This is a genomic window from Microbacterium sp. A84, from assembly GCF_051842815.1.
Lineage (GTDB): Bacteria > Actinomycetota > Actinomycetes > Actinomycetales > Microbacteriaceae > Microbacterium.
This window is the reverse complement of record NZ_JBPXMS010000001.1, coordinates 842,412-899,298: the sequence shown is the minus strand read 5'-3', so window position 1 is coordinate 899,298 and position 56,887 is coordinate 842,412. Positions and strand designations below refer to the sequence as shown.

51 protein-coding genes (2 of these 51 only partly in view) are annotated in these 56,887 nt (G+C 65.1%); 27 read left to right on the top strand and 24 right to left on the bottom strand.

Annotated elements, in window-relative coordinates; translation table 11 throughout:
• Nucleotides 1-681, top strand: partial view of an ABC transporter permease gene (locus ACSU04_RS04545; RefSeq protein ID WP_439278639.1) — the 3' portion only. It extends 534 nt beyond the left edge of the window; 681 of the gene's 1,215 nt are visible here — the last part of the coding sequence; the start codon falls outside the window, past its left edge; its stop codon occupies nucleotides 679-681.
• A gap of 14 nt (nucleotides 682-695) precedes the next feature.
• Here ACSU04_RS04545 and ACSU04_RS04540 read toward each other — a convergent pair whose 3' ends face one another.
• On the bottom strand, nucleotides 696-1,505 hold the full coding sequence (locus tag ACSU04_RS04540) for an RDD family protein (protein WP_439288556.1): 810 nt from the start codon (nucleotides 1,503-1,505) through the stop codon (nucleotides 696-698).
• A 16-nt stretch (nucleotides 1,506-1,521) separates the two neighbouring features.
• Here ACSU04_RS04540 and ACSU04_RS04535 point away from each other — a divergent pair, with 16 nt between their 5' ends.
• The gene (locus tag ACSU04_RS04535; RefSeq protein ID WP_439278694.1) at nucleotides 1,522-2,514 is read left to right on the top strand and encodes a stage II sporulation protein M; all 993 of its coding nucleotides are present in this window, start codon (nucleotides 1,522-1,524) and stop codon (nucleotides 2,512-2,514) included.
• Between the two features lie 161 nt (nucleotides 2,515-2,675).
• Here the strand turns inward: ACSU04_RS04535 and aqpZ are convergent, their stop codons facing one another.
• The 8 genes from aqpZ to ACSU04_RS04495 all read right to left on the bottom strand — a co-directional run bounded on the left by aqpZ (nucleotide 2,676) and on the right by ACSU04_RS04495 (nucleotide 11,120).
• Nucleotides 2,676-3,440: an aquaporin Z gene (aqpZ, locus tag ACSU04_RS04530; protein WP_439288555.1), complete on the bottom strand. Its 765-nt coding sequence runs from the start codon at nucleotides 3,438-3,440 to the stop codon at nucleotides 2,676-2,678.
• A gap of 185 nt (nucleotides 3,441-3,625) precedes the next feature.
• On the bottom strand, nucleotides 3,626-5,122 hold the full coding sequence (locus tag ACSU04_RS04525) for a catalase (protein WP_439288554.1): 1,497 nt from the start codon (nucleotides 5,120-5,122) through the stop codon (nucleotides 3,626-3,628).
• On the bottom strand, nucleotides 5,119-5,559 hold the full coding sequence (locus ACSU04_RS04520) for a Fur family transcriptional regulator (RefSeq protein ID WP_439288553.1): 441 nt from the start codon (nucleotides 5,557-5,559) through the stop codon (nucleotides 5,119-5,121). The genes ACSU04_RS04525 and ACSU04_RS04520 overlap by 4 nt, the downstream gene beginning before the upstream one ends.
• 58 nt (nucleotides 5,560-5,617) lie before the next feature.
• Nucleotides 5,618-6,925, bottom strand: coding sequence for a DUF58 domain-containing protein (locus ACSU04_RS04515; RefSeq protein WP_439288552.1), 1,308 nt, complete (start codon nucleotides 6,923-6,925; stop codon nucleotides 5,618-5,620).
• Nucleotide 6,926: 1 nt separating this feature from the next.
• Nucleotides 6,927-7,850, bottom strand: coding sequence for an AAA family ATPase (locus ACSU04_RS04510; RefSeq protein ID WP_439289421.1), 924 nt, complete (start codon nucleotides 7,848-7,850; stop codon nucleotides 6,927-6,929).
• 44 nt (nucleotides 7,851-7,894) lie between these two features.
• A complete protein-coding gene (locus ACSU04_RS04505; RefSeq protein WP_439288551.1) occupies nucleotides 7,895-9,103 on the bottom strand; it encodes a DUF4350 domain-containing protein in 1,209 nt (402 codons plus the stop codon).
• A complete protein-coding gene (locus ACSU04_RS04500; RefSeq protein ID WP_439288550.1) occupies nucleotides 9,100-9,768 on the bottom strand; it encodes a DUF4129 domain-containing protein in 669 nt (222 codons plus the stop codon). Before ACSU04_RS04500 ends, ACSU04_RS04505 begins: the two co-directional genes overlap by 4 nt.
• On the bottom strand, nucleotides 9,765-11,120 hold the full coding sequence (locus ACSU04_RS04495) for a glycerophosphoryl diester phosphodiesterase membrane domain-containing protein (RefSeq protein ID WP_439288549.1): 1,356 nt from the start codon (nucleotides 11,118-11,120) through the stop codon (nucleotides 9,765-9,767). Before ACSU04_RS04495 ends, ACSU04_RS04500 begins: the two co-directional genes overlap by 4 nt.
• Before the next feature lie 171 nt (nucleotides 11,121-11,291).
• Here ACSU04_RS04495 and mtrA point away from each other — a divergent pair, with 171 nt between their 5' ends.
• From mtrA to hpf, 5 genes are all read left to right on the top strand, one after another.
• On the top strand, nucleotides 11,292-11,972 hold the full coding sequence (mtrA, locus tag ACSU04_RS04490) for an MtrAB system response regulator MtrA (protein ID WP_439278630.1): 681 nt from the start codon (nucleotides 11,292-11,294) through the stop codon (nucleotides 11,970-11,972).
• 9 nt (nucleotides 11,973-11,981) lie between these two features.
• The gene (mtrB, locus tag ACSU04_RS04485) at nucleotides 11,982-13,679 is read left to right on the top strand and encodes an MtrAB system histidine kinase MtrB (RefSeq protein WP_439278629.1); all 1,698 of its coding nucleotides are present in this window, start codon (nucleotides 11,982-11,984) and stop codon (nucleotides 13,677-13,679) included.
• Entirely contained in the window at nucleotides 13,676-15,388 is a 1,713-nt protein-coding gene (locus tag ACSU04_RS04480; RefSeq protein WP_439288548.1) for a GerMN domain-containing protein, read from the top strand. Before mtrB ends, ACSU04_RS04480 begins: the two co-directional genes overlap by 4 nt.
• A gap of 104 nt (nucleotides 15,389-15,492) precedes the next feature.
• Nucleotides 15,493-16,173 (top strand): ComF family protein, encoded by a 681-nt coding sequence (locus ACSU04_RS04475; protein WP_439288547.1) that lies wholly within the window; start codon nucleotides 15,493-15,495, stop codon nucleotides 16,171-16,173.
• A gap of 97 nt (nucleotides 16,174-16,270) precedes the next feature.
• Nucleotides 16,271-16,927 (top strand): ribosome hibernation-promoting factor, HPF/YfiA family, encoded by a 657-nt coding sequence (gene hpf, locus ACSU04_RS04470; RefSeq protein ID WP_439278626.1) that lies wholly within the window; start codon nucleotides 16,271-16,273, stop codon nucleotides 16,925-16,927.
• An 86-nt stretch (nucleotides 16,928-17,013) separates the two neighbouring features.
• Here the strand turns inward: hpf and ACSU04_RS04465 are convergent, their stop codons facing one another.
• Both ACSU04_RS04465 and ACSU04_RS04460 read right to left on the bottom strand, forming a co-directional pair.
• Nucleotides 17,014-18,333 (bottom strand): hypothetical protein, encoded by a 1,320-nt coding sequence (locus tag ACSU04_RS04465; protein WP_439288546.1) that lies wholly within the window; start codon nucleotides 18,331-18,333, stop codon nucleotides 17,014-17,016.
• 52 nt (nucleotides 18,334-18,385) lie between these two features.
• Complete coding sequence (locus ACSU04_RS04460; protein WP_439288545.1) at nucleotides 18,386-18,697, bottom strand: DUF2249 domain-containing protein; 312 nt, start codon at nucleotides 18,695-18,697, stop codon at nucleotides 18,386-18,388.
• Between the two features lie 66 nt (nucleotides 18,698-18,763).
• On the opposite strand from ACSU04_RS04460, the gene ACSU04_RS04455 reads away from it, so the two are divergent.
• Genes ACSU04_RS04455 through ACSU04_RS04445 form a run of 3 tightly spaced genes read left to right on the top strand, consistent with a single transcriptional unit; the run spans nucleotide 18,764 to nucleotide 23,279 of the window.
• Complete coding sequence (locus ACSU04_RS04455) at nucleotides 18,764-19,447, top strand: helix-turn-helix transcriptional regulator (RefSeq protein WP_439288544.1); 684 nt, start codon at nucleotides 18,764-18,766, stop codon at nucleotides 19,445-19,447.
• Nucleotides 19,444-20,610 (top strand): hypothetical protein, encoded by a 1,167-nt coding sequence (locus ACSU04_RS04450; protein ID WP_439288543.1) that lies wholly within the window; start codon nucleotides 19,444-19,446, stop codon nucleotides 20,608-20,610. The genes ACSU04_RS04455 and ACSU04_RS04450 overlap by 4 nt, the downstream gene beginning before the upstream one ends.
• A complete protein-coding gene (locus ACSU04_RS04445) occupies nucleotides 20,607-23,279 on the top strand; it encodes a multicopper oxidase domain-containing protein (protein WP_439288542.1) in 2,673 nt (890 codons plus the stop codon). Before ACSU04_RS04450 ends, ACSU04_RS04445 begins: the two co-directional genes overlap by 4 nt.
• 12 nt (nucleotides 23,280-23,291) lie before the next feature.
• Here the strand turns inward: ACSU04_RS04445 and ACSU04_RS04440 are convergent, their stop codons facing one another.
• From ACSU04_RS04440 to ACSU04_RS04430, 3 genes are read right to left on the bottom strand one after another with little or no spacing between them, the layout of a single operon-like run.
• Nucleotides 23,292-26,135: an FtsX-like permease family protein gene (locus tag ACSU04_RS04440; protein ID WP_439278620.1), complete on the bottom strand. Its 2,844-nt coding sequence runs from the start codon at nucleotides 26,133-26,135 to the stop codon at nucleotides 23,292-23,294.
• Nucleotides 26,132-26,872 carry an ABC transporter ATP-binding protein gene (locus ACSU04_RS04435; RefSeq protein ID WP_439278619.1) on the bottom strand — a complete coding sequence of 247 codons (741 nt, stop codon included), beginning with the start codon at nucleotides 26,870-26,872 and terminating at the stop codon, nucleotides 26,132-26,134. Before ACSU04_RS04435 ends, ACSU04_RS04440 begins: the two co-directional genes overlap by 4 nt.
• Nucleotides 26,869-27,483: a PadR family transcriptional regulator gene (locus ACSU04_RS04430; protein ID WP_439278618.1), complete on the bottom strand. Its 615-nt coding sequence runs from the start codon at nucleotides 27,481-27,483 to the stop codon at nucleotides 26,869-26,871. The genes ACSU04_RS04435 and ACSU04_RS04430 overlap by 4 nt, the downstream gene beginning before the upstream one ends.
• Nucleotides 27,484-27,663: 180 nt before the next feature.
• Between ACSU04_RS04430 and secA the strand changes: the two genes are divergently transcribed.
• Nucleotides 27,664-30,483, top strand: coding sequence for a preprotein translocase subunit SecA (gene secA / locus ACSU04_RS04425; RefSeq protein WP_439278617.1), 2,820 nt, complete (start codon nucleotides 27,664-27,666; stop codon nucleotides 30,481-30,483).
• A gap of 56 nt (nucleotides 30,484-30,539) precedes the next feature.
• Nucleotides 30,540-31,766: a pyridoxal phosphate-dependent aminotransferase gene (locus tag ACSU04_RS04420; RefSeq protein ID WP_439278616.1), complete on the top strand. Its 1,227-nt coding sequence runs from the start codon at nucleotides 30,540-30,542 to the stop codon at nucleotides 31,764-31,766.
• Here the strand turns inward: ACSU04_RS04420 and ACSU04_RS04415 are convergent.
• Nucleotides 31,657-32,943 carry an AAA family ATPase gene (locus ACSU04_RS04415; RefSeq protein ID WP_439278615.1) on the bottom strand — a complete coding sequence of 429 codons (1,287 nt, stop codon included), beginning with the start codon at nucleotides 32,941-32,943 and terminating at the stop codon, nucleotides 31,657-31,659. The two genes, ACSU04_RS04420 and ACSU04_RS04415, sit on opposite strands and share 110 nt — an antisense overlap.
• Nucleotides 32,940-33,560, bottom strand: a complete 621-nt coding sequence (locus tag ACSU04_RS04410; protein WP_439278614.1) for an SAF domain-containing protein — start codon at nucleotides 33,558-33,560, stop codon at nucleotides 32,940-32,942. Before ACSU04_RS04410 ends, ACSU04_RS04415 begins: the two co-directional genes overlap by 4 nt.
• Before the next feature lie 98 nt (nucleotides 33,561-33,658).
• Between ACSU04_RS04410 and ACSU04_RS04405 the strand changes: the two genes are divergently transcribed.
• A complete protein-coding gene (locus ACSU04_RS04405; protein WP_439278613.1) occupies nucleotides 33,659-33,928 on the top strand; it encodes a helix-turn-helix domain-containing protein in 270 nt (89 codons plus the stop codon).
• Nucleotides 33,929-33,969: 41 nt separating this feature from the next.
• Here ACSU04_RS04405 and ACSU04_RS04400 read toward each other — a convergent pair whose 3' ends face one another.
• Entirely contained in the window at nucleotides 33,970-34,560 is a 591-nt protein-coding gene (locus ACSU04_RS04400) for a hypothetical protein (RefSeq protein ID WP_439288541.1), read from the bottom strand.
• Between the two features lie 124 nt (nucleotides 34,561-34,684).
• On the opposite strand from ACSU04_RS04400, the gene ACSU04_RS04395 reads away from it, so the two are divergent.
• Together ACSU04_RS04395 and ACSU04_RS04390 are read left to right on the top strand one after the other, a co-directional pair.
• Entirely contained in the window at nucleotides 34,685-35,071 is a 387-nt protein-coding gene (locus ACSU04_RS04395; protein ID WP_439278611.1) for an Rv3235 family protein, read from the top strand.
• A 78-nt stretch (nucleotides 35,072-35,149) separates the two neighbouring features.
• A complete protein-coding gene (locus ACSU04_RS04390; protein ID WP_439278610.1) occupies nucleotides 35,150-36,634 on the top strand; it encodes a sensor histidine kinase in 1,485 nt (494 codons plus the stop codon).
• Between the two features lie 65 nt (nucleotides 36,635-36,699).
• On the opposite strand, the gene ACSU04_RS04385 is transcribed toward ACSU04_RS04390, so the two are convergent.
• On the bottom strand, nucleotides 36,700-36,948 hold the full coding sequence (locus ACSU04_RS04385) for a WhiB family transcriptional regulator (protein ID WP_438253564.1): 249 nt from the start codon (nucleotides 36,946-36,948) through the stop codon (nucleotides 36,700-36,702).
• A 205-nt stretch (nucleotides 36,949-37,153) separates the two neighbouring features.
• Here ACSU04_RS04385 and ACSU04_RS04380 point away from each other — a divergent pair, with 205 nt between their 5' ends.
• Entirely contained in the window at nucleotides 37,154-37,576 is a 423-nt protein-coding gene (locus ACSU04_RS04380) for a hypothetical protein (protein ID WP_439288540.1), read from the top strand.
• A 12-nt stretch (nucleotides 37,577-37,588) separates the two neighbouring features.
• On the opposite strand, the gene bcp is transcribed toward ACSU04_RS04380, so the two are convergent.
• From bcp to aroA, 3 genes are read right to left on the bottom strand one after another with little or no spacing between them, the layout of a single operon-like run.
• A complete protein-coding gene (gene bcp, locus ACSU04_RS04375) occupies nucleotides 37,589-38,065 on the bottom strand; it encodes a thioredoxin-dependent thiol peroxidase (protein ID WP_439288539.1) in 477 nt (158 codons plus the stop codon).
• Between the two features lie 10 nt (nucleotides 38,066-38,075).
• A complete protein-coding gene (rsgA, locus tag ACSU04_RS04370; protein ID WP_439288538.1) occupies nucleotides 38,076-39,158 on the bottom strand; it encodes a ribosome small subunit-dependent GTPase A in 1,083 nt (360 codons plus the stop codon).
• Nucleotides 39,155-40,480: a 3-phosphoshikimate 1-carboxyvinyltransferase gene (aroA, locus tag ACSU04_RS04365; protein ID WP_439288537.1), complete on the bottom strand. Its 1,326-nt coding sequence runs from the start codon at nucleotides 40,478-40,480 to the stop codon at nucleotides 39,155-39,157. Before aroA ends, rsgA begins: the two co-directional genes overlap by 4 nt.
• 48 nt (nucleotides 40,481-40,528) lie before the next feature.
• Here aroA and ACSU04_RS04360 point away from each other — a divergent pair, with 48 nt between their 5' ends.
• The 3 genes from ACSU04_RS04360 (at nucleotide 40,529) to ACSU04_RS04350 (ending at nucleotide 42,795) form a co-directional block, all read left to right on the top strand.
• On the top strand, nucleotides 40,529-41,191 hold the full coding sequence (locus ACSU04_RS04360) for a sigma-70 family RNA polymerase sigma factor (protein WP_439278605.1): 663 nt from the start codon (nucleotides 40,529-40,531) through the stop codon (nucleotides 41,189-41,191).
• The gene (locus ACSU04_RS04355; protein WP_439278604.1) at nucleotides 41,188-41,433 is read left to right on the top strand and encodes a zf-HC2 domain-containing protein; all 246 of its coding nucleotides are present in this window, start codon (nucleotides 41,188-41,190) and stop codon (nucleotides 41,431-41,433) included. Before ACSU04_RS04360 ends, ACSU04_RS04355 begins: the two co-directional genes overlap by 4 nt.
• A gap of 69 nt (nucleotides 41,434-41,502) precedes the next feature.
• Complete coding sequence (locus ACSU04_RS04350; protein ID WP_439278603.1) at nucleotides 41,503-42,795, top strand: GNAT family N-acetyltransferase; 1,293 nt, start codon at nucleotides 41,503-41,505, stop codon at nucleotides 42,793-42,795.
• Here ACSU04_RS04350 and ACSU04_RS04345 read toward each other — a convergent pair.
• Nucleotides 42,792-43,682: a YegS/Rv2252/BmrU family lipid kinase gene (locus tag ACSU04_RS04345; RefSeq protein ID WP_439278602.1), complete on the bottom strand. Its 891-nt coding sequence runs from the start codon at nucleotides 43,680-43,682 to the stop codon at nucleotides 42,792-42,794. The two genes, ACSU04_RS04350 and ACSU04_RS04345, sit on opposite strands and share 4 nt — an antisense overlap.
• Before the next feature lie 20 nt (nucleotides 43,683-43,702).
• On the bottom strand, nucleotides 43,703-47,386 hold the full coding sequence (locus ACSU04_RS04340; RefSeq protein ID WP_439278601.1) for a multifunctional oxoglutarate decarboxylase/oxoglutarate dehydrogenase thiamine pyrophosphate-binding subunit/dihydrolipoyllysine-residue succinyltransferase subunit: 3,684 nt from the start codon (nucleotides 47,384-47,386) through the stop codon (nucleotides 43,703-43,705).
• A gap of 154 nt (nucleotides 47,387-47,540) precedes the next feature.
• On the opposite strand from ACSU04_RS04340, the gene ACSU04_RS04335 reads away from it, so the two are divergent.
• The 3 genes from ACSU04_RS04335 to ACSU04_RS04325 all read left to right on the top strand — a co-directional run bounded on the left by ACSU04_RS04335 (nucleotide 47,541) and on the right by ACSU04_RS04325 (nucleotide 51,526).
• The gene (locus tag ACSU04_RS04335; RefSeq protein WP_439288536.1) at nucleotides 47,541-49,010 is read left to right on the top strand and encodes a GuaB1 family IMP dehydrogenase-related protein; all 1,470 of its coding nucleotides are present in this window, start codon (nucleotides 47,541-47,543) and stop codon (nucleotides 49,008-49,010) included.
• A gap of 138 nt (nucleotides 49,011-49,148) precedes the next feature.
• Nucleotides 49,149-50,468 (top strand): hemolysin family protein, encoded by a 1,320-nt coding sequence (locus ACSU04_RS04330; protein ID WP_439288535.1) that lies wholly within the window; start codon nucleotides 49,149-49,151, stop codon nucleotides 50,466-50,468.
• Nucleotides 50,465-51,526 (top strand): hemolysin family protein, encoded by a 1,062-nt coding sequence (locus ACSU04_RS04325; RefSeq protein ID WP_439288534.1) that lies wholly within the window; start codon nucleotides 50,465-50,467, stop codon nucleotides 51,524-51,526. Before ACSU04_RS04330 ends, ACSU04_RS04325 begins: the two co-directional genes overlap by 4 nt.
• 41 nt (nucleotides 51,527-51,567) lie before the next feature.
• Here the strand turns inward: ACSU04_RS04325 and ACSU04_RS04320 are convergent, their stop codons facing one another.
• A complete protein-coding gene (locus ACSU04_RS04320; RefSeq protein WP_439288533.1) occupies nucleotides 51,568-52,635 on the bottom strand; it encodes an NADH:flavin oxidoreductase/NADH oxidase in 1,068 nt (355 codons plus the stop codon).
• A gap of 49 nt (nucleotides 52,636-52,684) precedes the next feature.
• Between ACSU04_RS04320 and ACSU04_RS04315 the strand changes: the two genes are divergently transcribed.
• The 5 genes in view from ACSU04_RS04315 to ACSU04_RS04295 are tightly spaced (at most 30 nt apart) and all read left to right on the top strand, a layout consistent with a single transcriptional unit that may run on beyond the window.
• Nucleotides 52,685-53,524, top strand: coding sequence for an ADP-dependent NAD(P)H-hydrate dehydratase (locus ACSU04_RS04315; RefSeq protein ID WP_439288532.1), 840 nt, complete (start codon nucleotides 52,685-52,687; stop codon nucleotides 53,522-53,524).
• Complete coding sequence (locus tag ACSU04_RS04310) at nucleotides 53,521-54,744, top strand: hypothetical protein (protein ID WP_439288531.1); 1,224 nt, start codon at nucleotides 53,521-53,523, stop codon at nucleotides 54,742-54,744. The genes ACSU04_RS04315 and ACSU04_RS04310 overlap by 4 nt, the downstream gene beginning before the upstream one ends.
• A 30-nt stretch (nucleotides 54,745-54,774) precedes the next feature.
• Nucleotides 54,775-55,092: a thiamine-binding protein gene (locus ACSU04_RS04305; RefSeq protein ID WP_439288530.1), complete on the top strand. Its 318-nt coding sequence runs from the start codon at nucleotides 54,775-54,777 to the stop codon at nucleotides 55,090-55,092.
• 9 nt (nucleotides 55,093-55,101) lie between these two features.
• Nucleotides 55,102-56,316, top strand: coding sequence for an MFS transporter (locus ACSU04_RS04300; protein ID WP_439278593.1), 1,215 nt, complete (start codon nucleotides 55,102-55,104; stop codon nucleotides 56,314-56,316).
• Between the two features lie 27 nt (nucleotides 56,317-56,343).
• On the top strand, nucleotides 56,344-56,887 hold the 5' portion of the coding sequence (locus tag ACSU04_RS04295; RefSeq protein WP_439288529.1) for an NUDIX hydrolase. The gene runs 83 nt beyond the window's last position; 544 of the gene's 627 nt are visible here — the first part of the coding sequence; the start codon lies at nucleotides 56,344-56,346; its stop codon lies off the right edge, out of view.

Sequence of the window (56,887 nt, the reverse complement as noted above, 5' to 3'; positions counted from 1 at the left end):
GCCGGCGGCACCTATCAGGTGGTCGGCGTCGTTCCCAAGCAGGGGCAGTGGGACGAGGAGTTGCGTATTGACGTGCTGTACGACGCGTACGCCGCCCGTGTCGACCAACTGCCGGAGGGTACCTACCCGCGTTACGAGGTGTGGGTCACCGAAGCGCAGGCCGCTGAAATCGGCCCTGTGCTCGCGATGGATCTGCGGGCGGGACTTCCGGCCGGACAGGTGATCTCGGTCAATCGCACGGACTGGGCATCGCAGCCCGGCATGGAAGACTCCATGCGCACCTTCGAGCTGATCACCGGCGGTATCGCGGCTCTCATCCTCGCGCTCGGCGCGTTGAGCCTGATCAACATCCAGCTCGTCGCCATGCGGCAGCGCGTACGGGAGATTGGTGTCCGGCGGGCGTTCGGCGCCACGTCAGGACGCGTGTTCGTGTCCGTGCTGCTGGAGAGTCTGGTGGCGACCACAGTCGCCGGCATCATCGGCATCGCGATCGTCGTCGCTGTGCTGCGCTCAGACTGGGTGGTACCGGCGATGTTCCAGGGGATGCAGGATGTTCCACCGTTCCCGATGCGCGCCGCTGTCACAGGCCTGGTGGCATCCGTCATCGTCGGTGCGGTCGCAGGATTCATCCCGGCGATGGTTGCGCTGCGGGTGAAGGTGATCGACGCGATCCGCTTCTAAATCCGGTAGTGGCGTCAGACGCCGACGTGGCGACCGGAGAGCTTCTCCGCTCGCGCGTCGGCGATGGCCAGCGCACGACGCTCGCGCTCGCGGCGCAGCACGGTGATGGCGATGAGGAGCTGCTCCGGGTGGGCTGCCGGCTGCGGTGAGACGTATTCGGCCGTCTCCGCGACAAGCTCGTGCGCGATCCGTGCGCGGGCGGACGGCGACATCCGCTCGGCGTGCTGCAGAAACTGCGTGATGCGTCGGGCGAGGCGGTCCGGCATCCGCGCGACGTCTGCGATCTGTGCCCAGCCTGCGAGGGCAGGAGGCATCACAGCGACGAGCGGGATCAGTTTCGGGGTACGTACGCGTTGGCTGTACGTGCCGGCCACCAGGTCTCCCAGGCGCTGCGAACGTGCGGTGAACGCGCCGGAGAGCAGCGCGATGGCGCCGAACGTCATATAGGTTTCGAGCACACCGATCAGCGCGCGGATGAACGCATGGCGAAATCCGGTCGCTCCGCCGTCCAATCGCACGATGCGTCCGCCGACGGCGAGTTTTCCGACGCTACGGCCACGCAGCGCCAACTCCATCACGATCGGCACGACGACGAAGCACACCACTATCGCCAGCACGTTCATGATGCCGTCGATCGCGCCGGTGACGATGCCAGTGACCAGCAGCCACGTGCGCAGCCAGAGGAACAGCAGAAACAGCGCCCAGCTGAGCGCCATGTCGATCAGTGCGCCGAGGGTGCGCATGAAGAACCCGAGCGGTTGGATATCGATTGCGACGGCTTCGCCGGAGAGAACCTCGTCCGCGGTGTCGATCGGCGTAGACATGAGTACAGTAAATCAGGTGGATGCTGATGCTTTGAGCGATGCTCGCCGTACTGAGTGGGAACGGCTCGACGAACTCAGCCGCCAGCGGCTGGATGGCGCGGGAGTTGACGAACTCATCGTGCGCTACCGTGCCGCGTCGGCGGACCTTGCCGAGCTGAAGACCTCAGTGGGCGATTCTCCTCAGGGGGCATACCTCTCGTTGATCCTCGCGAAGGCACGGCTGCGGCTGACAGGCACCTCGGACAGCATCCTCACCCAGATCGGCCGCTTCTTCACTGATCAGCTTCCTGCTGCGCTGTACCGGCTGCGTTGGACGACGCTGGTCATCGCGCTGGCTTTCATCGCGATCACGGCCGGCGTCGCGGCATGGATCTCCAGTGATCCTGCCCTGGTCGCGACGCTCGGGCCGGCTGACTTCCTCGAGCAATACGCCGAAGAGAGCTTCACCGAGTACTACACCGAGAACCCGGCGGCCGTGTTCGCGGGCATGGTCTGGACGAACAACGCCTGGATTGCCATGCAGTGCGTGCTGTTTGGCGTCAGCGGAATCTGGCCGATCTACATGATCGCGCAGAACGCGTTCGGCCTCGGCGTCTCCGGTGCGGTGATGGCCGCGCACGACCGCCTCGACGTGATGGTGCTGTACATCCTGCCGCACGGGATGCTGGAGATGACGAGCATCTTCGTCGCTGCCGCGGCGGGGCTGCACATCTTCTGGGCATGGGTGGCTCCTGGTCACCGCAGCCGCGCGACCGCTCTGGCACAGGAAGGGCGCGCTCTGGCGACGGTAGCCATCGGGCTGGTCTTCGCGCTGTTCCTCTCCGGGCTGGTGGAGGGGTTCGTCACCGGCTGGTCGCTGCCATGGCCGATCAAGATCGGTATTGGCGCCGCGGCGCTCGGCGTCTTCCTCGCCTACATGCTGCTGGTCGGACGCCGCGCGTATCAGCGGGGCGAACGAGGCGATCTCCTCGAGTATGAGGCCGGTACGCCGCAGCTCGTGGCCGGCTGAGCGTTCAGGCAGCCCCATGGCATGCCTGGCTGAATGCCCCGCAGCTGGTGGCAGAAGAAAAACCCGGCTCCAAGATGAACCGGAGCCGGGTTTTCCTTCCCGCTATGCCGGGTCGGCGGATGCCGTGTCGGCGGACGCCGCGGCGAGCGGATGCACGAGGGTCAGACGTTCTTCGTGCCGTCGAGCAGCGCCTTGTAAGCGAAGCCGGCGATCATCGCACCCACGACAGGGAACACCAAGAACACCCAGAGCTGTGACAGCGGCCCGGCGCCGCCGTAGACCGCAGCGGCAATAGAGCGCGCAGGGTTTACCGATGTGTTGTCCACCGGGATGCTGATGAGGTGGATCAATGTCAGGGTCAGACCGATCGCGAGTCCAGCGAACGGTGTGGGACGCAGCTTGTGCGTCGTTCCCAGGATCACGAAGAGGAAGATCGCAGTCAGGATGACCTCGATGATGATGGCCGACCACATGCCGAATCCACTGGGGGAGTGCTCACCCCAGCCGTTGCTCGCGAAGCCCGCATCCTGGGCCCCGGTGAGCCATCCTTCCGGACCGAACAGGCCGATCAGCACGAGCGCGGTGCTGGCGATGAGTCCACCGACGATCTGGGCGATGATGTAGCCGGGAACGTCACGCCAGGGGAGGCGACCAGCAGCAGCAAGACCCAAGCTGACTGCAGGGTTGAAGTGTCCGCCGGAGATCGGACCGAAGGCGTAGACGCCGACGACGACCGTGAGGCCGAAGGCGAGAGCAACAGCGACGTAGACGGCCGAACCCGAACCGGGGTCGGTGAAGTGGTTGGAAGCGAACAGGGCAGTACCGACACCGCCGAACACCAGCAGAAATGTGCCGAGCGCTTCAGCAGTGAGCTTGGATCCGACAGACGGCGCTGCAGGCGCAGCCTCGGCGAGTGATTCACTCATGAGATTCCCTTTCGTCAGTTCGAGTCGAAAGACGACCGAATTCAGCCCATATCATCCACCGCTGGGGTGCGGCGATGCGGGAGGCGCGCCGAAGCGCGTTCAGCGTTCTCCCAGCGGATGCATAAGGTGCGGATACGACGAAGGGGTCGGATGCCGAAGCATCCGACCCCCACGCAATCAGGTGACTACTCGCCGACACCCACCGGCTCGGCCTCGCCGATGGGGAGCCCTGCCAGCTTGCGCAGCGTGTCGCCGAGCGCCTGGTCGACCTGACCCCAGTACCAGAAGAAGCGCTCCTGGACGGCGGGGACGCTGAGTCCGTTGTACTGGCCGACGAGGGTTTCGATGAAGCGCGCGCGCTCTTCATCGGAGAACACATCGTTGAACAGCGTGCGGGCCTGTCCGAAGTCGTCATCCTCGGAGTGCAGAGTCGCCGCGCTGCGCAGGAGCGTGCCGTCGTCCTCCCAGCTGGCCTCGACACCACGTGCCGGGTCGGCTACGGGGCCGCCTGCCACGCCGTAAGAGTGCGGTGCGTAGACGCGGTGTTCCGCCGTGTTGAAGTGGTACTGCATGTTGCCCTCGTGCATGTAGTTGCTCACCTGGGCGGCATGCGGCTGGTTCACCGGCAGCTGGTTGTAGTTAGTGCCGATGCGGTAGCGCTGCGCGTCGGGGTACGAGAACACCCGGGCCATCAGCATCTTGTCGGGCGAGATGCCGGTGCCAGGAACCTGGTTGCCCGGAGAGAAGGCGGCCTGCTCGATCTCGGCGAAGAAGTTCTTCGGGTTGCGGTTCAGCGTGAACGTGCCGACCTTGATGCGGGGGTAGTCCTTCTTCGACCAGGTCTTGGTCAGATCGAACGGGTTGAAGCGGTAATCCTTGGCCTCGTCGTACGGCATGACCTGCACGTAGACATCCCAGGACGGGAACTCTTCGCGCTCGATGGCCTCGTACAGGTCGCGACGGTAGTGGTCGGCATCCTGACCGGCGAGGCGTTCGGCCTCGTCAGCGAACATCGGCTCGACGCCCTGCTTCGACATGAAGTGATACTGCACCCAGAAACGCTCACCCTCAGCGTTGACCCACTGATAGGTGTGCGAGCCGTAGCCGTTCATGTGGCGCCATGAGCGTGGTAGGCCACGGTCTCCCATGAGGTAGGTGACCTGGTGAGCGGACTCGGGCGAGAGGGTCCAGAAGTCCCACTGCATGTCGGCATCGCGCAGACCGGAGCCGGTGAGGCGCTTCTGCGAGTGGATGAAGTCGGGGAACTTGATGCCATCACGCAGGAAGAACGTCGGGGTGTTGTTGCCGACGATGTCGAGGTTGCCCTCGGTCGTGTAGAAACGCAGTGAGAAGCCGCGGACGTCGCGCCAGGTGTCGGGGGAGCCCTGCTCACCTGCGACGGAGGAGAAGCGAATCAGTGTCTCGCTCGTGGCGCCCTTCTGGAAGACAGCCGCGCGGGTGTACTGCGAGACGTCTTCGGTGATGACGAGCTCGCCGAAGGCGCCGCCACCCTTGGCGTGCGGGTTGCGCTCCGGCACACGCTCACGGTTGAACGATGCGAGCTTCTCGACCAGGTAGCGGTCGTGTAGCGCGGTGGTGCCGTCAGCACCGGCAGTCAGCGAATGGGCGTCGCTGGCAACCGGGGTGCCGGTCTGGGTGGTGGTGAAGGATTGGGAAGTCATTCACTTTTCCTTTCGCAATCAGAACAGATGGCTCGATACGTCACAGAGGCTTCGATGATCCGCATCCCGTGATCGTGGGATGGGTGCAGGCAAGGGGCGGCGCCGAGAGCGCACGCGACATCTTCTACGCGCCCGCATCGGACGCACTGCAGGTGGTGATGGTTATCGTCTGCGTGCTGTACCTCGTAGAGGGCGCTCGCGGCATCGGGAAGGCTCACCCTGCGAACGATGCCCGCATTTGTGAGATCGCCAAGGATGCCGTGGACAGTGGGTAGAGCAACACCGTTGAACGTGTCGCGCAGCGCACCGTGCACCGAATCGGCAGAGGTGTGCGGGCGAGAGATCAGGGCATTGAGCACGGCAACGCGCTGCACCGTCACACGAAGCCCCGCGGCGCGCAGGCGCTCGGGTGCTTCCAGCGTGACGTTCAGGTCCATACCCTCATTGTGCCACTGTTCTGAATGATTCGCAAAAAGGAATCATTCAGGAAAGCGCCTAGAGGCGGCCCGCCGCCTTGAGCTCGAGATACCGGTCGGCGATCTTCGGAGGCAGGCTCTCCGGATCAGCGGTGATCGCCTCGCCACCCGCACGGCGGATGGCATCCGCGACGTTCTCCGCGTCTCTCATGGTGCGCTCCGCGGCGGCGGCGAGGTAGATCTCCTCGCGAGAACCTCGCTGCTTTGCAAGCTCGCCGATCGCGTCATCGGTGACCGAACCGACCAGCACGGTTGTCGAGCGGGAGGGATTCGGGAACGCGCCGAGGAACCCACGCGCAGACTCGGCGGCATCCTGCGCGGTGAGTACGACAACAAGCGAAGGGCGGGTCGTGAGCGTGCGGATAGCGGCAAAGGCGCCGGCCCAGTCGGTGTCAACCAAACGCGCGTGCACCGGGGCCATCGCATCCGTCATCGCGGGCAGGAGTCCCGTTCCGTCGATGCCAGTCACACGCGCACGCACTGTGCGGTCATACAGCAGCAGATGCACGTGGTCTCCGGCACGGGTCGCGAGCGCTGCGAGCAGCAGAGAGGCCTCCAACGAGGCATCCAGTCGCGTGCCGTCACCAACGCGGGCAGCGGCCGTGCGTCCCGTGTCGATCAGGATCACGACATGGCGGTCGCGTTCGGGGCGCCACGTGCGCAGCATCGTCGTGCCGGCACGCGCGGTCGCACGCCAGTCGATGGAGCGCACATCATCGCCACGCACATATTCACGCAGCGAATCGAACTCGGTTCCCTGACCGCGCACCTGGATGCTGGTGTTGCCGTCCAGTTCACGCAGTCGGGCCAGGCGCGAGGGAAGGTGCTTGCGAGAGGAGAATGCGGGCAGCACGCGGATGGCCCCGCGCACCTGGTGGCGTGTTTGACGGCCGCCCAATCCGAGCGGTCCTCGTGAGCGGATGAAGACGAACTCGCTGGCGAGCTCGCCACGGCGCCGGGGGACGAGCGGCACGATGACTCGCCGGCGTTCACCTGCCGGAATCGTCGCCTGCAATCGCTGGGAGCTTGCCCCTGCTGTCGGCTGCCAGCCGTCGCGGATGAGCGCGTTCAGCGTTCGCGTGCCGTGATTGTGTACGGAGACCTGCGCATCGACCGCCTCGCCCATCCTGGCGCGGCCTGGTACCCGTCTCGCCACCGTGACCGTGCGCGCGCTCGCCGCGGCGGCGACGTCGACGATGAGGAGCGCGGCGCACAGCAGAATCCATCCACCCAGCACCGCCCACACCGGCATACCCGCCGCGGTGAGAGCGACGAGAGGGATGAGCCCGAGCCCGAGGGCCAGGGCGAGGCGAGACGAGATGAACACCTTAGATCGGCACCCGCGTCTGCTGGATCACGGATGCCAGGACGGCATCCGCAGAGACACCTTCCATCTCGGCGTCAGGGCGCAGCTGCAGGCGATGACGCCACACCGGCACGAGCATGGTCTGCACGTGGTCGGGGGTGACGGCGGTGGACGCGTTCAACCATGCCCAGGCCTTCGCCGCGGCGAGCAGCCCGGTCGAGGCACGTGGACTCGCCCCCAGCAGCACAGACGGCGACTGGCGGGTGGCGCGGGCAAGATCGACGACGTAGCCGAGTACTTCGTCGGTCACCTCGACGCGTGCTGCGGCATCCTGCGCGGCGCGGATTTCCTCCGCGGTCACGGTGGCCTCGACGCCGGTCAGTGCACGGGGCGAGAATCCGCTGGCGTGCAGGCGCAACACGCCGACCTCGGCATCGCGCTCCGGCATGCCCACCACAAGCTTCATCAAGAACCGGTCAAGCTGCGCTTCGGGGAGGGAGTAGGTGCCCTCGTGCTCGATCGGGTTCTGCGTTGCTGCCACCAGGAATGGATCTGGCAGATCTCTGCTGACTCCATCGGCCGAGATCTGACGCTCTTCCATCGCTTCGAGGAGGGCCGCCTGCGTCTTCGGAGGTGTGCGGTTGATCTCGTCCGCCAGCATGATGTTCGTGAACACCGGTCCCTGGCGGAACTCGAACTCGCCGGTGCGCGCGTCGTACACGAGCGATCCGGTCACATCTCCGGGCATCAGGTCCGGGGTGAACTGCACGCGCTTAGTGTCGAGTCCGAGCGCACGGGCGAATGAACGCACGACGAGCGTCTTAGCGACGCCGGGCACACCCTCCAGGAGGACGTGTCCGCGCGAGAGCAGGCAGACCAGGAGCCCGGTGACAGTGCCGGCCTGGCCGATGACGGCCTTGTCGACCTCAGCGCGCACGCGGTGCATGGCCTGGCGCAGCTCGCCCTCGGTGAACGTGGTTGATGGGGTGGTCACGGTGTGTTGTTCCTTTCCACGTGCACGGCGGTTTCAACCGCCGTTTCAAGCTCGGCAAGTCGACGGGCTGTGTCGATCAGTTCTGCGTCGTTCGCGGGCAGGGGGCCTGCGAGCAGTTGGTGAAGGGAGCCACGCGGGATACGCAGCCGATCGGATGCCGCGTCGGCCACTTCGGCGGGCGTGGAACGCGCGGTGAGCCCGAGCCGCCCGGCGAGCCGTCGCAGTGACCCGTCACGCAGCGACTCGGCAGCGTGTGCTGAGTCAGCGGCCTTCGCAGTGAGGTGGGCGCGACCATGCATCGTCTCAGAGGCTCTGACGGTAACTGGCAGCGTCTCTGCGACCAGGGGGCCGAATCGCTGTCCCCGCGAGATCACAACGACGATCCCGGCCAGCAGCAGGAGCAGAATCGCGGGTGTCACCCAATCAGGTGTGAGTGCGGCGAGCGTGTCGGCGCCCTGCGCTTCGATATCGGTGTCAGCGAACGAGGGCACGTACCAGACGATGTTGTCGGTCTGTCCGAGCAGAGCGAGGCCGAGGGCAGCGTTGCCGTTCTCGGCAAGATGCTCATTGCTGAAGAGGCTGCTGCCCTCGATCAGTGCGGTGCGGATGCCGCCGCGATCATCCACGAGTAGGCCCGCATTACCGGCGTCATCCACGTAGCATCCGGTCACGCCCGCTGCCGGAGTGAAGAATCGTTCAGGTTGGATTGTGCCGGTCTTGGCGAGCTCGGGCACTTCGCACCGTGCGGTGAAATCGCCCGCTGCCACTGGCGCGTTCTCGCCCAGATCGAGCAGACGCAGCAGCCGGCTCGCGCTGGACAGGAAAACGGTGTGACCTGCGGGCTCGATCAGCTCGGTCACGGCATCGTCGGAGAGATTGAAGGGATCAGCCATCACCAAAGTGGTGTCATCGCTGATCGCGGCTCGCGCTTGCGCGCGGGTACGGACAACGGTGATCTCAGCTCCCTGATCGCGCATGATCTCGGCAAGGGCGAGCGCGCCGGAGTCCTTGGCGCTTTCCGGATCGAGGGTTCCGCGCGAGTCCGGACTGGTGAAGCTGATGCCGCCGATGAAGAGCGCGAAAAGGATCACGGCGACGATGATCGCGATCCAGCCGAGTGCAGAGCGTAGCCTGCCCGTGCGCCGCACGGCGGTGCTGGGGAGGTCAGCGAATGCCGCGGCATCCTGCTCTGCAGTGAGAGTCATGCCGGCACCACCTCAGACGGAGTCGCTGTCTGCAGGGCGGTCGGATGCTGCGAGGCGAGCAGATCATCGGTGGCTGCCAGTGCCCGATAGCTCTCTTCGGATGCGGGATGGCGGAGGTAGCGAACATCATCGAAGGCTCCGGCTGCAGCTGTCACCGCAACGTGGTGTGCGTTGAAGACGCGCGCGGCTTCGCGAGCGATCGCTTGGGCGGTGGCTCCAGGGGCGGGGTCGATGATGTCGCGTTCCAAAAGGCCGCGTGCGAGCGCGCGGAAGCGCAGCACTGTCGCAGCGTCCCAGTCTCCACCTTTGGCGCTGCGCTCAGCGTCCGCTCGTAGCTGCGCAGCCGTGCGATCGTCACGCTCGCCGAGCAGTTCGGTGCTGTTTCGTCTCACACGGCGCGACATGCGTGGCTTGCCCCACAGGATCAGCACGGTGATGAGCGCTGCGACGATCACAACGGTGACGATGATCAGCGCGGTGTTGCCGGCCTGCGCGCCGGTGTCGTTCGAGAAGAGACTGGCAATGAAATCCGCGACGTCCTCGGCCAGATAGTCGAACCATGTCGGTTTCGCATCGGCGTAGCGCGGATTCTGGAGTTCCTGCTCCGCCCAGCGGCGTGCTTCCTCACCGTCTGGAACGAAAGGATCAACGTCGAATCGAATCATGCACTGCCTGACCCGGGGGGAGCCCAGGGGCTCTCACTGGACGGCGGAATCGGCTGCGCTGCTGGCGGAACAGGTGTCTGCGGAGCGGGCGGGGGCGGCGTCGCACCGACATATGGCGCATTCTGCTGCTGCGGCGAGTATGGCTGCGCGGCGGGGTACGGCGGGGCAGCGGGGTAAGCCTGCTGTGGGTAAGGCTGCGCAGCGGGGTACCCCTGCGGCGGGTACTGCGCCCAACCGACCGGTGCCGCAGCAAACGCCGGCGTCTGCTGCTGCGGCGGCGCGCTACTCACAGCGCGGGCAGGGTCCACAGCAAACGGGTCTCCCAGCTGCTCTGCGGTTGCTCCGCGGTCGCGGCGCTCCAGATAGCTGATGAGGCTGTGGTCAAGGCCCTCATATCGCATCCGGCAGTCCAGATAGATGAAGGCGGCCGCGGCACACTGCACCACGATCGCGACAGCCTGCAGTACGTAGATCAGCAGCTGAGGAGCGATCGCTGTCAGCAGATATGCCCCGATCTCCGACGCGTCATTGGGGCCGGTCGGGGCGATGATCGAGCCGAACAGTGAACCGATGAGAGACAGTGGAACGCTGACCAGCCCCACGGCCGTGTTCATGATCAGGCTGACGAGCAAGATGACAGCGAAGGTGTTCCAGAATCGTCCTCGCGTCAGGCGCCACGAGCGCACAAGACCTTCTCGGAGGCTGACACCTTCCAGAACCAGCACAGATGGCACCAGCAGCAGCTTGGTATTCAGCCAGACTCCCAGCGGAATCATGCCCAGCACGAGCAGTATGCCGACCACGACGGTCAGGCCGACTCCCTCTGCCGAGCCACCGGCACCGGCCAGCACACCGAGGGCGATGATGCCGCCGACGATGGCGATGAGCACGAGCGCGGCGAGCGCCTGCAACAGGCTCCAACCGATGAGACGCCACAGCGCGGGGCGCATCCGGCGCCAGAGCGTGCCCAACGACGGCTTCTCACCGAGTGCGGCGTACCCGATGTTCGCTGCGACGATGCCCTGCATGATTGCGGTGAATGCGACGCTCACCAGGCTCATGGCGATCGCCACGATGGCGTTGATCGCGATCGATCCCCACAGCACCGGGTAGAAATCCGGGCTGCTGGGGGAGAGCGACTCCATGCGCAGGAACGTGCCGTACACGACCGCACCGACCACGGCGACGGTGATCGCGGCGACAATGAGCTGCACGACGATCGCGAACCCGAACAGCACCTTGGGATTGTGCCTCAGCGCCGCGAAGGGTTTCCCCAACAGGGCACCGAAGGTAAGCGGGTGCAACGGAATGAGCCCCGGTTTCGGGGCAGGCGTCCAAATCTGTGCGCTCATGACGCTCCCTCCGACGTGCAGAACCATCGTGTCATACTCGTCGCCTCTCACGGAGAATCGTCGGGAGCGCTACCGTGATCCAAACGTTGTCATGAAGTACGCTGGGAAAAGTTGCGTCCGTCCTCAACCGCAGGGCGGCGTACAAGCGAAGAAAGATGAGGCTGGGACCAGATGACCTCACGGATCCTCGTGGTCGACGATGACACCGCGCTCGCCGAGATGATCGGGATCGTGTTGCGCACCGAGGGCTTTGAGCCGGTGTTCTGCGCGGACGGCGCGAAAGCAGTCGAACAGTGGCGCACACAGCGCCCCGACCTTGTGCTGCTCGATTTGATGCTGCCCGGCATGGACGGCATAGAGATCTGCACGCGGATCAGGGCCGAGTCCGGCATCCCCATCATCATGCTCACCGCGCGCAGCGACACCGCCGATGTGGTGCGCGGGCTGGAAGTGGGGGCCGATGACTACATGGTCAAGCCCTTCAACCCGAAGGAGCTCGTCGCTCGGATTCGCACGCGACTGCGTCCGATGGCGACGGCGACCAACGAGATTCTGCGTATCGGTGATCTCGTTGTCGATGTCGATGCACACGAGGTGCGCCGCGGCACTATGGCGATTCCGCTGACTCCGCTCGAGTTTCAGTTGCTCGTTGCCTTGGCGTCGAAGCCCCAGCAGGTGTTCTCGCGCGAGATGCTTCTCGAGCAGGTCTGGGGTTATCACTACAAGGCCGATACTCGGCTGGTGAATGTGCACGTTCAGCGGCTGCGCGCGAAGGTTGAGCTCGACCCCGACGCGCCGAAGATCGTGATGACGGTTCGTGGCGTTGGCTACCGGGCCGGGAGTGTCGGCTAGGAGATCGAGTTGACCGCGACGAACCCGGCGACAACGACGGTCGCGGTGTTGCGTGACTGGCGTGGATGGCTGGAGACCGTTGCGAATCTTTGGCGACGCTCGCTGCGCTTTCGCACCATCTCTGTCACGCTGCTGCTCACGTCGTTCGCGATCTTCGTCACGAGCCTGACGATGGCGCTGGTCATCCAGAACAACCTGTTCGAGTCACGCCGAGACGAAGTGCTCGCCGACGCGCGCAGCGCCGTCGCGGCGGCGCAGAGGACGCTTGATTCTGCCGACGTGTCTGATGACCCTTCGGCTCTGCGCGGAGCGTGGGGCGAGGTGCAGGACACCATCCCACGGGCTGCGGCATCCACGCATATCGCGGTGTTCCCGATCGATGAGCTTCCGGTTGGCAGCGGGGTGCGTGGCTTCACGTATGACCTCAGCGGCGACCTGCTCAGTTCGGCACTACGCCTGCAGGTGGTTTCGTTCTCCGACCGGCAGTCGTGGCAGTCTGTCGCGCTGCCGATGACTGATGGAACGATCGCGCCCGGAATCGTCGTTGGCCAGCAGCTTCTTCTGCCGGAGGTCGGTGCGTTCGAGGTGTACATCGCTTACGACCTTGCCGACTCGGAGCAGACGCTTCAATTCGTGCAGAGCACACTATGGGCGGCTGGTCTCATCCTCATCGCGATCATTGCCGGAATCTCGTGGACCGTGCTGCGGACGGTGTCCAGGCCCATCATTGAGGCATCCGAGACAAGTGCAAGGCTCGCCGCTGGCGATTTGGCAGTGCGGCTGCCGGTGTACGGGGAGGACGAGCTGGCCACCCTGGCAGGTTCGTTCAATGCGATGGCGGACAGTATCGAATCGCAGATCAAGGAGCTGGGCGAGCTCTCGCTTGTGCAGCAGCGTTTCGTTTCTGACGTCTCGCACGAGCTGCGTACGCCGCTGACCACGATCCGCCTCGCCGCCGACATGCTGAACGACCAGCGCGATCAGTTTGACCCGACCATGAACCGGACCGCTGAGCTGCTGCACACTCAGGTGCAGCGTTTCGAGACCTTGCTGTCTGATCTGCTGGAGATCAGCAGATACGACGCCGGTTCCGTGCAGTTGGAACTCGAAGCGACGAGTCTCGCCGATTTGGCGGAGGACATCATCGACCAGATGAGCACCCTTGCCGAGGAGCGCGGATCGGAGCTGCGCTTGGTCGCGCCTGGGGGATACTCTCTCGTCGACATGGACCCGCGTCGCGTACGGCGCGTTCTGCGGAACCTGATCGGAAACGCGATTGAACACGGCGAAGGACGACCGATCGTCATCACGGTCGACAGCAATCAGCATGCGGTTGCCGTCGGCGTGCGCGATTTCGGTCTCGGCATGGAACCTGCCGACGTCGAGCGCGTCTTCGACCGGTTCTGGCGGGCTGATCCTTCGCGTCAGCGCACGCTCGGCGGGACCGGTCTCGGACTCTCGATCGCTCTCGGGGATGCGCGATTGCACGGCGGCACGCTCGTGGTCTGGTCAGAGCTCGCGGTCGGCACCCACTTCGTGCTGACCCTGCCTCGGAGTTCAGGCGAACTGGAGGGGCCGTCGCCTCTCTCCGCAGAACCGCAGGAGACACTCTCCGATGTCAGTCGCGAGACTCAGCCGATTCAGCTCACCGAGCTGCGTGAGCTGTACTTCACTGACTCCATTCCGACCGCTGAGGAGAACTCATGATTCGCGGGCGACGAGGCCTCGTGGTCGCTATGGTCGCGGTTTTCGCCGTCGTCCTCACGGCCTGTTCCGGGCTGCCGACATCAGGTGACGTCACACCGGGAATGCCACTGGGAGACACCGATCTGCCACCAGATATCAGCCAGATCGCAGCGGGGCCGTTGGTGGGGGCGAGCCCGGAGGAGATCGTGGAGGGCTTCATGGATGCCGCCCTCACGCCGACGGACAGCTGGGCAACGGCGCGTCAGTTCCTGAGCGCCGAACTGTCCGAAACGTGGAAACCCAGCGTCGAGGTGACCATTGATTCGGGTGCGGCTCGCCGGGAGTTTGCGGCTGATCTTGACAGTGAACAGGAGACAGCGAGTTCCGCTGACGTGGAAGTTCTGATGGATCAGGTTGCGATCGTCGATGAGTTCGGCGCCTACACCGAGCTCTCGGGTGAATCCTCGGTGAAGTCTTTCGAGTTGGCGCGAGACGATGCGGGTGAATGGCGGATCACGACGGCAGCGAATGGCATCGTACTGGACGCTGAGGCCTTCCCTCAGGTGTTCCGGCGGTACGCGCTGCAGTACTACGACCAGAGCTGGACGCGTTTGATTCCGGACATCCGATGGTATCCGCGGCGTCCGCAGATCGCTACGACGCTCACCCAGGCGCTGCTTTCCGGCTCTCCCAGCGGCTGGTTGACATCCGCGGTGCGCAGCGCTTTCCCGAGCGACGTCGCGCTGGCTGGTGCTGCTGTGCCGGTCGACCCAGAGAAGGTGGCCACCGTCGAGTTGACCGCCTCCGCGCTCTCGCTGGATGCCACCGAGCTCTCGCGCATGCGGACGCAGCTGGAGGAGACGCTGCGATTGGCCGGCGTCAGCGAAGTGCGCCTGATGGTGAACGGTCGCGATCTGAATGCAGGCAAGGCAACGGTCGATGTGCTGAAACCTGAGCCAGGCACAGTGGTGCTCACCGCAACCGAGTTCGGGTCATACGTGGGTGACGAGATCACTGCGTACGAGGGCATCACTCCCAAGCTCGTCGACATCGCACCATCTGTGAGAGCGGTCGATGTCGCCGTAGACGGCACTCGTACGGCCGTGCAGTTGGATACCGGCGCGGTCTGGACAATGGCGAGCGGCAGCGCCGACGTGTTGGATTCGAGGGAGGGACTCATCGAGCCGTCGATGGACCCGTATGGCTACACCTGGTCTGTGCCGACAGGTTCTCCGCAGGCGCTGACGGCCTGGCGGTCAGATGTCACGTCCTTCGAGATCGCGGATGCGTTCCCTGAGGCGGCCTCGATTTCACACATCCGTGTGGGACCGGACGGTGTTCGTCTTGCCGCGATCGTGATGGTGGGCGGGCAGCGCTGGATCGGGCTTGCCGCGATCATCCGTGATGAGGACGAGGTTCCTGTGGAGCTCGGCGCGATGCACATGGTCGCCCAGCTCGACACCACAGCGCTGGGCTTGTCCTGGGTTGGTGAAGACACACTCAGCGTGCTGCTTGATGTGGAAGGGAACCGAACGGTGCTCACTCAGGATGTTGGCGGGCCGGGCACGTTTGCCGCGGCACCGGCGGGTGCGCAATCGCTCTCCGGCGGTCGTACGTTGACGGCAGTGCGAATTCTCAACGGTGATGGGGTGCTTTTCGCCCAGCGTGGCACGACGTGGCAGATCGGGCTATCGGATGTCCTGGTGCTTGGCACTCACGCAGGCCAATAGTTCTGCAGGCCAGTAGTTCTGCACTGGTATCGCTGGCGGCGAGTTCTCCGCAGAAGCGGCGTTCTCGCACATGACGACGTCCAGGGTGAGAGCACAATCGGGTCATGTGGAACCCGAGCTGGTGGGTAGGGCTTGCCGACGAGCTGGCGGCGTTCCTGCTGTCCGGGTGCTGTGCCGGCTGTGACGCGCCCGGCACGCTGCTCTGTGCCGCTTGCACGCAGGAGCTGATCGCCATACCCGTGCACAGCCAGACGCCGGAGGGGATTCCGGTGGTGTCTGCCTTCACGTACGAGTCGGTGGCCGCGCGTTGCATCCGCCGTGTCAAGGAAGACGGTGAGACGCTGCTCACGCGCCCGTTAGGAACGGCGCTCGCGGTCGCGGTGGGCGAGGTTGCGCTGGGTGAAGGTGCGGTGGGCGGCCCAGCGCCGCTGATGGTCCCTATGCCCACAGGAAGGGCAGCGTTCAGGCGACGCGGCTATCGCGTACCGGAGTTGTTGATGCGACGCGCCGGGCTGCCGGTCAGCCGAATCCTCACACAGACGCGGCGCACCGCAGATCAGCGAGGTCTCGATATCGCGGAGCGTGGACGCAACGTGTCGATGAGCATGCGCGCACGACACGCCCGGGAATCTCAGGACGTGCTGCTATTTGACGACGTGGTGACAACCGGAGCAACTCTCGACGAGGCCGCGCGCGCCCTGAGAGAGGCGGGATACCGCGTGTGTGGTGCGGTCACGCTCGCTGCGACTCCAAAACATCAGCACTTCAATACGAACACCTCGTGAATGAGTGGTGACATCTGGGGAAACGGGGACTACGTTGGGGGTCACAAGGCGACCACGGTCCGCCCTTGGCCGGGAGGACCGGGACAAGGAGGCAGCAATGGAAACAAGCATCGTTGGCGTCGGGGTGGGTATCACCGATCGCTTCCGAACCGTTGTCGAGGAGAAGATCGCCCGCGTTCAGCAGTTCGCGGCAAAGGCGCAGCGTCTGGATGTGAAGGTCACGCATCGTGCGTATCGAGGCGGGCGCGTTCCAGATGAGACCGTTGAGCTCACGCTCGTCGGCAAGGGTCCTGTCGTGCGGGCAGAGGCTGTCGACGGAGACAAGTTCGTCGCCCTCGATCTCGCGGTCGACAAAATGTCGGAGCAGTTGCGTCGAGCGAAGGAGAAGCGCGTCGACGGACGTCAGCATCCGCGCGGGGCGCACTACGAGAAGGGCAGTGGTTCCCTGGAGGGAATTGATGTGCAGCCCGCATCCGCTGACCTCCTGCACGCGGTCGCGACCGGCGCCGTGCCCGTTCAAGTTGACGAGGAAGAGGCGTACTCGCCCGTCGTCATCCGCACCAAGAACTTCGATGCGGAATGGATGTCGGTGGAGGAGGCCGTTGACCGGATGGAACTAGTCGGACACGACTTCTTCCTGTTCGTCGATGTCCGCACCGACCACCCCAGTGTCGTTTACCGCCGCAAGGGCTGGGACTACGGTGTGATCTCGCTCACCGCGCAGGCTCCACCGGAGCAGGCGCTCGCGTCCTGACCTCGAGTCAACAAAACCACGCCGAGAATGCAGCGTTTCACCGCATTATCGGCGTGGTTTTGTCGTTTCGTGAGATCGTCGGAACGTCAGTCGAAGAGACCGTCCAGGATGCTGCCGATGACGAGGCCGCCCATGATGCCGGAGGCGAGGTTACTGCCGCCGCCACGGCGTCCGCCGCCCCATCCGTCATCGCCCCAGCCCTGCTGCTGCGGACGGGCAGAGTCGATGTCGTGCTGTGCGAGCTGTAGGGCCTCAGCGGCCAGCTGAGCCACGCGGCGCGAGGCAGTGAGAGCCTGCTCGCGGGTTTCCTCGGCGTCGATGAGTTCGGGGACGTCCACGCGAAGCCGCTCCGCCTCAGCAAGGCGAGTGCGAGCATCGGCGCCGATCCACCCGCGGTGCCCGGAGATGAGTCCGCGTGCAACCCCGAGCTGACGGTCTGCGTCATCGAGAGAGTGCTGCACCTGAGCGACGCTCGGCAGCGGGTTCTGTGCGCGGTAATGCGCCTTGGCGATCACTTCATCGAGAGCGGTGTTCGCGGTGCGCAACTGAGACAGCTCCGCGAAGGGATCATTACGAGTCGCGGCAGGGCTCAACGCACCAAGAGCATTCTCGAGGTCGGCGATCGCGGCGGATACGGCAGGCACCTTCGGAGCGCTGCGTGCCGCGACGATGTCGCCGCGGGAATCAGCGACAACTTCCGCGAGCGTGGACTCTGCGCGGAGCGCTTCGATCTCGAAGTCCTCGACGGCATCCAATAGGGCGCTCGCACGCCGGGTCGCTTCGGTCGCCGTCTCGAGAGCGAGGTTCGCCTCTTCGTTTTGGCGGGCGTCGCGGCGGCGCTCAGACACTTGTGCACCGTGCGTGGCGAAGGCGATGAGCTGCTCGGCCTCGTCTGCGGATGCTGAGATCTGGCGCATCGCTGAGTCTGAGTAGCGGGCGGACAAACGCTCGATGGAGGTTCGAATCTGGGGGAGACGATCGCTCAGCGTCTCGGCATCCTTGCGCACTCGCGCGATGATCTGCGGCGCCTGACGAACCCGCGAGATGGACTCAGCGAGCGTGGCCGTCTTCTCATCCAGCAGGTCTTCGGCCCACTCGCACAACTGCACGATGCGCGCGTTGCGAGTGCGAAGTTCCTCGTCGGTGTCTGGGATCTCGTCGTGATTGAGCTGATGCAGCTGGAAGGCCTCGCGCAGGTGGGTGCGGACGGCGTCAAGCGCTGTCTTCAGATCCTTGGTGAGCGATACGCCCAGCTCTGCCTCAGCGAATGCGAGTTCGTCACCGGCGGTGCGAATCCGCTCGTCGGTCGCGACCAGACCCTGTTCTGCCCTGCGTGCGAGATCGGCATCCTGCGCCGCTCGAGCTGCTTGTTCTTCGCGCTTGCGTTTACCCCAGAATCCGGCCATAACTCGATCCTACTTTCCCGGCGTGTGACGCGGCTGAGTTGCGCGAGGACATTCAGCCGATGCGGCGGATCAGGATGCGCCAGCGCTCGGGCCCGCGGTCGAGGTGCTCGGTGGTGTATGTGTCGCCGTGCCGGTCGGCGAGCTGGGTCAGTAGCGGAACGGGGTCATGGGTGGCCGAGATGATCAGCCCAGAGCCTGGCTGCAGGCTCTCCAGGGCGCCGAAGATCGACGCGTGTCGGATCGCGTGCGGGATCGTCTGCACGTCGAGTTCTGGTAGCTCGTCGTCGTGGCCTCCGCATGCGCAGCCCTGTGTGGGCTGGGCGACGGCGTCTGCATGTGAACGATGAATTTCGATTTCGGCCATGTCCGCTTCCTCTGGTTCGCTCAGGCGTGTTCGCCAGGTGGCTCTGAGTTTATTACAATGAAACCTGTGGAAAATACATCCCCGCAGAATCCGATGACGCCGGTGGCTACGCCGCGCCGCACGGCATCCACCGGTCGACGGCACTCCTCGACTCGCGAATTGGTGCTGCGCATGGTCGAGGCCCAGTCCGCGCCCGTTTCCACCCGCGCGATCGCGGCGGAATCTGGGCTGCACGAGAACACAGTGCGCGGTCACCTCGAGCACCTGCTCGCCGACGGATACGTGTCGTGCGATTCTGCGCCTGCGGGCGGTCGCGGTCGTCCCCGCCGACTATGGTCCGCGCGCATCGATAGCGCTGCCGCACCCTACGCAGCACTCGCCGTAGCGCTGGCCGCCAGCCTCGCGCAGACCAGCACAGAGCCCGAAGTCGTCGCCCGTGCGGCCGGCCGGGCGTGGGGTGCGCGGCTGGCCGCCGATGCGCCGCCGGCTGAGGATGGCGATGCCGCCCACCGTGCAGTCGTAGAGGTCATGCGCGAACAGGGCTTCGCGCCGCACGATGACGGCGACGTTGTGCGGCTGCGTCGCTGCCCTCTGATCGAGGCGGCCGTGCGGCATCCATCAATCGTCTGCACAGTGCATCTCGGCATGGTCGATGGCGTGCTCGATAGGATCGGACACAGTGGTGAGGTGTCGCTGTCTGCGTTCACCGCTCCGAATGAATGCACGCTCCGCCTGAACGTGGCATCGTGAGCGGTTCCCCGCCACGGGCCGCCTCGAACACCGGCAGGCGACGTACGCCCTCGTGGCGGCTTGTGTGGATGCTGCCTGCCGGGTTCGCGTTGCTCGCCGGACTCGATGCGGCCCTGCTGCTGCTCGGGCTCCCCGCACCGGTGACCGCAGAGCGCCTTCCGGCCGTGCACGGAATCGTGCTCGTGCTCGGTTTCGTCGGTACCCTGATCGCGCTGGAGCGGGCCACGGCGCTGGGTCGCTGGTACGGATTCGTCGCGCCGGGCATGCTCGGACTCGGCAGCCTCCTGATCCTCATCGACAGCGTGCCCCTGACCGTCGGCAAGGGGGTGCTGGTGGTGGGCACAGCTGCTTTTACGCTGCTGTATGTGCCGCTGTGGCAGCGGCAGCACGACCATCCGCTGCTGACTCAATTGCTGGCAGCCGGTCTTGCCTGTGCAGGATCGATCCTGTGGCTCGGTGGCGTCGGGTTCGACGATGTGCTGCCGTGGTTGATCGGATTCGTCGTCCTCACGATCGCCGCCGAGCGGGTCGAACTTGCCCGCATCACCATGGGACCGCGTGCGGGAGTGCGCCTCCTCGCGCTCGCCTGGGCCGTGACGGGTGCGCTTCTCATCGGCCTTGCGCTGCCGGATGCGGGCGCCATCATCCTTGGCGTGGTTCTGGCCATACTCACCGGCTGGCTCGTCGTGCACGACGTCGCACGCCGCACGGTCCGTGCCAGTGGTGTGACTCGCTACATGGCGGCCTGCATCCTCGCCGGCTACGTGTGGCTCGCCGTGGCCGCGGTGATCCTGTTGTTCGGGCATCCGGTCGACGCACGCTACGACGCAGTCGTGCACGCGGTGTTCCTCGGTTACACAATGTCGATGATCATGGCGCATGCGACGACGATCTTGCCCGCCGTGCTGCGCATCGCACTCCCATACCGCCCGGCCTTCTGGCTGCCGGTGGCGCTGCTCCAGGTGAGTCTCCTGGTCAGGCTCTGGCTGGGAGACGGCCTCGGCTGGCCTGCCGCCTGGCAGCTCGGCGGTGCCGGCAGCGTGGCAGCGCTCGTCTTGTTCTTCGCCACGGCGATCATCAGTGCGATCCTCGGTCCACCGCGTAAGCACGCAGGCACTGTCGATACCGACCGCGCCCGAGTAACCCAGGAGGCGGGTGCATGAGTTTCAATTTGTCTGTAGGTGGCGCGAAGAAGGTGCCGACACGCGGATTCCAGCCGCTGCGAGATCTGCCCACCGTGCTTTGGCTGCTGCTCGTGGTGGTGGCTGCCCTCGCCCATCGTGAGCTCCCCGCGCCCCGGTGGCTGATGATCCATCTGCTGTTGCTCGGCGCGGTGACCCACGCGATCCTGGTATGGAGTCAGCATTTCTCCTTCGCGCTGCTGCGCTCTGCTCCCGCAACGCAGGATCATCGGCAACAGATGTGGCGCCTCACGCTCGCGAACAGTGGCGCGGCACTCGTAATCACCGGCGTACTGACGTCGGTCTGGCTGGTGACGGCGGCCGGCGCGGCCGCGCTGCTCGTCGCCGTGATCTGGCATGGGACGAGTCTTGTGCTGCGCTCGCGGCGCGCGCTGGCGGGACGATTCGGGCGCACGATCCGCTACTACATCGCCGCAGCGGCGTTCCTGCCGATCGGGATCGTGATCGGCGCCTGGCTCGCTCGTGAGGCATCTGACGCGCTCACGCTCGCGCACGCGCTGATCAATGTGCTCGGCTGGATCGGACTCACCGTCGCCGGCACGCTCGTCACGCTGTGGCCGACGATCCTGCGCACCAGGGCGGACGACGACGCCGCGCCCGGTGCGGCTCGGGCGCTGCCTGTGTTCGTCGCCGGGGTCGCTCTTTCTGCGGTCGGCGCCGCTGGGTCGTGGATCGTCGTGCTCGCAGTGGGCCTCATCGGTTATCTGGCTGGGCTGGGGATCATCGGGATCTCGCTGTGGCGAGCGGCGCGACGCTCACCCCCACGCACGTTCGCGGCGCTGTCGGTGGCCGCGGCGATGCTCTGGTGGATCGGTGCGATGGTGGTGCTCGTCATCGCGGTGGTCTCTGCGTGGGTAAGTGGCAACGGCCTTCCTGCCGTGCAGGCGGGCGTCGACGCCATCGTGCCGTATCTCGCGGCGGGCTTTGTCGCGCAGGTGCTCATCGGTGCGCTGAGCTACCTCGTGCCGGTCGTGCTCGGTGGTGGTCCGTCCCCAGTGCGGGTCGGCACAGCGGCGTTCGACCGCGCCGGTGCGCTGCGCATCGCAGTGGCGAACACAGCCCTTTTCGTCTGCGCACTGCCGGTGTCGAGTCTGATTCGGGTGGTGGTATCCGCTCTCTACCTCGTGGCGGTCGCATCGTTCCTGCCGATTCTGTTCGTGGCGATGCGTGCGCAACGGCGTGCCAAGGCGGACGGCGTGCGCCTGAGCGAACCACGACAGGGGCCGATCGTTCCCGAGGGTGATCGCCCACCGGGGCGGCGTGCGGGACAGGCGGTGGCGGGCATGCTCTCTGTCGTGCTCGCCGTGGCCGTCTGCGCTGCCATAGCCCCTCAGTCGATGGGGTTGACCAGTGCTCCGGTGGGCGCCGATGACGCGGACGCTCCGGTCATAACGGTCGCCGTGGAGGCAGCCAATATGCGCTTCACGCCCGACGTGATCGATGTCCCTGTGGGGACGCGCCTGGTGATCGAGTTGACCAACACCGATGCGGGACAGCTGCATGACCTGGTGTTCGCGAACGGTGCGGGCGGATCCCGGCTTGCCCCTGGAGACACCGAGACGATCGATGTCGGTGTCATCACCGCGGACGTCGACGGCTGGTGTTCGATCGCTGGTCATCGGCAGATGGGGATGACGCTGACTGTGCGGGCGACCGGAGCGGCAACCCCAGATGCCGAGGATCACGATCATGGATCGTCCGATGCCACCGGTCATGATCGTGGATCATCTGGTGCAGGGGAGTCGCTGCCGGAGATCGACCTGGCGGCGGATCCGGGCGAGGGGTTCGAGCCCTACGACGCTGTGCTGCCGTCGCTGCCGGTCTCGGACTCGCCGGTAACGCACGAGATCACACTTCCCGTGACCGAACAGGTGCAGGAGGTGGCACCCGGTATTCGGCAACGGCTGTGGACCTTCGGTGGCACGGCTCCAGGTCCTGTGCTGCACGGCAGGGTCGGCGACACGTTCGTCATCACACTCGTCAACGATGGCACGATCGGACACTCGATCGACTTCCACGCCGGCGCTCTCGCCCCTGACGAGCCGATGCGCACGATCGCCCCCGGCGAGAGTCTCACCTACACGTTCACGGCGACGCGCTCGGGCATCTGGATGTATCACTGCTCCACTGCGCCGATGTCTGCGCACATCGCCAACGGCATGTACGGAGCGGTGATCATCGAACCCGCCGAACTGCCTCCCGTCGACCGCAGTTATGTGCTGGTGCAGGGGGAGTACTACCTCGGCGCGCAGGACAGTGAGATCGACATGGATAAATTGGCTGCCGGTGACGCTGACCTGGTCACCTTCAACGGTTACGCGATGCAGTACGCGCACGCGCCTCTTCCCGCGCGAGTCGGAGAACGGGTTCGGATCTGGGTTTTGGATGCCGGACCCGACCGAGCCTCGAGCTTCCACGTCGTCGGCGGACAGTTTGACACGGTCTGGTCGGAGGGGCGGTACCTCATCGATCGCGCTGCCGACACCGGCTCTCAGGCGCTCGGATTACTGCCGGCGCAGGGCGGTTTCGTAGAGCTCGTCTTCCCAGAGGCGGGGCACTATCCGTTCGTCTCGCACATCATGACGGATGCCGAGCGCGGTGCGCATGGCATGTTCGAAGTCATCGAGTGAGCAGGCCCGGCATCATGCGATCGCCGTGCGTCGAGTGAGATCTGGCCGTCGGGTCGGAAGCAGCCAGCTCACGACCGCGATCGCGAGCGGCAGTCCCACGGCGAGCAGTACGAGCCATGGCCACGGCGTATCCGCCATCGTTGGCGCGCTGTCGTCGGTGAGGTTGCTCTGCATCGCAATGCCGAACATCGGGATCACTCCGGCGATCGTTCCGGTCACCGAACCAATTCCGACGATGATGAGTGCCTGCCAGAACGCGATGCGACGTCGGATGCCTGGGCTCGCGCCGATTGCGGCGAGAGTCGCATCGTCCGGTCGGCGCTCGACTCGCGCGAGGCCGAGGGCGACGCCGCCGGCACCGAGTACGAGCACGCCGGCGCCACCGAGTATCAGCCACAGGGCGGGAGCCGGTGACGGCGGTCCGTTTTCGACTGAGTAGGTGAACCCACCGGTTTCACCCCACGGCTGTCCGGCCGCCAGCGCCAGGCGATCCAGCGCCTGCTGCGACGGCGGCGTTGAGTACACACCGATGAGGCTCGCTGGAGAGGTTTCGTATCCGAACTCGTCGGCTACGACCGGGGAGAGGATTACCGGCCACGGCAGGGGATGCGGTGTGGAGATCTGCTGGGCTGGGACGCGCAGAGTGTCCAGCGGCTTCGGCAGCTCCGCTCCGTGGATCTGCTCCCAATGGTCGTTCGTCTCGGCGCGATCCCAGCGATTGAGTACGACATCGCCCCGATCGGTGAAGGACGCGCCGTCATCCAGCCACCAGGTCGTGTTGCTGAGTACGATCGCGCCACCGGCCGCGAACTCGTCGCGGGCGTGTTCGCCGATCGACACTCCCAACACCGCCTCCAAATCGTCCGGCACGATGACGACCGGAGGGGACGTGCCGAACAGTGCCGAGCCGCGACTCGTGCAGGCACCTTCTTCTATCGTCGTGCAATCGACGTAGTCGAAGAGTTCCGGATACACGGAGTCCTCAGGCTCTTCGTCGGTTGCGCTCTGAAAGCGGTCGATGCTCTCTCGCACGACTCCGATCGCCTCAGGTTCTGTCTGCTCCAATGCGGCGTTTGCCAGGTCGGGAATCATCTTCTCTCCGGGGCTGACCCAGACGTTCACGACGACCGATCCGAGTGGAGCCCCGTACCCGTATGCGCGGCTCTGTGACGTCATGAAGACGCCGACGGAGGTCAGCGCGAACGACGCGATGAACACGCACGCAGCGATCACCGCGAAGGCGGGGACGATCCGTGCAGGGTTCGCCGCGGCATCCCGCGCCGCGATGCGAGGAGCCAGTCCCAATCGTGACGCCCCGCGGGAGACGAGCGAGAGCAGCCAATGGCCGGCGACGATGGTACCGATCTGGAACAGCAGGGGCCCCGCGACGATCCCGACCACGCACACGGTGCGCAGTGGGTTGTTGTAATCAATAGTTTCCGCAGCGTTGAGGGCGGCGAGACCCAGACCGCCGGCGATGGTCAATGCGATCCCAACGATTCCGAGAAGCGTTCCCCAGAACGGCCGGTTCACCCGCACCTGCACGGGCTTGCGCGACCCGCGAAGAGAAGAGAGCACGTCGCCGCGTGTCGCGGCGCGCGCGGGCATGACAGCGGATGCGGTGCCCACCGCTACGGCGAACAGCACGATCCCGGCGATCCCCCACCACGGCACGTGGAAACCCCAGAAGCTGGCCGCGGCACCGTCGTCGAAGATGCGCAGCGCCGGGTAGGCGAGACCGATTCCGATGCCTGCACCGAGGATGCCGCCGATAAGGCCGAGGACGCTGCCCTGCAGCACCACGATGCGGAAGATTGATCCGCGGCCCGCGCCGACGCTGGCTACGACTGCGAGCGAACGTTGTTGCCTGCGGGCGCTGACGGCGAAGCCGGCACCTGCGAGCAGGATGACGAGATATGCCGTGCAAGCGCCGATGATCAGAGTGACTGCGGCGATGGTCCACGCCATCCCCGGGTCGATGTATTCCTGGGCATCCTCCGCGAAGACGAGATCGTGTGCGTACGCGACCACACCTGCCTGGTTCAGCGCAGGAAGATCCTCCGCGCCAGGCTGCCATTGTGGCGAGAACCACACTGTGTCAAGGGGCGCGCGATCGTCGGTAGGGACAATGGATGCCGCGACGAACAGTGACTGCTCGGTATCCCGTGCGGTGGTCTCTTTCATCACACCGACGATGGTCAGTGCCGCCGCAGGCTCGGTGAGCGTTACCGTGTCGCCGATCTGCGCGTCAAGACGTTGCAGCGTGCCGGGGGAGGCCGCGGCCTCCGAGTCGTTCTGCGGGCGCCGCCCGTCCAATAGCTCGTATCGTCCGTCCAAGGCGGGATCGATTGCGTCGCCGACAATTCCGTCAAACAGACCCACTCCGCCAGGAGTCTCCGCGACGATCTGGGCGCGAGAGACCTCGAGCAGAGGCGTGTCGGGGATGAGACCGTCGAGGCCGGTGGGTGGCGGGAGCTCCGGATTCACCGGATTCCAGTCGTTGTCGCGCTCGATGTCGTACCAGTAGGGGTCTGACGTTGATTGGCTCCGCGTCGGATCCTCGCCTCCAACGACCATGAACCACGCCTGTGCGCTGCCGAGCTCTGAGGTGATCAGTTGGCCCGGCGAGGCCACTCGACTGGTCATGAAGGTCGCGGCTCCGGCGAGAAGAGACATGGGGATGGCGACCAGTGCGATCACCAGCACGCTCGTCGTCCATGCGCGGAGAGTTTGGCGGCTTGCGAGCCGGAGCTCGACGCGTCGCCTGGGCCAGGACCCACCCCGACGCGCGGCCGCGGCCGCTGCTCTGGGGTGTTCGGCATTTTCCGGAGCGGCCCGCTCCAGGGTCGTGCTCATCGCACCGATCCACTCAGCAGGGTTTCAGCCCCGGCGCGGCGTGATTCGTCGACCAGCTTGCCGTCGCGCAGGAACACGATCCGATCAGCCCAGGCGGCGTGCCTGGCCTCATGCGTCACGAGGATCGCAGCGGCGCCGGCATCCACTCGGGATCGCAGCATTCGCAGCACGCTTTCGCCGGTCACCGAGTCCAGCGCGCCGGTCGGTTCGTCCGCGAGGATCAGTGAACGTCCGCCGACGACCGCCCTGGCGATCGCGACACGCTGCTGTTGGCCACCGGAGAGATCATCGGGGAAGGAATCCAGGCGATCGCCCAGCCCCACCGAATCCAGAGCATCACGACCGGCCCGGCGGGCGACGCGCTGCCGAAAGCCGTCCAACTCCAATGGCAGCATCACATTCTCCACGGCGGTGAGTGTGGGGATGAGGTTGAAGTCCTGGAACACAAAACCCATCGAACGGCGGCGGAGTTGGGCGACCTCCGTGGCGTTCATACCGCCCATGCGGCGTCCCTCGATGTAGACACCCCCGCCCGCCGGCGTTTGCAGGCCGCCAGCGATCGACAGCAGGGTGGATTTTCCCGAGCCGGAGGGGCCCATGATCGCGACGAGTTCACGGCGGTGCACAGACAGGTTCACGTCCTGCAGCGCCCGCACGAGCAGATCGCCCTCGCCGTACTCCTGAGTGACGCCGTCGAGGCGCAGAATCGGTTCCTGGTCCTGCTCAGCGGCGCTCATGCCCGCCCGCCCGCGCGTGCCGCATCTACCTTCGCCGGCCGTCCCCGTTTCGGACGCTCGGTTGCGAGTTCGAGGGTCATCGCATGTTGTGGATGCATGGCGAGGCGTTGCTCCGTGTGGTCGAGCCAGCGCACCTCTGCTTCGGCGGTGAAGATCATTGAATCCACAACCAACGACCAAGCGAGCTCCTCTGGGCCATCGGGATCCTCGCCGGCATACTTCGCGCGCTGAAGCGACTGCATCTGTTGCAGGGAAGCCATCCGCTGCGCCTGAATCACCGCGCCGACATCCACGCCGGGCAGCGTGGCCGCGACAGCGAGTTTGATCGCCAACTCATCCCTCGTGGCCTGGCCGCGGATGACGGGAGAGGAAAGCCACTGCGCGACTTCGGCGGATCCGGCATCCGTGATCTGCCAGTACACATGTCCGTGTTCATCGGCCTCGCCCCGGTCGACCAGACCATCGCGCTCCAGCCGCTCGAGCGTGTTGTAGATCTGCCCGACGTTCAAAGGCCACGTGGATCCCGTGCGCCGATCGAACTCGCTGCGCAACTGATAGCCGTAGCAGGGACCCTGATCCAGAATGGCAAGCAGACTCTGACGCACCGACATGGTGACCTCCCGGTCGATCAATAAGACAATACCGAGTATATACATACAGGGAAATGTGCGAGAGTCTGCGACTCGCAGGCGACGCAAAGGTCACCGGCCGGTAACATAGCGAGGTATGCCCGGCACTGAAGCCCCGATCTGGGTGGCCGGGTTTTGACCCACAACAGGGAGATGACAAAAGTGGCGAATCCTCTTGAAAAGTTGCTGCGCGCAGGCGAAGGTCGCGTTATCCGCCGCCTGAACCAAGTGGTGAAGGCAGTCAACGCGCTCGAGGCGGATTTCGAGAAGCTCACTGACGAAGAGTTGGCGAACGAGACGGCTGAGCTTCGCGCCCGGTTCGACAACGGGGAGACCCTCGACCAGCTGATGCCTGAGGCATTCGCCGCGGTCCGTCAGGCGGCCAAGCGCACCCTCGGTATGCGCGCCTACGATGTGCAGCTGATGGGTGGGGCTGCGCTTCATGAGGGCAGCATCGCCGAGATGAAGACCGGTGAGGGTAAGACACTCGTCGCTACCTTCCCCGCGTATCTCAATGCGATCGCCGGCAAGGGCGTGCACATCATCACCGTCAACGACTTCCTTGCGTCGTATCAGGCCGAGCTCATGGGTCGCGTCTTCCGCGCCCTGGGCATGAAGACGGGCATCATCGTCTCCGGTCAGACGCCGGCCGTGCGCCGGGAGCAGTACGCCGCTGATATCACTTACGGCACGAACAACGAGTTCGGCTTCGACTACCTGCGCGACAACATGGCGTGGCGCAAGGAAGATCTCGTTCAGCGCGATCACTTCTTCGCTGTGGTCGATGAGGTCGACTCGATCCTGATCGATGAGGCTCGTACCCCGTTGATCATCTCTGGGCCGTCCTCGGGCGAAGCCAACCGGTGGTTCACCGAGTTCGCGAAGATCGCACGCACCCTTGAGGCTGGCGTCGACTACGAAGTCGACGAGAAGAAGCGCACCGTGGGCGTGCTTGAGCCCGGCATCGAGAAGGTCGAGGACTACCTCGGCATCGAGAACCTCTACGAGTCGGCGAACACTCCGCTCATCTCGTTCCTGAACAACTCGATCAAGGCTCTCGCGCTGTTCAAGAAGAACACCGACTATGTCGTGATGAACGACGAGGTCATGATCGTCGATGAGCACACCGGCCGCATCCTGGTCGGGCGCCGTTACAACGAAGGCATCCACCAGGCCATCGAGGCCAAGGAAGCCGTGCCGGTCAAGGCAGAGAACCAGACCCTCGCCACGGTGACACTGCAGAACTACTTCCGCCTCTACGACAAGCTCGCCGGCATGACCGGTACAGCCGAGACCGAGGCCGCAGAGTTCATGTCGACCTACAAACTCGGCGTCGTGCAGATCCCGACGAATCGGCCGATGATCCGCAAGGACAATGCCGACCTCGTGTACAAGAACGAGGCGGCGAAGTTCACGCAGGTCGTGGAAGACATCGTCGAACGCCATGCAGCTGGTCAGCCTGTGCTGGTCGGAACGGTGAGTGTCGAAAAGAGCGAGTATCTTTCGCGGCTGCTTGCCAAGAAGGGCATCAAGCACGAGGTTCTGAACGCGAAGAACCACGCACGCGAAGCGGAGATCGTCGCCCGTGCCGGTCGCCTCGGTGGTGTGACCGTGGCCACCAACATGGCCGGTCGAGGCACCGACATCATGCTCGGCGGAAACGCCGAGTTCCTCGCCGTGCAGGAGCTGAAGGCTAAGGGACTTGACCCGGCGGAGACGCCGGAAGAGTACGAGGCGGCCTGGGACGAGGCCTATGAGTCGATGAAGGCGATCGTCGCCGAAGAAAGCACCAAGGTCACCGAGGCCGGCGGTCTCTACGTGCTCGGCACCGAGCGTCACGAGTCGCGTCGTATCGACAACCAGCTGCGCGGTCGCTCCGGTCGCCAGGGCGACCCAGGAGAGAGTCGCTTCTACCTGAGCCTCACCGACGACTTGATGCGTCTGTTCCAGTCGGGTGCAGCCGAAGCGATCCTCGCGCGCACCAACTTCCCCGATGACGTACCGATCGAATCAGGTCTGGTCTCGCGCGCCATTCGCAGCGCACAGTCGCAGGTTGAAGCTCGCAACGCTGAGATGCGTAAGAACGTCCTCAAGTACGACGACGTTCTCAACCGTCAGCGTGAAGCGATCTACACCGATCGCCGTCAGATTCTGCACGGCGATGACATCGCCGATCGTGTGCAGCACTTCATCGAGGATGCCATCAGCGGCGTCGTCACGGATCACACCGGCGAGGGGCATAACGAGAGTTGGGACTTTGATGCCCTGTGGACTGAGCTGAAGACGCTCTATCCGGTTGGTGTAACGATCGATGAGGTTGTGGCCGAGGGCGGCGGGCGCAAGGGCGGGATCACTGCGGGTGAGCTCACCCGAGAGCTGCTGTCGGATGCGAACATCGCTTACGAGAAGCGCGAAGAGACGCTCGGCGAGGCTGCCACGCGCGAGCTCGAACGGCGTGTGGTGCTTCAGGTTCTCGACCGCCGCTGGCGTGACCACCTCTACGAGATGGACTACCTCAAGGACGGCATCGGGCTTCGCGCCATGGCGCAGCGCGATCCGCTGATCGAGTATCAGCGTGAGGGCTTCGCCATGTTCCAGTCGATGATGGGCCAGATCAAGGAAGAGTCGGTCGGCTACCTCTACAACCTCGAGGTCGAGGTGCGCCGTGTCGGCGACTCGCAGGCCACCGAGGTCGAGGCGAAGGGGCTGGCCTCCGACGGCGGCGAGCAGCGACTCGAGTACTCTGCCCCTAACGACGCCGGAGACGTCGAGGTGCGTAACGATCGCGGTCAGGTGCAGCAGTCAGCAACCGATCGTCTTCAGCAAGCCGCAGCCGTGGCCGCGGCATCCGAAGGAGAAGCTCCTGCGGCGCCTCAGCAGCGGGGCGCCTTCGGACAGCCCACAGACGCCGCGGCGCCCGCACCGAACCAAGCTCAGAATCGTGAACAGCGTCGCGCTACGGGTAAGAAGAAGAAGAAATAGGCGCGAGCTGAGTTGAGTTGAGAAAGCCTGCCGGCATAAGCCGGTAGGCTTTCTCAATGACCCCTACGCGCCACTTCGATCAATCGTCGAAGCTCAAGAACGTCCTGTACGAGATTCGCGGTAAAGCGCTCGTCGAGGCGGCGCACCTGGAGGCCGAGGGGCATAACATCCTCAAGCTCCACACCGGCAACCCCGCAATCTTCGGCTTCGATGCACCGCATCAGATCGTGCACGACATGCTTGCGGCGCTGCCCACCGCGCACGGTTACAGCGACAGCCGCGGCATCATCTCCGCGCGACGGGCGGTAGTGAGCCGCTATGAGCAGATCGAAGGCTTCCCACAGTTTGGCCCCGATGACGTCTATCTCGGCAACGGTGTCTCCGAGCTGATCACGATGACCATGCAGGCGCTCCTCGACGAGGGGGATGAGGTGCTCATCCCGGCCCCGGACTATCCACTGTGGACGGCCATGACCAGCCTGGCTGGTGGCACCCCGGTGCACTACGTCTGTGATGAGCAGAGCGGCTGGGAGCCTGACCTGGAGGATATCCGGTCCAAGGTGACGCCGCAGACGAAAGCGATCGTCATCATCAACCCGAACAATCCGACCGGTGCGGTCTACTCCCGTGAGGTGCTCGAAGGCATCGTGCAGATAGCCCGTGAACACGAGCTGCTGCTCCTGTCAGATGAGATCTACGATCGGATCCTGTTCGACGACGCGGTGCACATTCCTACAGCCACGCTCGCGCCCGACCTGCTGTGCCTGACGTTCAACGGTCTGTCCAAGACGTATCGGGTTGCCGGGTACCGTTCCGGGTGGGTCGTCGTCACAGGTCCGCAGCAGTATGCGAAGGGCTTCCTGGAGGGAATCACGCTCCTCGCCTCGACCCGCCTCTGCCCGAACGTGCCCGGTCAGCACGCTGTGCAGGCAGCTCTCGGTGGCGTGCAGTCGATCGACAGCCTCATCGCCCCGAGCGGTCGCCTGCACGAGCAGCGTGACGTCGCATGGCAGGCTCTGGAGTCGATTCCCGGCGTCTCATGCGTGAAGCCGCAGGGAGCGCTATACGCCTTCCCGCGCTTGGATCCGAACGTCCACGCGATCCACGATGATGAGAAGTTCATCTACGACCTGCTTGTCTCTGAGCACATCCTTCTCGTGCAGGGCACCGGGTTCAATTGGCCCACTCCGGATCACTTCCGCGTGGTGACGCTGCCAGAGCCGCGCGTCCTGGGCGAAGCCATTGAGCGACTCGGGAACTTCCTCGCAAGCTACCGGCAGTGACTTCGGCGTGGTGCGCCCGTGGCGGTTCCAGACCCTCCGCGAGTCGACGGATGGCAGAGACCAGCGCTGATCGAGGGGTGATATCCGCCATCGGGCGAGCGTGCAGCAGCGCGGCGTCGGCTGCGCGCTGATCGAACGGTAGGAAGGTCACATCGGTGATGCTCGCGAACCGTTCGAGGGCGCGCCGAATCTGACCGCGCGCATCGATGCCGAGCGGCCCAGGCCGCACCTGATTGGCGACGACCGCGATCCGCGTGGTTGAACCGATGAGACCGCGAAGCTCGGCATGGTCGCGGAGGAATCGCGACATCGACAGCGGATCGGCAGCAGTGACTGCCACGACCACGTCTGCTTCTTGCAGCACCGCTGTGGTCGCGGCATGCCTTCTGGGTCCGGTGAGATCATCCGAGATCTCCTCGTCCGCGTCGAAGGACGCGGAAACATCGACGATCGTCTCATCCACCCAGTCCCTGCAGAGCCGGAGCGCTGTGCTCAGTCGAGTGGCAGAGAGCTCGGGCCAGCGAGAGGGGCGATTAAGACCGCCCAGAACCTCGAGGCTGCCGGCGCTCGTCTCCACCCTGGTGGCGAGTCTGCTGAGCTCGGTGGCATCCAACCCGCCCAGTTCAGCACGTCGGCAGGCGGCGGCGATTCCAGGAGCATCGTCGCCGAGTCCGAGCAGGAGCGCCAGCGCGGGCGCGACGGTGTCGGCATCGATCAGAGCGCAATTGCGTCCTGATCGGGTCAGCTCGACGGCCAGCTGGATGGCGACGGTGGAGCGCCCCGGTGCGCCGTGCGCTCCCCACACGGCGATGATGCGTCGCCGTGACGGCAGCACAGGCGGCGCGATTTCCGGATCCTCTTCAGCGAGTGCATCGGCGATCTGCCAGGATTCGGCATCCTCGGGGAGTGCCTCGGGGAGACCGTACCGGCTCAGCAGACGAGACTCGCCGACGCCGAGGGTCACGATTCGAACGCCCGCGCGGTCGCAGGAAGCCACCAGCTCGCCCGTGAGGGCCGCGCGTGTGGCAGGAAGGATGATCGCGTCTGCGGCAGACAGCAGCGCCGTGGTGACGCGCGCAGGCGACACAATATCGATGACCCGAATGCCATCCCGTTCGAGCGCGGCGCCGAGCGATGAGGCGCGCGGCTCATCCAGTGCGATCAGTACCGCCGTCATGAGCTTGACCCGAGGGGCACCACAGACAACGCAGCGCCTCCGGTGATCGCAGCCAGCACCGCGGCGACATCCGCACGATCGATCACGAGCTCAACTGCCGCGCTGCGTTGCGTGAGCATGCCGTTCGCCTCTGGGACGGACGCGACCACGACGTCAGCCGCGAGAATCCTCGGGGCATCGAAGCTATCGCCATCCGCGACGAGCGGCGAATACCAGAGCTCGACCGGCGTCCCTGCCCCAACGGTCTCAGGCAGGCCGACACTGCTCTCGACCACGATGTTGGTGGTGCGGCTGCTCTGCGCGTCGACAGCAGCTGCTGCCGGGAGGAGTTCACCGTCTGCCAGTGTGCGCGAGGCGATCAACCCGGCGATCAAGTCTTGTGGGGACAGATAGCCGTCCACGACGCTGCCAAGACTGACTTCCACCACGCGGAAGTCATCAGAGACCAGCGCCTCGCCCTGAGTGATCGTGCGGTTCGCCTGCAGCACAGGGGTGGTTTGTCGCGCCGAAGACACGATGAGCCAGACCCCGAGAATCGAAAGAATCACCAGGGCGAGCCCGACAAGGAATCGGACGTCGCCCCAGAAGGCGCGACGGACGCGCGGTTGGGTCGTCATGCACACATCGTCACAGAATCCGCAGATTCGAGTAAGAAGTTATCCACAGGGCTTGAAAGCCGTTAGGGGGCAGGCCTTGGGCACGACAGAATGGTGGCATGGTCGATACGCCCGCATCTCCTCCTCGTTTCCTCGCTCCTGCGCAGGTTGCCGAGCTGCTCGGTGTTGAGGTCGACGAGATCATTGCGCTTGTCATGGCCGGCCGGCTCCGTGGAGCGCAGCTCGGCTCCCCTGCGCGCTGGCGAGTGGAAGAGCAGAGCATCTCCGACTATCTGGCTGAGCAGACCGAACAGGCGCGGCGCATGGCGCTGTGGCATCAGGCAGACGAGGCGAGCTTCCCCGAGGTGTGGGGACCCCAAACGCGGTAGCTCGTTAGTTACTGGAGAGTCGGTTGTGAGGGCGCCGGTAGCTAGATCGCCGTGCTGTCGGTACGCGCCCACACGAGCGCATCGAACGGCACGATGCGAAATGTGCGCACCGCAGCAGCTCGTCGTGCCTCACCGGCGTCATGCACGGCCAGATCGAGATGGTCGCTGCCGGCGCGGTCGATCGTTCCGTGAAGCGTCTCACCGTCGCGGAGTGCGATGTGCAGCGGGATGCGACGGCGAGCGAGGTCGCGCAGGAGGAATCCCAGCGTCATCCGATCGCGCAGCCCGTCTGAGGGCAGGGGAGAGTCTTCCAAGGTCTCCAACAGTGCGCCATGGTGTGTCTCCACGCTTGTCAGCGCCGCCAGCGGAACGATCATGGCGGTCGGTGCGTCCTGCAGCTGCACGGCTATCCAATCGGCGCCGACGGCCTGGAGCAGCACGGATCGACGCTCACCGTCGACCAGCCGCAGCGTGAGCGGAGCCCCTCGCAGCTCGAGCACGCGCAATCTCGTGCGAAGGCTGAGCCTCGCGATGCGCAGGCGTTCGGATTCGGCATCCAACACGGCCCGCTCCGCCTCCCATTCGGCGGCGAGCTGACCTTCGAGGTCTTCGAACAAGCGATCCCAGTGCACGCGACCGAGCGTAGAGGACAACCGCCGAGCGCGTACGAGTTATCCACATCTTGCGCTCGCAGGCCTGCGAGCGGGAGGCGTCACGTGATCTACTGGCTCGCATCAAAGACTGAAAGTGACAACGATGACGCTTCATGAGTACTTTGCCCCGCAGCCCACCGCTGCCACCGAGCTTCCCAACCCCACGCAGCTGCTGCGCAGCCTGACCCAGGGTGTTCTGGAGGTGTTCGCCGGCGTGCGAGAACTGGATCAGCTGGCGCGTTGGTTCAGCGAGGACGCGTATCGAAAGCTGGGAGCGCGGTCGAATCTCTCCGCTCGAGCGCGAAGCGCGCGGGACACGCACCCGACCCGACCCGTCTTCGAGATCCTGTCGATCCGTCAGACGACACCTGCCGACGGGGTTGTGGAAGCCGTCGTCATCGTCGCAGGGCCCGGCCGGACGAGGGCCGTGGCGATCCGACTCGAGGGGTTGGATCACCGATGGCGGGCGACGTCCTTCGCCGTGCTCTGATCGGGGCCTGTTGCGTCTCGACACCCGAGCTGTCGCGGCGTGGCACGAGCTGTGGCCTCGGGGTTCTAGGCTGGAGTCGTGTCAACCCTCAGTGATCTCGTCCATGCCCAGGGCTGCCTGACCGATAACGACGTCGAGTGGCTTCATCGCCTCTCCGGGGACGGTCAGCTGCTCGCTGATCTCGCATCCGCCGACATCGTCATCTGGGTTGCCACGAATGACGGCTCCTTTGTGGCCGTGGCGCACACGCGCCCGAGCGGCGCCGCGACGCTTTTCTACCGCGACATCGTGGGAGATCAAGTGCGGCCGCAGTGGCGCACTCAGGTGCAGGGTGCGTTCGATTCGGGCGACATCGTCGACTCGTCATCGCCGGACTGGTTCGAAGAGACACCTACCAGGGTGCGCGCCGTGCCGATCGTGCGCGAGCGGGGCAAGGCGGGTGAGCGTCCGCCGGTGATCGGCGTGGTGACCAGGCACACCAACCTCGGTGAGGCGCGGGTTCCGTCCCGGCAGCAGATCACCTTCGACGAGTGCGCGAATGACCTGTTCCGGATGATCCGCTCGGGTGAGTTTCCTGATCTTGCGGCCCCGACATCGCCCCGTCGTGGTGCGCCCCGTGCCTCAGACGGTCTGATCCGCATTGATGTGGACGGCATCAGCACGTTCGCCAGTCCCAACGCGCTGTCCGCGTTCAACAGGATGGGCTTCGAGGACGAACTGGAGGGGGAGTCTCTGGCCGAAGTCACGACCGGAATCCTGCCAGTGACTCGTCAGGTAGACGAATCGCTCCCTGTCGTGGTGACCGGGCGCGCGCCGTGGCGCACGGATATCGAAGCACGCGGAGTCACAGTGTCTCTGCGGGCGATTCCGCTGAAGGATCACGGCAACCGTATCGGCGCGATCATCCTGTGCCGTGACGTGAGTGAACTGCGTCACCAGGAGCAGGAGTTGATCACGAAGGATGCCACGATTCGTGAGATCCACCACCGCGTCAAGAACAACCTGCAGACGGTGGCCTCTCTGTTGCGCATCCAGGCACGACGCACGCACTCGGATGAGGCTCGCGACGCGCTCACCCAGGCAATGCGTCGGGTCGACGCCATTGCCGTCGTGCACGACACCCTGGCTCAGGGACTCACACAGACGGTCGACTTCGATGAGGTCTTCCACCGCGTGCTTAAGCTGGTCGCCGAGGTGGCAGCTGCCCCCAACACCAGAGCGAGCACCAAGTTCACGGGACATTTCGGAGTTCTGCCGAGCGAGTACGCGACGCCACTGGCGCTCGCGCTCACCGAGGTTGTCACCAACGCCGTCGAGCACGGGCTTGCGGGCAAGGAAGGCACGATCACGATCGATGCCGTGCGCACCGACGAGAACCTGCATGTCTCTGTACACGACACCGGACACGGGCTTCCGGAAGGGCGGATCGGTCAGGGCCTTGGCACGCAGATCATCCGCACGCTGATCCAGGGAGAGCTGAGCGGCACGATCGAGTGGCGCGGCAGCGAGGGTGAGGGCACCGAGGTGGTCATCAACCTGCCAATGCGCTGGCTCAAGAAGTAGCGCCACTTACGTGAAAACGGCCGGTCCCGCATCAGCGGGACCGGCCGTTTCTCAGTGTGGAAGGCTCAGGATGCGCGGCGGGCGCGCGCAGCACGGCGCTTGAGAGCGCGACGCTCGTCCTCAGAGAGACCGCCCCATACACCCGAGTCCTGGCTGGTCTCCAGGGCGTACTGCAGGCAGACCTCGGTGACTGTGCACGTAGCGCAGACAGCCTTGGCCTTTTCAATCTGGTCGACAGCCGGCCCGGTGTTCCCGACGGGGAAGAACAGCTCGGGGTCGACGGTGAGGCAGGCGGATTTATCGCGCCAGTCCATTGGGGCTCCTTGGGTGGATCTCGGTGAGCGTTCGCGGTACGAATGCTCAGTTCGGGCGACGAAATCGGGTATCGTCGCTCAGTTGAGTGCGAGCGGATGCTCGCCCCACGCCGCTGTGGGAGCACATGACTGTTAACATTGTGTTACAGCTCGGGCTCGAAATCAAGGATTTTGTGCCTACAAATCTGATTTCTCAGGAGACATTGTGCATTCACCCGTCCTGGCGGCTGCTGCAGCGGCGGTGTTGGCCCTCGAAGGTGCCGTTCTGACCGTGCTTATGGTGATGGAATTCATCGGCTTGGGATCCGGAGATGCAGCCTCGCTTCCCACTGCGATCGCGCTCATCGTGCTGACCCTGATCGGGGCTGTGGCGCTGTTTGCCTTCGCTGTGGGTACGCGCCGAGGTTACATGTGGGCGCGCTCTGGCGGTGTGGTGCTGCAGATTCTGGCGATTGCACTGGCGCTCGCGTCGCTCACCGTGCCGCCGGTGGCGTGGGCCTTCGTGCTCGGCGTCGGAATCCCCGGACTCCTTGGACTCATCCTGCTGGTCGCCAGCACTCGTAAAGAGTCAATCCGCACGGATGAGCCCACCCAGGATGATCCAGGCAAGGGGCCGGTCTCGGACTAAGGCGTCAAGACGTCAGGCGTCGAGGCCGAGCGTCTTGCGCAGTCGGGCGACGTGACCCGTCGCCTTCACGTTGTACTGGGCATGTGTGAGCGTGCTGTTCTCGTCCAGCACGAATGTCGAGCGGATGACTCCCTCGATGACCTTTCCGTAGTTCATCTTCTCGCCCCAGACGCCGTACGCCGTGTGCACAGCGTGGTCTGGGTCGCTCAGCAGCGTGAACGGGAGAGCGTCGCGGTCGCGGAACTGCGCGAGTTTGCTTGGCTCGTCGCGTGAGATGCCGATGACGCGGTAGCCGGCACCCTGCAATGAGGCGATGCTGTCGCGGAAGTCGCACGCCTGAGTTGTGCAGCCGGGCGTCATCGCAGCGGGGTAGAAGTAGAGGATCACCTTCTGCCCGCGCAGGTCGGAAAGGCTCACAGCGGAGCCATCCTGATCCTGCAGGGTGAAGTCGGGGGCGGCGGTACCGGGTTCCAGGCGCAGATTCGTCACGCCCAACAGCCTATCGACCGGAAGAAGATCCTGTGCTCGCATCCGCTTTGTCCGCGAACGTCTGCAGCATGCGTTGTAGCGAATCCAGGCGAGACCGCTCGGCGTCGTTCAATCTGCCCTCCGCGGCGGCTTCGATCAGAGCGCAGTCCGGGGCATCCGTCAGGTGTGTACACCCCCGCGGGCAGTTCTCAGCGATGCCAGCGAGCTCGGTGAACGACGCGAGGATGTTCGCTGGGTCCACATGTCCGAGCCCAAACGAGCGCACTCCTGGCGTGTCGATCACCCAGCCGGTGCCGCCCACACCCTCGTAGCGGAGCGAGACCGTTGAGGACGACGTGTGGCGTCCACGCCCTGTGACCTGGTTCACATGCCCCGTCGCACGCTGTGCGGACGGTACGAGGGCATTCACCAGGGTGGACTTACCCACTCCCGAGTGGCCGACGAAGACCGTCGAGTGCCCGATCAGCGCGGCGCCGATCTCGTCGAGCGGCATCTGATCGTTCGCGCTCGTGAACACCCGCAGATCGAGCCCGTCGAAGTGCGACAGGAACGCTGTCGGGTCGGCGAGATCGGTCTTCGTGACGACGAGGAGAGGGCGGATGCCAGCATCCAGGGCCGCCACGAGATAGCGATCGACCAGGCGCGCTCTCGGTTCGGGGTCGGCGGCCGCGACGACGATGAGCATCTGGTCGGCGTTGGCCACGATGACCCGCTCGACCAGGTCAGTGTCATCGGCGCTGCGCCGTAGCAAGGACGTGCGTTCGACGATTCCGACGATGCGCGCCAGCGTTCCCTCCGCGCCGGAGACGTCGCCGACAACGCGGGCCTGATCGCCCGTCACGATCGGGGTGCGGCGCAGTTCCCGCGCACGTGTGGTCGTGATGGCGCGTTCATCAGCGGTGTGCTCATCCATCATCACGCTGTAACGGCCACGATCGACTCCGAGAACGCGACCGATCTGTGCGTCATCGTGTGCGGGGCGCCGCTTTGTGCGCGGACGATTCGCCTTGGGATTCGGGCGGGTGCGGAAGCTGTTCTCGTCGAAACCCTGGAAGCCGTCTTCGAGGTCGTCATCTGGAGGGAGCCAGCTCACGCGGTGGTGCCTCCCAGCATCCGCTCCCAGAGCTGGGTGAACTCCGGCAGTGTCTTCGCGGTCGTGCCGATGTCGTCGATGACGACGCCGGGCACGCGGAGACCGACCAGTGCACCTGTTGTGGCCATGCGGTGATCGTTGTGCGCGGCCCAGTGCCCGCCGTGCAGGGGACGGGGAATGACGCGCAGGCCGTCGGAGAGCTCTTCCACTTCGCCGCCCAGCGCAGTGAGGTTGCCGATCAGTGCGGCAATCCGGTCGGTTTCATGCATGCGGATATGACCGATACCGCGGATCGTTGTCGGAGCATTCGCGAAAGCAGCGAGGCCGACGATGGTCGGAGACAACTCGCTAGCGGCAGAGAGATCGAGATCCAGACCGCGGATGCTGTCACCCGCACGCACGGTCATCGTGCCGCTATGGCGGCCGACGTGAGCGCCCATCGCCTGCAGGATGTCGGGCAGTAGTGCGCCGGGCTGTGTGGAGTGCAGCGGCCAGTTGGCGATCGAGACCTCGCCGCCGGTCACCATCGCGGCCGCAAGGAACGGCGCCGCATTGGAGAGATCCGGTTCGATCGAGATCTCTTTGGCACGCGGGACACCCGCCTCGACGAGCCATTCGCCTGTTGCGGGCCGCTCGATGCGGATGCCGCGACGGCTGAGTGACTCGATGGTCATATCAATGTGCGGCAGGCTCGGCAGGTGATCACCGGTGTGCACCAGGTGCAGCCCGACGTCGAAGCGAGGAGCCGCGAGGAGGAGACCGGAGACGAACTGGCTCGATGCGGAAGCATCGATCTCGAGGCGGCCACCGCGGATGCGACCCTGACCACGGATCGTGAAGGGCAGTGACCAGGTGCCTTCGTCGTCGATGTCGACGCCGAGGTCGCGCAGGGCCGTGATCATGGCACCCATCGGACGGTGCAGAGCATTCTCGTGCGCCGTGACATGCACGTCGTGTGCGGCGAGTCCCGCAAGCGGGGCGATGAACCGCATGACGGTGCCGGCCTGGCCGCAGTCGACGGTGGCGCCGCCGCGCAGGGGAGCAGGAGTTACGAGCAGGTCGGGACCGAACTCGCCCACGCCCTCGATCTCTTCGATGCCGATGCCGAGGGCGCGCAGCGCCTCGACCATCCGCAGCGAATCGTCCGAGTGCAACGGGGCAAGCAGACGGCCGGGGCCGTCCGCGATCGCCGCGATAATCAGCTCGCGGTTGGTGAGTGACTTCGACCCCGGAATGGTCAGCGTCGAGTTCACAGCGCTCGTTGTTTCGGGCGCGGCATAGGCGCCCCGGGCGGGGGATGGGGAATACCTTGTGTCGCTCATCGGTTCCACCTTAGTGAATGGTGCCGAAAGCGCCGAGAAGGAGTGGGGATGATCGCGACGCTGGAAAGAGAAGTGGAAGACATCTCAGGCCTAGACTGGCCAGTGATGGATGACACGGCACCCGCAGACACACTCCGCGACGCGCAGCGCGAGTTCGAGGAACAGGCGATTCCTTTCATGGATCAGCTGTATGCGGCGGCGATGCGCATGACGCGCAACCCCGCCGACGCGGCAGACCTTGTGCAAGAGACCTTCGTCAAGGCTTTCGCGTCCTGGGCGTCGTTCACGCAGGGCACGAACCTGAAGGCGTGGCTCTACCGCATCCTCACGAACACTTACATCAACATCTACCGCAAAAAGCAGCGTGAGCCGTTCCAAGGCACCATCGATGAGCTGGAAGACTGGCAGATGGGTGGCGCAGAGTCGACCACCGCATCCCACAGCCGTTCCGCCGAGGCCGAAGCGATCGACCGCATGCCTGCTTCCGTGGTGAAAGACGCGCTCCAGGAGGTCCCTGAGGACTTCCGTCTGGCGGTGTACCTGGCCGATGTCGAAGGATTCGCATACCAGGAGATCGCGGACATCATGAAGACCCCCATCGGCACCGTAATGAGTCGTCTGCATCGTGGCAGACGGATGCTGCGGGAGATGCTGGCTGACTATGCCGCTGAGCGAGGAATTGCCACGGCCGCTACAAGGAGCAAGAAATGAGCGATTGCGGCTGCGACAAGGCCCGTAAGGACCTGGAGGAATACCTCCGCAACGAGGTGTGCAGCACCGAGCACACCGAGATTCGTGAGCACATCGAGAACTGCCCCTCCTGCCAGGGAGAGGCATTGGTCGCCAGCACGCTGACCGAGGTCGTGGCTCGCGCCTGCAAGGAGACCGCTCCGGAGGAGCTGCGCGATCAGGTGCTCGCTAAGCTTCGAGCTGCCCAGGCCGCAGCGCACTGACGCCTGGCACTGACACCGCTGGGGCTTCCCGTCAGTGTTCATGAAGGCGCCTGCCTTTAGGCTGGTGTGATGACCGACGCACGCACTGTCCCCGTCGACCCCACGTCCTTTGAGCGCCTCGATGCTCAGCAGCTGACCTACCGGCTGATTGATACGTCAGCGGATGCCGATACTGAAGCGTTCGTCCGGGCGGATGCGCGCGGGTTCCTGGACGTCGATCCGGCAGCTGACCTCGTTGCCGCCGATAGTGGCGCGATTGCAGATCGTCGCAACATCGGGGTCTTCGAGGCTGACTCTCCGGTCGGCACCTGGCCCGTCGCGACGGTGAATTCCTGGGTGACGCCGCTGACCATCCCCGGTGGCGAGATCGGTATGTGGGCGATCAGCTCTGTCACAGTGTCCGGTACTCACCGTCGTCGCGGCATTGCTCGGGCGCTCCTTGAGGGCGAGCTTCGTGCCGCGGCATCCGCCGGCGTGGCGATTGCCGGCCTCACCGTCTCCGAGGCAACAATCTACGGCCGCTACGGTTTCGCATCCGCGGTTCCGGTCGCACGGATCACGGTCGACACCCGCCGCGCTGGGTGGGCCGGCGGAACACCCGCAGGTCGCTTGGAGTACCTCGACAAAAACGCGTTGAAGACCAACATCGCCACGCTGCATGAGGTCGAGCGCACTCAGCGATCCGGACAGATCGCCGGGTGGGATCGTCGGTGGGATCGAGTTGCCGGACTTGCGCCTGGGCACTCTGCGCCCGCGGCGGTGCGCGGGGTGCGCTACCTCGACGAACAGGGCGCGGTTCGCGGTGTTATGGCGTACAAGCTTGCCGAGATCCCGGGTACCTTCCACTCAGAGATGACCATCTTCCAGATGTCGACGGTGACTCCGGATGCGCTTCGGGCGCTCTGGGGCTTCGCTCTGCAGCATGATCTGGTCGACAAGGTGAACGTCGATCTGCGTCCGATCGATGACCCGCTTCCGTGGCTGGTGAATGATCGCCGTGGCGTTGAGGTCACAGTGCACGACCACGGCTGGCTACGCATTCTTGACGTTGCTGCCGCCCTCACCGCACGCACCTACCGGGCGCCACTCGATGTCGTGCTGCTGGTGGAAGATGCGCTCGGCTTCGCCGTGGGGTCGTGGCGAGTCAGTGTGGTCGATGGCCATGCCACGGTCACCGCGGCTGACGGCGATACAGCAGACGTGACACTCGACGTCGGCGCGCTTTCCGCGCTGTACGCCGGGGGAGTGAGTGCGGTCGAGTTGCGCGCCGCGGGCCGGCTGGATGCCACAGCAGAGCGCGCGGCATCCATCGACGATGCATTCCGTGCCGCCGAGGCACCGGTTCTGGGTATCTGGTACTAGGCAGGAACGCGCATCGTCAGTGCCTGCGGCAGCAGGTCGACGGTGATCGGTAGAGCGCCCATCGGGTCGCCGTCGGCGTAGCCGGTGAGCCCTGCCGATTCGAGGCGGATGCTGCGCACGCGGTGCGTGATGACCTCTGGCTCGTGCACGTGTCTGCCACGGAACGCCTTGGCGAGCACGCCGACCAGTCGCAGGCGTGACGCAGGGCGGACGAAGGTGAGATCGAGCAGCCCGTCGGATGGATCGGCGTTCGGCGAGATCGGTACTCCGCCGCCGTAGGTCGTGGTGTTCGCGACGGCGGTGAGCAGCAGCGGTCCGTCGTACTCGCCGGGATTGCCCTGGTCATCGATCCACGAGAGTCGATACTCGATCGGCCGGAGCAGAGCGAATTCGATTGCGATGGCGATGTTGTAGCGCGCGCGGCCCTGTGGCCAGCGCATCCGGTTGGCGCGCTCGTTGACCTTGGAATCGAAGCCACTGGCGAGGATCGTGGCGAACAGCTGGGATGAGCCGTCGGCGCGCGTCGCTCGTGCGATATCAAGGCTCGTGAGCCGGCCGTCGAAGGCGAGATCGGCGGCGACGAGCGGATCGCGGGGGATGCCCAGCGCGGTCGCGAAGTCGTTGCCAGTACCCACCGGAATCAGAGTGAGCGGTATCTGTGTGCCGTGCAGCGCCTCGACAGCCAGACGCATCGTTCCATCGCCGCCCACGACCACGACAGCGTCTGGGCGGCCGGTGCGTGCCTCATCGAGTGCGCGACGCGTGTCCTCGAACGAGCGGCCGTCGTCGACGGTCACCGATGCACCGCGTTCGCGCAGCCGCTCGATTGCTCGAACGGCTGCGCGTCCCGCTGTGCCGCCGCGTGCCGTCGGGTTGATGACGACCATCACGCGCAGCGCGGCGATGGTCAGTCCAGAGTGAGGGCGCGCTTGAGCAGATCAGCCTGCTCAGCCGCGTGCACCTTCGACGAACCGGTCGCGGGCGAAGCGGACGCCGCACGAGCGATCACGCGGAAGCCGCGCTCACGCACTGCAGCGAACTCCAGAGCCAGGAACGGCCATGCGCCCTGGTTCTCGGGCTCGTCCTGCACCCACACCAGTTCCGCGTTGGGGTACGAGTTGGTGAGAGTCCTCAGCGTGTCGAGCGGCGTCGGGTACAGCTGCTCGAGCCGCACCAGTGCGATCTCTGGGTTCGGGTTCTTGTCGAGTTCGCTGCGCAGATCCCAATGGATCTTGCCGGAGTGCACCAGCACGCGCTTGACGGCATCGCGGTCCAGGCCGCGGTCGTCGTCCAGCACCGGCTCGAAGCGACCGCTCGTGAAGTCCTCGACCGCGCTGGTCGCGCCGCGCAGGCGCAGCATGGCCTTCGGTGTGAAGACGATGAGCGGCTTGCGGGGGCGTGCATATGCCTGACGACGCAGCAGGTGGAAGTGCGATGCCGGTGTCGACGGTCGTGCCACGATCATGTTCTCCTGGGCGCACAGCTGCAGGAAACGTTCGATGCGTGCCGAGGAGTGGTCCGGCCCCTGGCCCTCGTAGCCGTGCGGCAGCAGCAACGTGAGGCCGGACTGCTGGCCCCACTTCTGCTCAGCGGACGAGATGTACTCGTCGATAACGGCCTGCGCGGTGTTGGCAAAGTCGCCGAACTGCGCCTCCCAGAGCACGAGTGCTTCCGGAGCCTCCACCGAGTAGCCATACTCGTACGCCATGGCGGCGTACTCGCTCAGCAACGAGTCATAGACGAAGAAACGGCCCTGGCTCTCGGACAGGTTCGACAGCGGCAGCCATTCCTGGCCGTTCGCGCGATCGTGCATGACAGCGTGACGCTGCACGAACGTGCCGCGGCGCGAATCCTGCCCGACAAGGCGCACCGACGTGCCCTCAGCAAGCACCGAACCGAAGGCAAGAAGCTCGCCGAAGCCCCAGTCGATCTTGCCACTGCGCGTCATCTCGACACGCTTGTCGAGAAGCTGCTGGATCTTCGGGTGCACGGTGAAGCCTTCGGGCTTGTTCGCGAACGCTTCAGCGATGAGGCCGACGACCTCGGTCGAGATGCCGGTGACCTCTGGTGCTCCGACGACCTCGTCCACAGGGGGCAGTTCAGGGGCAATCGGAGTCGCACCGGTCTCTGCGGCGTGCGTCTCGGCAAAGGCGATCTCCAGACGACCCTGGAAGTCGTCCTTCGCCTGCTCATACTCTTCTTCGGTGATGTCACCGCGGCCGACGAGCGCCTCGGTGTAGAGCTTGCGCACCGAACGCTTCGCCTGGATGAGATCCGTCATGAGTGGCTGCGTCATCGAGGGATCGTCGCCCTCGTTGTGGCCGCGACGGCGGTAGCAGATGAGGTCGATCACGACGTCGCTGTGGAAGCGCTCGCGGTACTCGAACGCAAGCTGGGCGACGCGGATGACGGACTCTGGGTCATCGCCGTTCACATGGAAGATCGGTGACTGGATGGTCTTGGCGACGTCGGTCGCGTAGACCGAGGTGCGAGCATCCGTCGGTGTCGTCGTAAAGCCGACCTGGTTGTTGACGACCACGTGAATCGTGCCGCCGATACGGTAACCGCGCAGCTGAGACATCTGCAGGGATTCGACGACGACGCCCTGGCCCGCGAAGGCAGCGTCGCCGTGGACGAGGATCGGTAGCCACGAGAACGTGCCGATGGGCTTGCGGTCCTGCTTGGCGCGGACGATGCCCTCAAGCACGCCGTCGACAGTCTCGAGGTGCGAGGGGTTCGCAGCGAGATAGATCGGCAGCTCGGACTTGTCGTCGGCCACGAAGGTTCCCTCGGTGCCGAGGTGGTACTTCACGTCACCGGAACCGCGCTGGTTGCCTGTCGCCTGAAGGCCTTCGAACTCGCGGAACACATGACCGTAGGTCTTGCCGGCGATGTTGGTCAGCACATTCAGACGGCCACGGTGGGCCATGCCGATCGCAGCACCTTCAAGACCGGAGGAGGCCGCGCCCTGAAGGATCTCGTCGAGCAGCGGGATCAGCGACTCGCCACCTTCGAGAGAGAACCGCTTCTGACCGACGAACTTCGTCTGCAGGAAGGTCTCGAATGCCTCTGCTTCGTTGAGCTTGCGGAGGACCCGCAGTTGCTCATCGTGGCCGGGCTTCTGATACTTGATCTCGAGCTGCTCCTGGAACCAACGACGCTGCTCCGGGTCCTGGATGTGCATGTACTCGATGCCGAGGGTGCGGCAGTAAGAGTCGCGGAGCACGCCGAGGATTTCGCGAAGCTTCATCACGCGCTTGCCGCCGAAGCCGCCGGTGACGAACTCACGGTCAAGGTCCCAGAAAGTGAGGCCGTGGCTCTCGATCTCCAGGTCAGGGTGCGAGCGCTGCACGTACTCGAGCGGGTCGATATCGGCCATGAGGTGGCCGCGCACACGATACGAGTTGATGAGCTCCTGCACGCGGGACTGCTTGTCGACGCGCTCGGCAAGGTCGACAGCGATGTCGGAGTTCCAGCGGATCGGCGCGTACGGGATGCGCATTGCCGCGAAGATGCCGTCGTAGAAGCCGCGCTGACCGATGAGGGCCTCGTGCACCTTCTTCAGGAACTCGCCGGAGCCGGCACCCTGGATGACACGGTGGTCGTAGGTGCTGGTCAGGGTGATCGTTTTGCCGATGCCGAGCTCAGCCAGCGTCCTGCTGCTCGAGCCCTGGAACTCGGCCGGGTAATCAAGGGCGCCGGCGCCGATGATGCAGCCCTGGCCCTTCATCAGGCGCGGAACGGAGTGCACTGTTCCGATACCGCCCGGGTTCGTGAGCGAGACTGTCGTACCGGCGAAGTCAGTGGCAGTGAGCTTGTTGGCGCGGGCGCGGGTGACGAGGTCTTCGTAGGCTGCGAGGAACTCGGTGAAGGTCAGAGTATCGGCGCGCTTGATGCTCGGCACCATGAGGGCACGGGTGCCATCAGGCTTGGGCAGGTCGATGGCAATGCCGAGGTTGACGTGCGCCGGGGCGACGACGGACGGCTTGCCCTCGATCTCTGCGTAGAAGACGTTCTGGCTCGGGAACTCCTTCAGCGTCTGGATGAGTGCCCAGCCGATGAGGTGCGTGAAGCTGATCTTGCCGCCGCGTGTGCGTGACATGTGGTTGTTGATGACGATGCGGTTGTCGATCATCAACTTCGCGGGGATCGTGCGCACGCTGGTTGCGGTGGGAACCGTCAGCGACTGGTCCATGTTCGCGGCGAGGGTCTTCGTCATTCCGCGCAGCGGGGTGACTTTGTCCTCGTCAGCGGACTCTTCGGCGGTCTTCGCCACGGGCTTGGGCGCCTGAGCCGGGATCGGCGCCGGCGCAGCAGGCTTGGCAGTGGTGCGAGCCACCGGCTGCGAGCCGATCACGGGGATCGGTGCCGTGACAGGGTGCTCAGCGGCGGCGGCAGAAGCTGCCGGACTGGTCACCGCGGGCGACGCGGGAGCTGTCTCCGGCTTGTAGTTCTCCAGGATCGGCCACCACTCCTTGTCAACGGAGTTGCGGTCAATCTTGAACTGTTCGTAAAGTTCGTCGACGAGCCACGAATTGGCTCCGAAATCCCCGTCGTCTGAACCCCCGACGCCGGCTGCCTGGTTCGCCACGCGCTATCGCCCTCTTTCATCGCTGAAGCTTTAGTTCGTGCGCGCCCCGGAGTCCCCGGATTCGCGCACCGTACGTTCTAGCCTAACGTGTTCTTGCACATGAATACGCGTGCAGACCCGCGCGTTTTGCGCCGCAGAAAGCTACCGTGGAGACATGAAGTTCGTCAACGAGCAACCCGCCGTAGATCTCACCTATTCGGACGTCTTTTTGGTGCCACGACGTTCAGACATCACGAGCAGGCTTGAGGTGGACCTTGCGCCCCACGACGGCACCCCCGCGACCATTCCGCTCGTGGCATCAAACATGAACTCGGTCACCGGGCCCCGGCTCGCCGCCGTGCTGGCGCGGCGAGGTGGTCTCGGCATCCTTCCGCAAGACATGCCATTGCAGGATCTGGATGCCGCTATTCGTGAGGTCAAGGCACAACCGGTCGCCTGGGACACCCCACTCGTGCTGTCTCCTGCTGCCTCGGCCGCAGATGCGCTGCGCCTGCTGCCGCCGACTGCCGGACATGGCATCGTCGTTGCCGAGGGCTCCTTCGTCGATGGTGGAATGCGCATCGACGCGGCCGGGGTGCGTGGCATCGTGCCTGCCACGCGACTCGGAGTGGCGCTTCCGGACGCGCAGCTGGGTGACCTGGTGCACTCTGGCACACCTGCATTGGCCGCCGAAGACATCACGGACGCACGCGCGGCGTTCGACGTCATCACTGAGACCGGTGCGGATTTGGTCACGGTCGTCGATCACGGACATCTGGTCGGAACGCTCAGCGCACGCAGCGCCCTGCGCTCGACTCTGTACTCTCCATCGCTCGATGCCGACGGGCGCCTCGCAGTGGGGGCAGCCGTAGGGATCAATGGTGACGTCGCTGCGAAGGCTCGAGCTCTGGCCGCCGCTGGCGTCGACGTGCTCGTCATTGATACTGCGCACGGACACCAGGAGGGGATGCTGCGTGCTCTGTCTGCGGTGGCCGCACTGAACCTCGGCATCCCACTTGTGGCAGGCAACATCGTCACTGCGGACGGCGTGCACGATCTCGTCAATGCAGGGGCATCGATTCTCAAGGTCGGCGTCGGTCCCGGCGCGATGTGCACCACGCGCATGATGACCGCGGTTGGTCGGCCGCAGTTCTCCGCGGTGCTGGAAACTGCCGAGGCAGCGCGATCGCTGGGCGCACACGTGTGGGCCGACGGGGGAGTGCGGTACCCGCGCGATGTTGCGCTCGCACTCGCGGCTGGCGCGGCATCCGTCATGATCGGCTCCTGGTTCGCTGGCACGATCGAGGCACCAGGGCAGCTGCAGACTGATGCCGAAGGACGCATCTACAAGGAGTCGTGGGGCATGGCATCGACCAAGGCCGTGCAGGCGCGATTCGGACGGCTCGACGCCTACGATCGTGCGCGCAAGGAGCTCTTCGCCGAGGGGATCTCGTCGTCGAAGATCTACCTCGACCCGCTGCGCCCTGGCCTTGAGGACCTGCTGGATATGATCACTTCCGGCGTGCGCTCCTCGTTCACATACGCCGGTGCGGCATCGGTTTCGCAGTTCCACGACCGAGCCCTGGTCGGCCGCCAGTCGGCTGCCGGGTACGAAGAAGGAAAAGCGCTGCCGGTCAGCTGGTAGCGGCCTGCGGACCGCCGCACGATCAAAGGGCGAGCTGACAGGACTGGTTCTGTAGAATCGAAGCACCATGGATGACCCTCCCAGTAGTAGTACACAGCCCCACAGCCTGCCGTTCTTCTCTGAGGAGGGGAGCGACTGATGGATTACGTCATGCTGGGCGTGGGGCTCCTTCTCACGGTAGGAACGGGATTGTTCGTCGCGAGTGAGTTCGCGCTCGTCAACCTCGACCGGGCTGAACTCGAGGCACGCCAGGCCCGCGGAGAATCGCGACTGGCGCTCACGATCAGCGCACTGAAGCACACGTCGACCCATCTTTCGTCCGCGCAGCTCGGCATCACGCTGACCACGCTGCTCACCGGTTACACGATGGAACCGGCACTTTCTAACCTGCTCGGACCGGCACTGATGTCATGGGGCATCGCCGAAGCCACCGTCCGTCCCATTGCGACCGTGGTGGCCATGACCATCGCTACCGTTCTGTCGATGATTCTCGGCGAACTGGTGCCGAAGAACTTCGCCCTTGCGTTGCCGCGCCAGACCGCCAAACTTGTGATCCCGTTCCAGACCGGATTCACGGCCGTCTTCCGACCGATTATCGTGGTGCTCAACGGCAGTGCCAACGGCGTTCTACGCTCGATGGGCATCGAGCCCAAGGAAGAGCTTTCCGGCGCTCGAACGGCCGAGGAGCTCTCTTCGCTCGTGCGCCGCTCTGCCAGCGCTGGCTTTCTGGAGGCGGACACTGCCAGCCTGCTCGACCGCAGCCTCACGTTTGCCCGCCTCTCCGCAGACGACGTGATGACCCCGCGTCCGAGCATGCACGCGATCTTCGCCGGTGATTCTGCGGAGGACGTCATTCAGCTTGCCCGACGCACAGGGCTCAGTCGCTTCCCGGTCTACGGCGACGATCTTGACGACATCACCGGTGTTGTGCACCTGAAAGCGGCGGTCTCCGTTCCCCGCGAGCGCCGCGCTGATGTGCCCGTCGGGGCACTCGCCACCGAACCACTGCGTGTTCCGGAGACGCTCCATCTGGATGTGTTGATCTCCGAACTGCGTGCAAAGGGTTACCAATTGGCCATCGTGGTCGACGAGTACGGCGGAACCGCCGGGATCGTGACGCTCGAAGACCTGGTCGAGGAGATTGTCGGAGAGGTCTTCGATGAGCACGACCGCAGCCGTGCTGGCGTGGTTCTCGGGCTCGACTCGATCACCTTCCCCGGCGAGCTCCGTCCAGACGAATTGCGCAGTCGCACTGGAGTCCAGGTTCCTGAAGGAGATGTGTACGACACCGTGGGCGGCTACATGATGAGTGTGCTCGAGCGTGTTCCAGGCATCGGCGACGAAGTAACGCTCGACTCGGGGGTCCTGCAGGTGATCCGCATGGACGGGCGCCGCGTAGACCGTGTTCGGTACATGGCGACACCGGTCGATGCTGCAAGCGAAGAGGTGACCCGATGAACGATTGGGAAGGAATCGTCTGGCTCGTCGTGCTTCTCGTCGCGAACGCGTTCTTCGTCGGAGCCGAGTTCGCCGTGATCTCGGCGCGACGTTCGCAGATCGAGCCACGCGCCGAGCAGGGTTCGCGCTCTGCCAAGACCGCGCTGTACGCAATGGAGCACGCGACGCTCATGCTGGCGACCTCGCAGCTCGGCATCACGATCTGCTCGCTCCTTATTCTGAATGTCTCCGAACCGGCGATTCACCATCTCCTCGGCATCCCGATGCACGCCTTCGGTTGGTCAGATGCCGTCGTCGATATCGTCGCGTTCGTGATCGCGCTATTGCTGGTCTCGTATCTGCATGTGGTGTTCGGCGAGATGGTGCCGAAGAACCTCGCGTTCTCGGTGCCGGATCGAGCGGTGCTCATTCTCGCTCCGCCGCTGGTGTGGGTGTCGAAGGTGTTCATGCCGGTGATCTGGGTGCTCAATGCGGCGGCCAACGCCGTGCTGCGGTTGTTCCGCGTCGAGCCGAAGAACGAAGCGGCATCCACCTTCACGATCGAAGAGGTGGCGACGATCGTCGACCAGTCGCGTCGTGAAGGGATGCTCTCGGACGCCTCGGGCGCTGTGGCGAAGGCTGTGGAGTTCACCGATAAGAAGGCACGCGATATCGCCGTCCCGCTGAGCGATCTGGTGACATTGCCGCAGACCACCACGCCGGATGACATCGAGCGCGCTGTCGCCAGGTACGGCTTCTCCCGGTACGTGATCGTCGACGAAGAGAGTGTGCCGCTCGGCTACGTGCACCTGAAAGACATTCTGCGTGCCTCAGAGGGGGAGGATGCCGCGACCATGACTGTGGAGCCGATCCCGCAGAAGCGCATCCACCACATGGCGCCTGTGCAGGAGGACACCGACCTGGAGGATGCGCTCGCGGTCATGCGCCGAGCCGGTCGGCACCTGGCGAAGGTGCGCAATGCGCAGGGCGAGACAACGGCCGTGCTGTTCCTGGAAGACATCCTGGAGGAGCTCGTCGGCGAGGTGCAGGACGCAACGCGGAAGGTCCACGGCCGCTGACGCGCCCATCCCGCCCGGGTGACGGGCGGGATGACGGTACGTCAACGCCAGCGGGCGCGGGTGTACTGCGCAGGCCAGGGGATGCTGGCACCGAGTTCATGCGCGGCGCGCAGGCCGAAGTGCGGGTCGCGCAACCACTCGCGTCCGGCGAAGACGGCATCTGCCGCGCCATCGGCGAGCACCTGCTCCGCCTGTTCGGCAGCGGTGATGAGCCCCACCGCTGTCACCGGGATCCGTCCGCTTCGCCGCACCGTCTCGGCCAGCGGCACCTGATATCCAGGGTGCACGTCGATCTTCTGGTGCGCGACGAGTCCGCCGCTGGAGACGTCGATGAGGTCGGCGCCGTGCTCCACAGCCCACTCACTCACGATTGCAGCCTCTTCGGGCGTGAATCCTCCCTCGGCGTGATCAGTCGCCGAGATCCGCACGAACACAGGCACGCCGTCTCCGGCAACACCGCGCACCGCGTCGACGATACGCAGTAGTAGGCGCGCCCGGTTCTCGAGCGATCCACCGTACGAATCATCGCGCAGATTCGACAGCGGCGAGAGGAACTGATGCACCAGATACCCGTGGGCCGCGTGGAGCTCCAGCACGTCGAACCCGGCGTCGAGCGCACGACGGGCGGCATCGCGAAACGCATCGATCACATGCTCTATCCTCGCCGCATCCAGCGCGACAGGTGCTTCGAAGCCGTCGAAGGCCACAGCGGATGGTGCGCCAGTTTGCCAGCCACCGTCAGCGATCGACACGGATCCGCGCTCGTCAGCCCACGGCCACCAGGTCGACGCTTTGCGCCCGGCGTGTGCGAGTTGGATGCCAGCGAGCGCACCGCGTTCGTGAATGGCCCGCACGATCGGTGCCCACGCATCGCGCTGCCGGTCGTTCCACAGCCCGGCGTCGCGCGGAGAGATGCGTCCTTCGGCGACGACTGCGGTGGCTTCGGTGATGATGAGTCCGGCGCCACCGTCGGCGAACTGGGTGAGATGTGTGTGATGCCATTCCTGCACCACTCCGTCTACGGCGCTATACATGCACATCGGCGAGACCCAGAGGCGGTTAGGGAACGTGACAGAGCGGATGCTGAGCGGGGAGAAGAGAAGACTCACTCGTTGACCGTATCGCGCTCAGACAGGGGCGGCGCGCTAGCGTGGAACCATGGTCGACGTCCGCGAATGGTCCCGTGCAGATACCGGACGCCTGTTGCAGGCACCGGCTGCAACGGATGACAAGTACTCCCGCGGTGTCGTTGCGCTGCGCACAGGATCGAACGAGTATCCCGGAGCTGCCGTGCTGGGCGTCGAAGCGGCCTGGCGCACGGGCGCAGGCTTCGTGCGATTCGTCGGCGGCGGACGTGCAGCGGATGCGGTGATCGCCCGCAGGCCGGAGACCGTGGCAGCCTCCGACACGGGACGAACCCAGATCGATTCCTGGGTCATCGGCTCTGGCACCAATGCCGCGGAGCGCACACCGGACGAAGAGGTCGCGCTGCGCACCATTCTCTCCGGATCCGCTCCTGTCGTGGTCGACGCCGGAGCGCTCGATCTCGCACTGGGTGCGACGGCACCCGTGCTCGTCACACCACACGCCGGGGAGTTTGCGCGACTGCGCGCCCAGCTCCGGCTGCGAGATCGCGCTGATGCTGCGGATCGCGCTGCCGATGCCGCGCAGACAGCCGAGGCCCTTGGCGCCGCGGTGCTGGTGAAGGGTTCGACGACGCTGGTCGCGGCATCCGACGGCACCGTCATCTCCGTCTCATCTGCGCCCAGCTGGCTCGCGACGGCTGGTGCAGGTGACGTGCTTGCCGGCATCCTCGGTGCATTGATTGCCGTGAACCCGAAGACCCCGATTGCTGAGGTCGCGGCGGCGGGCGCCTGGCTGCATGGGTACGCGGCACGACTGGCATCCGGCGCAATCGAGGGTCGGGTCGGGCATCCGATTGTGGCACTCGATGTCGCCGAGGCGCTGCCCACAGCGATCGGAGATCTGCTTTCGTGAAGTTCCGGACAATCGGTCTGTGGGGCGCATTCCTCGCAGTGCATATACTCATCGCCTGGCAGGGGTGGGCGTACCCGAGTCAACCGATGGGCGATGTCGTCCTCGTCTACGAACCGTGGTCGGCGGCTGCCCTCAGCGGCGGTTCGATCGTCGGCATCACAGAGCCGTGGGTATATCCCCAACTGGCGCTGCTGCCGATGCTGCTCACTCAGCTGCTCGCCTGGCCGCTGACAGCCTTGGTCGGCATGCCCGGCGCGTACCTGATCGGGTGGGCAGTGCTGATCACTGCTTTGGATGCTGTCGCCTTCGGCGTGCTCGTCGGACGCACAGGTTCAGCGCCTCGCCGTTCGGCCGGATGGTTCTGGACCGCAGCGCTTCTGCTGCTCGGCCCGATCGCGATGTACCGCATCGATGCCGTCACGGTGCCGCTGGCGGTCATCGGCGGGTTCTGGCTCGTCAAGCGCCCTGGCGTGGCGACGGTGCTGCTCACGATCGCGGCCTGGATCAAGATCTGGCCAGGCGCCCTCGTGCTCGCTGCCGTTGTCGCGGCCAAGAGCCGGATGCGCGTGCTGCTTACCGCAGCCGCAGTCAGTGCAGCGACCGTGGTGGTGCTGTTCCTGCGCGGCGCCGATCGGCATCTGTTCGGTTTTCTCACCGAACAGACCGGACGCGGCCTGCAGATCGAGGCTGTCGCGGCGACGCCGTTCATGTGGATGGCGCATTTCGGCGCAGCATCCGTCGACTACAGCTTCGACATTCTGACCTTCCAGATCAGCGCACCGGGTGCCGAGGTTCTCGCCGCATTCCTGACCCCGCTGATGGTGCTGGTGACGCTCGCGGTCGTCGTGCTCGGCGCCGTCAAGGCGATGAGGGGAGCATCCTTTCCTCGCCTGTTCCCACCGCTCACTCTCGCGATCGTGGTGACGCTGATCGTGACCAACAAGGTGGGCTCACCGCAGTTCCAGACCTGGCTGATCGCTCCGGTCGTCCTCTGGATCATCTTCGACCGCACCCGATCGGGCGTGCCCGCCGGCCTCGTGCTCGCGCTGTGCGGCCTGACATGTCTGATCTACCCGCTGACCTACGACGCGCTGCTACGAACGGAACTGCTGCCGGTGCTGCTCCTGACCGTGCGCAACCTGTTGCTCGTCGTACTGCTGGTCATCTCCACGCGCGCCTTGGTGCGTGTGCCCACCAGCCACATATCTGCCAGACGCTGAACGTCCCAGTCATCGAACCGAAGGAACACCATGCTCATCGCATTCTCCGTCGCACCATCCGGCACCGGCGGCGAGGACGGATCCGTCCATGACGCTGTCGCGGCCGCAGTCAAGGTCGTCCGCGACTCCGGCCTGCCGCACCGCACGACCAGCATGTTCACCGAGATCGAGGGCCCCGATTGGGACACGGTGATGGATGTCGTCAAGCGCGCCACCGAAGCCGTGATGCCGTTCGGATCCCGCGTGTCGCTCGTGCTGAAGGCAGACATTCGCCCGGGGTACTCGGGCGAGCTCGATGCGAAGGTCGAGCGTCTCGAAGCGGCGATTGAGGATGCCTCCGACCAGTAGCATTGACGGGTGAACCACTCCTCGACACTCTCGAGGGGTGCGGCGATGACGGCGCTCCTCTCTCTCGCCATCGGCTCCTTCGGGATCGGTATGACCGAATTCGTCGTCATGGGGCTGCTGCCCGACATCGCCCAGGATTTGCTCCCGGACGTATGGGCGGCGTCGCACGAAGAGGCGATCGCGCAGACGGGCATCCTGATCTCCCTCTACGCGCTCGGCGTCGTGATCGGTGCGCCGACGATCGCCGGCTTCGTGGCACGCTTCCCACGACACCATGTGATGTTCGGGCTCGCACTGGCATTGACGCTGTTCAACGCGTTGACGATCGTGCTGCCGACATTCGAGTTGGTCGGTATGTCGCGCTTTCTGGCCGGGCTCCCGCACGGCGCCTACTTCGGGATCGGGGCACTGGTCGCCGCAGACGTGCTGGGTCCCGGCAAGCGTGCCAAGGGCGTCGCGTTCATCCTTACCGGGCTCACCATCGCGAACGTCATCGGCGTGCCGCTCGGCACGTACCTCGGGCAACAGTGGGGCTGGCGCACGGCCTTCATGATCGTCACCATCGTCTTCGCGGTGGCGACGATCTGCATTGTCAGATTCGTCCCGAAGCATCCGGGAGAACCGGGCCGCACCATGCGGTCCGAGCTCGGCGTGTTCCGGGTCGGCCAGGTCTGGCTCACGCTCGGTATCGGAGCCATCGGCTTCGGCGGCTTCTTCGCCGTTTACAGCTACATCGCGCCCCTCGTGACAGATGTTGCCGGGTCGCCTCAATGGGCAGTACCGATCGTGCTCGTGCTCGTCGGACTCGGCATGACTGTCGGCAACATCCTCGGTGGGTACATGGCAGACCGCGACCTGCGGCGCACGCTGTTGATCGGCATGGGCGCTCTGGCACTGGTGCTTGTCCTGCTGGCACTGCTGTCGTTCCAGATGATCCTGCTGGCCTTCTTCGCATTCGCGGTGGGGCTGGTGTCCTCCGTGCTGAGCCCGGCGATACAGACCAGGCTCATGGACGTCGCGGGCGACAACCAATCCATCGCGGCGGCGATGAATCATTCCGCGCTGAACATCGGCAACAGCCTCGGCGCCTTCCTCGGAGGGATGGTGATCGCCATCGGCTGGGGATTCACCGCGCCGGCCTGGGTCGGAGCCGCATTGGCTCTCGTCGGTCTTGCGATAACTGTGGTCGCGTTCCGCACCGAGCGGGTCGCACTCGCTGTCTGACGGGTGCACCACCCTTACAGTGAGGGCATGGATGCGACGATGCCCGTGGCCGGAACAGCAGTGTTACTGCGCGATCGGGCAGAGGGGCTCGAGGTTTTGCTGACACGGCGTCCGGACCGGGGATCGTTCGCCGCGGCATGGGTGTTTCCCGGAGGCATGGTTGAACCCGAGGATGCCGTCGCCGGTGCGAGCGAGCAGCAGACCGCGGCGCGCGCAGCCATCCGCGAGTGCGATGAAGAGGTCGGGATCCGACCGGCCGAACTGGTCACCCTGTCGTGTTGGGTGCCTCCAGTGGAAGCACCCAAACGCGTGCGCACCTGGTTCTTCCTTGCGACTGCGCCCGAGGGCGAGCTGACGCTGTCGCCTGATGAAGTGGAGGAATCGCGCTGGCTGACGCCCGCCGAGGCGCTCAGACTTCATGCGAAGGGAGAACTGCGTCTGTTCCCGCCGACCTGGGTGACGCTGCACGCACTGGCACAACTGGCCAGCATCGACGCGGCGTTCGCAGCAACATCCGCTCCTGAGCTCTACGCCACGCACATCATCGGCGATGGGGTCTTCGTCTGGGGTG

What these genes read in the sequence shown, in the direction of transcription:
- aqpZ (WP_439288555.1), bottom strand. Translation starts at nt 3,440, where the DNA reads ATGAGTGAATCACTCGCCGAGGCTGCGCCTGCAGCGCCGTCTGTCGGA.
- ACSU04_RS04335 (WP_439288536.1), top strand. Translation starts at nt 47,541, where the DNA reads ATGAAGTTCGTCAACGAGCAACCCGCCGTAGATCTCACCTATTCGGAC.
- ACSU04_RS04420 (WP_439278616.1), top strand. Translation starts at nt 30,540, where the DNA reads ATGACCCCTACGCGCCACTTCGATCAATCGTCGAAGCTCAAGAACGTC.
- ACSU04_RS04350 (WP_439278603.1), top strand. Translation starts at nt 41,503, where the DNA reads ATGACCGACGCACGCACTGTCCCCGTCGACCCCACGTCCTTTGAGCGC.
- ACSU04_RS04500 (WP_439288550.1), bottom strand. Translation starts at nt 9,768, where the DNA reads ATGATTCGATTCGACGTTGATCCTTTCGTTCCAGACGGTGAGGAAGCA.
- ACSU04_RS04395 (WP_439278611.1), top strand. Translation starts at nt 34,685, where the DNA reads ATGACGCTTCATGAGTACTTTGCCCCGCAGCCCACCGCTGCCACCGAG.
- ACSU04_RS04415 (WP_439278615.1), bottom strand. Translation starts at nt 32,943, where the DNA reads ATGACGGCGGTACTGATCGCACTGGATGAGCCGCGCGCCTCATCGCTC.
- ACSU04_RS04345 (WP_439278602.1), bottom strand. Translation starts at nt 43,682, where the DNA reads ATGGTCGTCATCAACCCGACGGCACGCGGCGGCACAGCGGGACGCGCA.
- ACSU04_RS04475 (WP_439288547.1), top strand. Translation starts at nt 15,493, where the DNA reads ATGTGGAACCCGAGCTGGTGGGTAGGGCTTGCCGACGAGCTGGCGGCG.
- ACSU04_RS04355 (WP_439278604.1), top strand. Translation starts at nt 41,188, where the DNA reads ATGAGCGATTGCGGCTGCGACAAGGCCCGTAAGGACCTGGAGGAATAC.
- mtrA (WP_439278630.1), top strand. Translation starts at nt 11,292, where the DNA reads ATGACCTCACGGATCCTCGTGGTCGACGATGACACCGCGCTCGCCGAG.
- ACSU04_RS04510 (WP_439289421.1), bottom strand. Translation starts at nt 7,850, where the DNA reads ATGCACCGCGTGCGCGCTGAGGTCGACAAGGCCGTCATCGGCCAGGCC.
- ACSU04_RS04540 (WP_439288556.1), bottom strand. Translation starts at nt 1,505, where the DNA reads ATGTCTACGCCGATCGACACCGCGGACGAGGTTCTCTCCGGCGAAGCC.
- ACSU04_RS04440 (WP_439278620.1), bottom strand. Translation starts at nt 26,135, where the DNA reads ATGAGCACGACCCTGGAGCGGGCCGCTCCGGAAAATGCCGAACACCCC.
- ACSU04_RS04430 (WP_439278618.1), bottom strand. Translation starts at nt 27,483, where the DNA reads ATGTCGGTGCGTCAGAGTCTGCTTGCCATTCTGGATCAGGGTCCCTGC.
- ACSU04_RS04460 (WP_439288545.1), bottom strand. Translation starts at nt 18,697, where the DNA reads ATGGCCGAAATCGAAATTCATCGTTCACATGCAGACGCCGTCGCCCAG.
- aroA (WP_439288537.1), bottom strand. Translation starts at nt 40,480, where the DNA reads ATGAGCGACACAAGGTATTCCCCATCCCCCGCCCGGGGCGCCTATGCC.
- ACSU04_RS04520 (WP_439288553.1), bottom strand. Translation starts at nt 5,559, where the DNA reads ATGGACCTGAACGTCACGCTGGAAGCACCCGAGCGCCTGCGCGCCGCG.
- ACSU04_RS04360 (WP_439278605.1), top strand. Translation starts at nt 40,529, where the DNA reads ATGATCGCGACGCTGGAAAGAGAAGTGGAAGACATCTCAGGCCTAGAC.
- ACSU04_RS04480 (WP_439288548.1), top strand. Translation starts at nt 13,676, where the DNA reads ATGATTCGCGGGCGACGAGGCCTCGTGGTCGCTATGGTCGCGGTTTTC.
- ACSU04_RS04445 (WP_439288542.1), top strand. Translation starts at nt 20,607, where the DNA reads ATGAGTTTCAATTTGTCTGTAGGTGGCGCGAAGAAGGTGCCGACACGC.
- ACSU04_RS04405 (WP_439278613.1), top strand. Translation starts at nt 33,659, where the DNA reads ATGGTCGATACGCCCGCATCTCCTCCTCGTTTCCTCGCTCCTGCGCAG.
- ACSU04_RS04495 (WP_439288549.1), bottom strand. Translation starts at nt 11,120, where the DNA reads ATGAGCGCACAGATTTGGACGCCTGCCCCGAAACCGGGGCTCATTCCG.
- ACSU04_RS04385 (WP_438253564.1), bottom strand. Translation starts at nt 36,948, where the DNA reads ATGGACTGGCGCGATAAATCCGCCTGCCTCACCGTCGACCCCGAGCTG.
- ACSU04_RS04435 (WP_439278619.1), bottom strand. Translation starts at nt 26,872, where the DNA reads ATGAGCGCCGCTGAGCAGGACCAGGAACCGATTCTGCGCCTCGACGGC.
- ACSU04_RS04410 (WP_439278614.1), bottom strand. Translation starts at nt 33,560, where the DNA reads ATGACGACCCAACCGCGCGTCCGTCGCGCCTTCTGGGGCGACGTCCGA.
- ACSU04_RS04505 (WP_439288551.1), bottom strand. Translation starts at nt 9,103, where the DNA reads ATGACTCTCACTGCAGAGCAGGATGCCGCGGCATTCGCTGACCTCCCC.
- ACSU04_RS04305 (WP_439288530.1), top strand. Translation starts at nt 54,775, where the DNA reads ATGCTCATCGCATTCTCCGTCGCACCATCCGGCACCGGCGGCGAGGAC.
- ACSU04_RS04465 (WP_439288546.1), bottom strand. Translation starts at nt 18,333, where the DNA reads ATGGCCGGATTCTGGGGTAAACGCAAGCGCGAAGAACAAGCAGCTCGA.
- ACSU04_RS04525 (WP_439288554.1), bottom strand. Translation starts at nt 5,122, where the DNA reads ATGACTTCCCAATCCTTCACCACCACCCAGACCGGCACCCCGGTTGCC.
- ACSU04_RS04325 (WP_439288534.1), top strand. Translation starts at nt 50,465, where the DNA reads ATGAACGATTGGGAAGGAATCGTCTGGCTCGTCGTGCTTCTCGTCGCG.
- ACSU04_RS04330 (WP_439288535.1), top strand. Translation starts at nt 49,149, where the DNA reads ATGGATTACGTCATGCTGGGCGTGGGGCTCCTTCTCACGGTAGGAACG.
- ACSU04_RS04315 (WP_439288532.1), top strand. Translation starts at nt 52,685, where the DNA reads ATGGTCGACGTCCGCGAATGGTCCCGTGCAGATACCGGACGCCTGTTG.
- hpf (WP_439278626.1), top strand. Translation starts at nt 16,271, where the DNA reads ATGGAAACAAGCATCGTTGGCGTCGGGGTGGGTATCACCGATCGCTTC.